General features: G+C 71.9%; 50 protein-coding genes and 1 riboswitch (1 of these 51 running past the window's edge). Of the genes, 24 read left to right on the forward strand and 26 right to left on the reverse strand.

All coding sequences use genetic code 11. The annotated features are described in order from the left end of the window. Positions 1 to 219 precede the first annotated feature (219 nt). Both ACIQK6_RS32610 and ACIQK6_RS32615 read right to left on the reverse strand, forming a co-directional pair. Positions 220 to 903, reverse strand: a complete 684-nt coding sequence (locus ACIQK6_RS32610; RefSeq protein WP_329102434.1) for an HAD-IA family hydrolase — start codon at positions 901 to 903, stop codon at positions 220 to 222. Positions 904 to 1037: 134 nt separating this feature from the next. Continuing rightward, positions 1038 to 1211: a peptidoglycan-binding domain-containing protein gene (locus tag ACIQK6_RS32615; protein WP_329102437.1), complete on the reverse strand. Its 174-nt coding sequence runs from the start codon at positions 1209 to 1211 to the stop codon at positions 1038 to 1040. Positions 1212 to 2117: 906 nt separating this feature from the next. On the opposite strand from ACIQK6_RS32615, the gene ACIQK6_RS32620 reads away from it, so the two are divergent. Beyond that, the gene (locus ACIQK6_RS32620) at positions 2118 to 4187 is read left to right on the forward strand and encodes an MFS transporter (RefSeq protein WP_329102439.1); all 2070 of its coding nucleotides are present in this window, start codon (positions 2118 to 2120) and stop codon (positions 4185 to 4187) included. Between the two features lie 52 nt (positions 4188 to 4239). On the opposite strand, the gene ACIQK6_RS32625 is transcribed toward ACIQK6_RS32620, so the two are convergent. Further along, the gene (locus tag ACIQK6_RS32625; RefSeq protein WP_329102441.1) at positions 4240 to 4752 is read right to left on the reverse strand and encodes a GNAT family N-acetyltransferase; all 513 of its coding nucleotides are present in this window, start codon (positions 4750 to 4752) and stop codon (positions 4240 to 4242) included. Between the two features lie 107 nt (positions 4753 to 4859). On the opposite strand from ACIQK6_RS32625, the gene ACIQK6_RS32630 reads away from it, so the two are divergent. After that, positions 4860 to 5255 (forward strand): nuclear transport factor 2 family protein, encoded by a 396-nt coding sequence (locus tag ACIQK6_RS32630; RefSeq protein WP_329102443.1) that lies wholly within the window; start codon positions 4860 to 4862, stop codon positions 5253 to 5255. Positions 5256 to 5335: 80 nt separating this feature from the next. On the opposite strand, the gene ACIQK6_RS32635 is transcribed toward ACIQK6_RS32630, so the two are convergent. Together ACIQK6_RS32635 and ACIQK6_RS32640 are read right to left on the reverse strand one after the other, a co-directional pair. After that, the gene (locus ACIQK6_RS32635) at positions 5336 to 5680 is read right to left on the reverse strand and encodes an antibiotic biosynthesis monooxygenase (protein WP_329102445.1); all 345 of its coding nucleotides are present in this window, start codon (positions 5678 to 5680) and stop codon (positions 5336 to 5338) included. 236 nt (positions 5681 to 5916) lie between these two features. Further along, a complete protein-coding gene (locus ACIQK6_RS32640; protein ID WP_329102447.1) occupies positions 5917 to 6120 on the reverse strand; it encodes an antitoxin in 204 nt (67 codons plus the stop codon). A gap of 255 nt (positions 6121 to 6375) precedes the next feature. On the opposite strand from ACIQK6_RS32640, the gene ACIQK6_RS32645 reads away from it, so the two are divergent. After that, positions 6376 to 8424, forward strand: coding sequence for a bifunctional glycosyltransferase 87/phosphatase PAP2 family protein (locus ACIQK6_RS32645; protein ID WP_402696240.1), 2049 nt, complete (start codon positions 6376 to 6378; stop codon positions 8422 to 8424). A 52-nt stretch (positions 8425 to 8476) separates the two neighbouring features. On the opposite strand, the gene ACIQK6_RS32650 is transcribed toward ACIQK6_RS32645, so the two are convergent. Next, complete coding sequence (locus tag ACIQK6_RS32650; RefSeq protein WP_329102450.1) at positions 8477 to 9418, reverse strand: helix-turn-helix domain-containing protein; 942 nt, start codon at positions 9416 to 9418, stop codon at positions 8477 to 8479. Between the two features lie 107 nt (positions 9419 to 9525). Between ACIQK6_RS32650 and ACIQK6_RS32655 the strand changes: the two genes are divergently transcribed. Continuing rightward, complete coding sequence (locus ACIQK6_RS32655; RefSeq protein WP_402696242.1) at positions 9526 to 10071, forward strand: PaaI family thioesterase; 546 nt, start codon at positions 9526 to 9528, stop codon at positions 10069 to 10071. 278 nt (positions 10072 to 10349) lie between these two features. On the opposite strand, the gene ACIQK6_RS32660 is transcribed toward ACIQK6_RS32655, so the two are convergent. After that, on the reverse strand, positions 10350 to 11594 hold the full coding sequence (locus ACIQK6_RS32660) for a cytochrome P450 (protein WP_329102452.1): 1245 nt from the start codon (positions 11592 to 11594) through the stop codon (positions 10350 to 10352). 242 nt (positions 11595 to 11836) lie between these two features. On the opposite strand from ACIQK6_RS32660, the gene ACIQK6_RS32665 reads away from it, so the two are divergent. Beyond that, positions 11837 to 13006: a steroid 3-ketoacyl-CoA thiolase gene (locus ACIQK6_RS32665; protein WP_030390693.1), complete on the forward strand. Its 1170-nt coding sequence runs from the start codon at positions 11837 to 11839 to the stop codon at positions 13004 to 13006. Between the two features lie 120 nt (positions 13007 to 13126). Here the strand turns inward: ACIQK6_RS32665 and ACIQK6_RS32670 are convergent, their stop codons facing one another. From ACIQK6_RS32670 to ACIQK6_RS32700, 7 genes are all read right to left on the reverse strand, one after another. Next, on the reverse strand, positions 13127 to 13531 hold the full coding sequence (locus ACIQK6_RS32670; RefSeq protein ID WP_329102453.1) for a transglycosylase SLT domain-containing protein: 405 nt from the start codon (positions 13529 to 13531) through the stop codon (positions 13127 to 13129). A 276-nt stretch (positions 13532 to 13807) separates the two neighbouring features. Further along, positions 13808 to 14728 (reverse strand): ECF transporter S component, encoded by a 921-nt coding sequence (locus ACIQK6_RS32675; protein WP_329102455.1) that lies wholly within the window; start codon positions 14726 to 14728, stop codon positions 13808 to 13810. Then, positions 14725 to 16533 carry an ABC transporter ATP-binding protein gene (locus ACIQK6_RS32680; protein WP_402696245.1) on the reverse strand — a complete coding sequence of 603 codons (1809 nt, stop codon included), beginning with the start codon at positions 16531 to 16533 and terminating at the stop codon, positions 14725 to 14727. Before ACIQK6_RS32680 ends, ACIQK6_RS32675 begins: the two co-directional genes overlap by 4 nt. Then, positions 16530 to 17930: an energy-coupling factor transporter transmembrane component T gene (locus ACIQK6_RS32685; RefSeq protein ID WP_402696348.1), complete on the reverse strand. Its 1401-nt coding sequence runs from the start codon at positions 17928 to 17930 to the stop codon at positions 16530 to 16532. Before ACIQK6_RS32685 ends, ACIQK6_RS32680 begins: the two co-directional genes overlap by 4 nt. Continuing rightward, complete coding sequence (locus tag ACIQK6_RS32690) at positions 17903 to 18577, reverse strand: SCO2322 family protein (RefSeq protein WP_402696247.1); 675 nt, start codon at positions 18575 to 18577, stop codon at positions 17903 to 17905. Before ACIQK6_RS32690 ends, ACIQK6_RS32685 begins: the two co-directional genes overlap by 28 nt. Further along, the gene (locus ACIQK6_RS32695; RefSeq protein WP_402696249.1) at positions 18577 to 19833 is read right to left on the reverse strand and encodes a prenyltransferase/squalene oxidase repeat-containing protein; all 1257 of its coding nucleotides are present in this window, start codon (positions 19831 to 19833) and stop codon (positions 18577 to 18579) included. The genes ACIQK6_RS32690 and ACIQK6_RS32695 overlap by 1 nt, the downstream gene beginning before the upstream one ends. A 130-nt stretch (positions 19834 to 19963) precedes the next feature. Next, a riboswitch (cobalamin riboswitch) is annotated at positions 19964 to 20043 on the reverse strand. 79 nt (positions 20044 to 20122) lie between these two features. Further along, the gene (locus ACIQK6_RS32700) at positions 20123 to 21244 is read right to left on the reverse strand and encodes an MBL fold metallo-hydrolase (RefSeq protein WP_402696251.1); all 1122 of its coding nucleotides are present in this window, start codon (positions 21242 to 21244) and stop codon (positions 20123 to 20125) included. Between the two features lie 195 nt (positions 21245 to 21439). Between ACIQK6_RS32700 and ACIQK6_RS32705 the strand changes: the two genes are divergently transcribed. Next, a complete protein-coding gene (locus tag ACIQK6_RS32705; RefSeq protein ID WP_329102467.1) occupies positions 21440 to 22918 on the forward strand; it encodes an aldehyde dehydrogenase in 1479 nt (492 codons plus the stop codon). After that, on the forward strand, positions 22918 to 23151 hold the full coding sequence (locus tag ACIQK6_RS32710) for a ferredoxin (RefSeq protein WP_328790616.1): 234 nt from the start codon (positions 22918 to 22920) through the stop codon (positions 23149 to 23151). The genes ACIQK6_RS32705 and ACIQK6_RS32710 overlap by 1 nt, the downstream gene beginning before the upstream one ends. Before the next feature lie 161 nt (positions 23152 to 23312). Here ACIQK6_RS32710 and ACIQK6_RS32715 read toward each other — a convergent pair whose 3' ends face one another. After that, complete coding sequence (locus tag ACIQK6_RS32715; protein WP_402696254.1) at positions 23313 to 24773, reverse strand: MFS transporter; 1461 nt, start codon at positions 24771 to 24773, stop codon at positions 23313 to 23315. Positions 24774 to 24893: 120 nt separating this feature from the next. Between ACIQK6_RS32715 and ACIQK6_RS32720 the strand changes: the two genes are divergently transcribed. Further along, on the forward strand, positions 24894 to 25307 hold the full coding sequence (locus ACIQK6_RS32720) for a MarR family winged helix-turn-helix transcriptional regulator (RefSeq protein WP_402696256.1): 414 nt from the start codon (positions 24894 to 24896) through the stop codon (positions 25305 to 25307). A 163-nt stretch (positions 25308 to 25470) separates the two neighbouring features. Here the strand turns inward: ACIQK6_RS32720 and ACIQK6_RS32725 are convergent, their stop codons facing one another. Beyond that, the gene (locus ACIQK6_RS32725) at positions 25471 to 25926 is read right to left on the reverse strand and encodes a helix-turn-helix domain-containing protein (protein ID WP_329102474.1); all 456 of its coding nucleotides are present in this window, start codon (positions 25924 to 25926) and stop codon (positions 25471 to 25473) included. Between the two features lie 96 nt (positions 25927 to 26022). Between ACIQK6_RS32725 and ACIQK6_RS32730 the strand changes: the two genes are divergently transcribed. Next, a complete protein-coding gene (locus ACIQK6_RS32730) occupies positions 26023 to 26868 on the forward strand; it encodes an alpha/beta hydrolase (protein ID WP_329102475.1) in 846 nt (281 codons plus the stop codon). 39 nt (positions 26869 to 26907) lie between these two features. Here the strand turns inward: ACIQK6_RS32730 and ACIQK6_RS32735 are convergent, their stop codons facing one another. Beyond that, complete coding sequence (locus ACIQK6_RS32735) at positions 26908 to 27531, reverse strand: TetR family transcriptional regulator (RefSeq protein WP_329102477.1); 624 nt, start codon at positions 27529 to 27531, stop codon at positions 26908 to 26910. 228 nt (positions 27532 to 27759) lie between these two features. Here ACIQK6_RS32735 and ACIQK6_RS32740 point away from each other — a divergent pair, with 228 nt between their 5' ends. The 3 genes from ACIQK6_RS32740 (at position 27760) to ACIQK6_RS32750 (ending at position 30964) form a co-directional block, all read left to right on the forward strand. Further along, positions 27760 to 29076, forward strand: coding sequence for a glycosyltransferase family 4 protein (locus tag ACIQK6_RS32740; RefSeq protein ID WP_402696259.1), 1317 nt, complete (start codon positions 27760 to 27762; stop codon positions 29074 to 29076). Between the two features lie 74 nt (positions 29077 to 29150). Beyond that, the gene (locus ACIQK6_RS32745) at positions 29151 to 29885 is read left to right on the forward strand and encodes a class I SAM-dependent methyltransferase (RefSeq protein ID WP_329102479.1); all 735 of its coding nucleotides are present in this window, start codon (positions 29151 to 29153) and stop codon (positions 29883 to 29885) included. Beyond that, positions 29882 to 30964, forward strand: coding sequence for a prenyltransferase (locus ACIQK6_RS32750; protein ID WP_329102480.1), 1083 nt, complete (start codon positions 29882 to 29884; stop codon positions 30962 to 30964). The genes ACIQK6_RS32745 and ACIQK6_RS32750 overlap by 4 nt, the downstream gene beginning before the upstream one ends. A 13-nt stretch (positions 30965 to 30977) precedes the next feature. On the opposite strand, the gene ACIQK6_RS32755 is transcribed toward ACIQK6_RS32750, so the two are convergent. Then, positions 30978 to 31280, reverse strand: a complete 303-nt coding sequence (locus ACIQK6_RS32755) for a hypothetical protein (RefSeq protein WP_329102482.1) — start codon at positions 31278 to 31280, stop codon at positions 30978 to 30980. A 178-nt stretch (positions 31281 to 31458) separates the two neighbouring features. On the opposite strand from ACIQK6_RS32755, the gene ACIQK6_RS32760 reads away from it, so the two are divergent. Then, positions 31459 to 32028: a hypothetical protein gene (locus tag ACIQK6_RS32760; protein ID WP_402696349.1), complete on the forward strand. Its 570-nt coding sequence runs from the start codon at positions 31459 to 31461 to the stop codon at positions 32026 to 32028. A 530-nt stretch (positions 32029 to 32558) separates the two neighbouring features. On the opposite strand, the gene ileS is transcribed toward ACIQK6_RS32760, so the two are convergent. Further along, positions 32559 to 35717 (reverse strand): isoleucine--tRNA ligase, encoded by a 3159-nt coding sequence (gene ileS / locus ACIQK6_RS32765; RefSeq protein WP_402696261.1) that lies wholly within the window; start codon positions 35715 to 35717, stop codon positions 32559 to 32561. A gap of 600 nt (positions 35718 to 36317) precedes the next feature. On the opposite strand from ileS, the gene ACIQK6_RS32770 reads away from it, so the two are divergent. The 5 genes from ACIQK6_RS32770 (at position 36318) to ACIQK6_RS32790 (ending at position 40928) form a co-directional block, all read left to right on the forward strand. Further along, positions 36318 to 37034: a TraR/DksA C4-type zinc finger protein gene (locus tag ACIQK6_RS32770; RefSeq protein WP_329102922.1), complete on the forward strand. Its 717-nt coding sequence runs from the start codon at positions 36318 to 36320 to the stop codon at positions 37032 to 37034. A 148-nt stretch (positions 37035 to 37182) separates the two neighbouring features. Continuing rightward, positions 37183 to 37743 carry a signal peptidase II gene (gene lspA, locus ACIQK6_RS32775; protein ID WP_329102924.1) on the forward strand — a complete coding sequence of 187 codons (561 nt, stop codon included), beginning with the start codon at positions 37183 to 37185 and terminating at the stop codon, positions 37741 to 37743. A 41-nt stretch (positions 37744 to 37784) separates the two neighbouring features. After that, on the forward strand, positions 37785 to 38726 hold the full coding sequence (locus ACIQK6_RS32780; RefSeq protein ID WP_329102926.1) for an RluA family pseudouridine synthase: 942 nt from the start codon (positions 37785 to 37787) through the stop codon (positions 38724 to 38726). Further along, a complete protein-coding gene (locus ACIQK6_RS32785; RefSeq protein WP_402696264.1) occupies positions 38723 to 39214 on the forward strand; it encodes a GNAT family N-acetyltransferase in 492 nt (163 codons plus the stop codon). The genes ACIQK6_RS32780 and ACIQK6_RS32785 overlap by 4 nt, the downstream gene beginning before the upstream one ends. 121 nt (positions 39215 to 39335) lie before the next feature. Further along, positions 39336 to 40928 carry a Na+/H+ antiporter gene (locus ACIQK6_RS32790; RefSeq protein WP_402696266.1) on the forward strand — a complete coding sequence of 531 codons (1593 nt, stop codon included), beginning with the start codon at positions 39336 to 39338 and terminating at the stop codon, positions 40926 to 40928. A 143-nt stretch (positions 40929 to 41071) separates the two neighbouring features. Here the strand turns inward: ACIQK6_RS32790 and ACIQK6_RS32795 are convergent, their stop codons facing one another. Beyond that, positions 41072 to 42109: a mechanosensitive ion channel domain-containing protein gene (locus ACIQK6_RS32795; RefSeq protein WP_329108013.1), complete on the reverse strand. Its 1038-nt coding sequence runs from the start codon at positions 42107 to 42109 to the stop codon at positions 41072 to 41074. Positions 42110 to 42180: 71 nt separating this feature from the next. On the opposite strand from ACIQK6_RS32795, the gene ACIQK6_RS32800 reads away from it, so the two are divergent. Beyond that, positions 42181 to 42750: a dienelactone hydrolase family protein gene (locus tag ACIQK6_RS32800; RefSeq protein ID WP_329102932.1), complete on the forward strand. Its 570-nt coding sequence runs from the start codon at positions 42181 to 42183 to the stop codon at positions 42748 to 42750. A 60-nt stretch (positions 42751 to 42810) separates the two neighbouring features. On the opposite strand, the gene ACIQK6_RS32805 is transcribed toward ACIQK6_RS32800, so the two are convergent. The 5 genes from ACIQK6_RS32805 to ACIQK6_RS32825 form a co-directional block, all read right to left on the reverse strand. Continuing rightward, a complete protein-coding gene (locus ACIQK6_RS32805) occupies positions 42811 to 43764 on the reverse strand; it encodes a zinc metalloprotease (protein ID WP_329108016.1) in 954 nt (317 codons plus the stop codon). Positions 43765 to 44001: 237 nt separating this feature from the next. Next, positions 44002 to 45663: an alkaline phosphatase D family protein gene (locus tag ACIQK6_RS32810; protein ID WP_402696268.1), complete on the reverse strand. Its 1662-nt coding sequence runs from the start codon at positions 45661 to 45663 to the stop codon at positions 44002 to 44004. A gap of 130 nt (positions 45664 to 45793) precedes the next feature. Next, a complete protein-coding gene (locus ACIQK6_RS32815) occupies positions 45794 to 46588 on the reverse strand; it encodes a DsbA family protein (RefSeq protein WP_329108018.1) in 795 nt (264 codons plus the stop codon). A 48-nt stretch (positions 46589 to 46636) separates the two neighbouring features. Continuing rightward, positions 46637 to 47323, reverse strand: a complete 687-nt coding sequence (locus ACIQK6_RS32820; protein ID WP_329102936.1) for a hypothetical protein — start codon at positions 47321 to 47323, stop codon at positions 46637 to 46639. Between the two features lie 39 nt (positions 47324 to 47362). Further along, positions 47363 to 48688: a DUF2252 domain-containing protein gene (locus ACIQK6_RS32825; protein ID WP_402696270.1), complete on the reverse strand. Its 1326-nt coding sequence runs from the start codon at positions 48686 to 48688 to the stop codon at positions 47363 to 47365. Positions 48689 to 48860: 172 nt separating this feature from the next. Here ACIQK6_RS32825 and dnaE point away from each other — a divergent pair, with 172 nt between their 5' ends. Next, positions 48861 to 52406, forward strand: coding sequence for a DNA polymerase III subunit alpha (gene dnaE / locus ACIQK6_RS32830; RefSeq protein WP_329102940.1), 3546 nt, complete (start codon positions 48861 to 48863; stop codon positions 52404 to 52406). A gap of 73 nt (positions 52407 to 52479) precedes the next feature. Here the strand turns inward: dnaE and ACIQK6_RS32835 are convergent, their stop codons facing one another. Then, positions 52480 to 52644 carry a hypothetical protein gene (locus ACIQK6_RS32835; RefSeq protein WP_329102942.1) on the reverse strand — a complete coding sequence of 55 codons (165 nt, stop codon included), beginning with the start codon at positions 52642 to 52644 and terminating at the stop codon, positions 52480 to 52482. A gap of 220 nt (positions 52645 to 52864) precedes the next feature. On the opposite strand from ACIQK6_RS32835, the gene ACIQK6_RS32840 reads away from it, so the two are divergent. From ACIQK6_RS32840 to ACIQK6_RS32855, 4 genes are all read left to right on the forward strand, one after another. Beyond that, entirely contained in the window at positions 52865 to 54172 is a 1308-nt protein-coding gene (locus ACIQK6_RS32840; RefSeq protein WP_402696273.1) for an NYN domain-containing protein, read from the forward strand. A gap of 28 nt (positions 54173 to 54200) precedes the next feature. Then, positions 54201 to 55238, forward strand: coding sequence for an ABC transporter ATP-binding protein (locus tag ACIQK6_RS32845; protein ID WP_402696275.1), 1038 nt, complete (start codon positions 54201 to 54203; stop codon positions 55236 to 55238). A 107-nt stretch (positions 55239 to 55345) separates the two neighbouring features. Then, positions 55346 to 56107 (forward strand): ABC transporter permease, encoded by a 762-nt coding sequence (locus tag ACIQK6_RS32850; protein WP_329108022.1) that lies wholly within the window; start codon positions 55346 to 55348, stop codon positions 56105 to 56107. A gap of 47 nt (positions 56108 to 56154) precedes the next feature. Further along, positions 56155 to 56768 carry the 5' portion of a hypothetical protein gene (locus ACIQK6_RS32855; protein ID WP_329102946.1) on the forward strand. Its footprint extends 61 nt past the window's final position, so only the first 614 of its 675 coding nucleotides appear in the window; the start codon lies at positions 56155 to 56157; the stop codon falls past the right edge of the window.

Below are 56768 nucleotides of genomic sequence, written 5' to 3' on the forward strand. Positions count from 1 at the left end.
GGGGGGGGGGGGGGGGGGGGGGGGGGGGGGGGGGGGGGGGGGGGGGGGGGGGGGGGGGGGGGGGCCGGCGCCGGCGGGGGGGGGGGGGGGGCCCCCCCCCCCCCCCCCCCCCACCGCCGTACTTGCCGACCCCCGAAGCCCTCGCCCCAGGTTCCGACCCCGCTCGCTCGCCCGCCCGACAGGGCTTCGTAGGCCCGGTGGCGTCCTGTGGTTCGGGTGTCAGGCCGTCGGGTGGAGCGTGATGGTGATCGAGCCGTCCGGGGTGGTCGTGACGTGGAGCGCCGTCAGGTCCGGGACGTGGGCCGTCGGGGCGTGGACGGCTGCCCGGGGTCCCACGCCGATCACGCGCATGCCCGCCGCCCGGCCCGCGGTGATGCCCGCGCCCGAGTCCTCGAAGACGATGCAGTCGGCCGGATCCACGCCCAGCGCGGCGGCGCCCATGAGGAAGCCCTCGGGGTCGGGCTTGCTGGCCCGGACGGACTCGGCCGTGACCCGTACCTCGGGCATCGGCAGGGCGGCGGCGGTCATTCGTGCCGTGGCCAGGGCGGTGTCGGCGGAGGTGACCAGAGCGTGCGGCAGCCCGTCGATCGCGGCCATGAATTCCGGGGCGCCAGCGACCGGGACCACTCCGTCGGTGTCGGCCGTTTCGCGGGCCAGCATCACGGCGTTCTCGGCGTGGTTGACCTCCATGGGGCGGTCCGGCAGGAGTACGGCCATGGTGGCGTAGCCCTGGCGTCCGTGGACCACCTTCATGGCCTCCTGCGGGTCCAGCCCGTGGGAGACCGCCCATTCGTGCCAGCAGCGCTCGACCACCGCGTCGGAGTTGACGATCGTGCCGTCCATGTCCAGGAGCAGGGCCTTGGCGGTGAGGGCGACGGGTGCGGTGGTGGTGCTGGCCGGCATCGGGGGCACTCCAGACGGGGCGGGAAAGAGAACAAGTGGTTCCGTCCACCGGTCAGGGTGAGAGGACGGAACCACTTTGTTCCTTTACGATACAAAACAAAGGGCGGTCCTCGCCACCAGCGGACATGTGACGCTCATCCCTCCAGAGCCTTGCGGGTGACCGGCCCGTAGAAGCCCCACTCCTGATCGTCGATGCCCCTCTCGTACTGGAACTCCGACACGGCGTCCTCCACCCGCCAGTCGAACCGGCCGTTGATCCGGCCCCGGTACAGGCCCTGCGCCGCCAGCAGCCGCTGGAGCTTCTCCACCTCCGAACCCGAATCCCCGTGCCGCAGCGTCGGGGCCTGCTTGGGCGGCGGACTGGAGGAGCGGATGGCACTCGGAGACGGGCTGGGGGACGGGGACGCCGATGTGCGGGAGGCGCTCGGCGACGGGGACGGAGACGGCGACTTCGAGGCGCTCGGTGAGGGGGAGGCCGAGGGAGAGGGGCTGCCCTTGCTCGGGGACGGGCTCGTGGAGGGGGGCGCAGCCGGGGCGGCGCCCGTCACGGGCACCGAGGCCTTCGCGTCCAGCAGCACGGCCTCGTTCTCGGCGGAACTCGGGAGCGCCCACACCGCCACGGCCGTCCCGCTGAGGGCGACCGCCGCCGCGGCGCCGATCAGCAGGGCGAGTGGCTTGCGGGAGGTCGGGCCGGTTCGCTTCTCCGGGCCCCCGCCCCCGCCCCCTCCCCTTTCGTTGCCGTACGTGTGGCCCGCTGCCGGGATCGTCCGGAGCTGGATAGTCTCGTCCGGGTGCGGGGCGGGTGCAGGTCCGGCAGGCCCCGCGGGCCACGGCCCGTCCTGTGGTGGTACGGGTATCCCGGGTATCCCGTACGCCGGGGTGTCGTCAGGCGCAGGCGCGGGCGCAGGTGCCTGCGGCTCCGGGGCCACCACCCCTGACACCGGCTGCGGGGACACCGGGGCGTCCGGTTCGACAGGGTCGGGCAACGTTACGTACGGGCGGATGCGCAAGGGGGTGAAACCCACACCCGATCCGCATCCGCAGCCGGCCCCGGCGGCACCGCATTCCGAACAGTGCTGACGGCTCACTGGACTCCCTCCCTGGTTATTGCCTGCGATTATGCAGACCCGCAGGGGACCTCCCAACCGTCCGAGAGGCCATAACCGGACACACCGCTCAGGATGGAGATGTCGATCCGGCCTGAGGAGGTATCGATGGCTCAGGATGTGAGCGCGCAGGGCCCGGGCCCAGTTTTCGACCCGGAGAAGACCGGCCCCGCCGCCGAGCACGCCTCCCGCGACGTCCTCGTCTCCATCGGAGCCCTGCTGCTGGGCCTGCTGATCGCCGCCCTCGACCAGACCATCGTCTCCACCGCCCTGCCGACCATCGTCAGCGACCTCGGCGGCATGGCGCACCTGTCCTGGGTCGTCACCGCCTACATGCTCGCCTCCACCGCCGCCACCCCCCTGTGGGGCAAGCTCGGTGACCAGTACGGACGCAAGAAGCTCTTCCAGTACGCCATCGTCCTCTTCCTCATCGGGTCGGCGCTGTGCGGGATCGCTCAGGACATGCCCCAGCTCATCGGCTTCCGCGCCCTGCAGGGGCTGGGTGGCGGCGGACTGATCGTGCTGTCGATGGCGATCGTCGGCGACATCGTCCCGCCGCGCGAACGCGGCAAGTACCAGGGCCTCTTCGGCGGGGTATTCGGTGCGACCAGCGTGCTGGGCCCGCTGCTGGGCGGCCTGTTCGTGGACAACCTGTCGTGGCGCTGGGTCTTCTACATCAACCTCCCGATCGGTCTCGTCGCGCTCGTCGTCATTGCCGCCGTCCTACACATTCCGGCGCGCTCCTCGCAGCACACCATCGACTACCTCGGTACCTTCCTCATCGCCTGCGTCGCCACCTGTCTCGTGCTCGTCGCCTCCCTCGGCGGAACCTGGGGCTGGGGCTCGGCCCGGATCATCGGCGTCGCCGTCCTCGGCGCCGTACTGCTCGTCGGCTTCCTCCTCGTGGAGCGCAAAGCCGCCGAACCCGTCCTGCCGCTGGGTCTGTTCCACATCCGCACCTTCACCCTCTGCTCGGCGATCAGCTTCGTCGTCGGCTTCGCGATGTTCGGCGCGATGGTCTACCTGCCGACCTTCCTCCAGATCGTCCAGGGCGTCTCACCGACCATGTCCGGCGTCCACATGCTGCCGATGGTGATCGGCATGCTGCTCACGTCCACCGTCTCCGGCCAGATCGTCAGCCGTACCGGGCGCTGGAAGGTCTTCCCGATCGCGGGCACGGCGGTGACCGCGCTCGGTCTGCTCCTCCTGCACCAGTTGCACCGCACCAGCTCCACCTGGGAGATGAGCGTCTACTTCTTCGTCTTCGGCGCCGGACTGGGCCTGGTCATGCAGGTGCTCGTCCTGGTGGTGCAGAACGCGGTCAGCTACGCCGACCTCGGAGTCGCCACCTCCGGTGCCACCTTCTTCCGCTCCATCGGCGCCTCCTTCGGCGTCGCCATCTTCGGCACGGTCTTCACCAACCAGCTCGACGACAAGCTGGCAGCCTCCCTCGCGGGCGTCACGCTGCCGGCCGGTGCGAGCATCGCGCAGCTGGAGGCAGACCCGCGGGCCATCGGCGCACTGCCCGCCGAGCTCCAACCGCAGGTGCTCGACGCTTACGCGACCGCCATCACCGACGTGTTCCTCTACGCGGTGCCGATCGTCCTGATCGCCTTCGTGATCGCCTGGTTCCTGAAGGAGGACAAGCTCCGCGGTTCGGTCACCGCCCCCGATGTGACGGAGACCCTGGCCTCCAACCCGGTCCAGCGGTCCTCCCACGACGAGGTCGCCCGCGCCCTGTCGGTCCTCGGCACCCGTGAGGGCCGCCGCCACGTCTACGAGAAGATCACCGAGAAGGCGGGCTACGACCTGCTGCCCGCTTCCAGCTGGCTGCTGCTGCGGATCAAGAGGTACGGCTCCGCGGAGCCCGCACTGCTCGCGGAGCGGGTCAACGTGCCGCTGAAGGTCGTCACGGACGCCGCACGCCAGATCGAGGAGCGCGGACTCGCCGTCCGGAACGGGCTGCCGCTGGTCCTGACCGACGAGGGGCGTGCGTGCGCCGCGAAGCTCGCCGAGGCCCGGCAGGAGTCCCTCGCCGAGCTGCTCGGCGACTGGTGGGGCCCGGACCGTCCGACGGACCTGGTGAAGCTGGTGCGGCAGATCAACACGGAGCTGTGCGGTTCCGACGCCGAGGAGCCCTACGACGCCTTGCCGCGCCGGGACCACGCCGCCCACTAGCGGCGGCCGCGGCGGACGCGGCCGTGCGCGGTGCGGTCGCCGGGACGCGGGCTCAGACCAGGCGCTTCTCGAACCAGTGGTCTGCGTACGGGCCGGAGTTGTAGGCCGGTATTTCCGCATACCCGTGTCGCGCGTACAACGCCCGGGCCTCCACGAGGTCCGACCGGGTGTCCAGCCGGACCCGTTCGGCGCCGAGCGCACGGCCCTCCGCTTCCAGGACCTTCAGCAGCGCCGCCCCGCCGCCGGTTCCGCGGGCGCGCCGGTCGACGTACACCCTGGTGAGCTCGGCGGTCCGGGGGTCGATCAGTCGGATCCCGCCGCACGCCAGGGGCTCGCGGTCCAGTCTGCCGACGACGAACCGTCCCGTCGGTGGGGTCAGCTCGTCGTCCGGGAAGTCCAGCAGCCCTTGATCGATCTCGGTCTCGGTGACCTGCCGCTTCCAGTAACGGCCGGCGACCTCGGCGTAGTACGCGCGGCGCAGGGCGGTGGCGTCCCGGGTGGTGAACGGTTCCGGGGTCACGGTCCACGACAGGGCGGGTGTGGGGTGTTCGCTGAGAGTGGTCATGGCGTCATTGTGGAGTTCGCGGCGGATCTCCCGCGTGGAATATCCACAAGGCCGGGCCGATGATAGGAAAAAGGACATTCCCTGCGTACCCGGAGGGTGGGAACGCCATGTCAGAGCATCCCGACTGTGCCCTGGTCCGCCGTGGCTACGAGGCTTTCGGCAGAGGCGACATGGAGACGATGAGCACGTTGTTCACGGCCGACGTCATCCACCACGTGCCGGGCAGCAACCCGTTGTCCGGGCACCACAAGGGGCGGGAGAACGTCCTGGACTTCTACCGCCGCCTCGGCGAGGAGACGAAGGGCACCTTCCAGGTGGATCTGGAATCGGTGCTGGCGGACGGGCGGGGGCACGTGATGAGCTTCCACACGGCCCGCGCCGACCGCGGTGACCGCGGCATCGAGATCCGCCAGGGGCTCTTCTTCACGATCATCGGGAACAAGATCACCGATGTCGACCAGTGCACCGCGGACATCGACGAGGAAGACGTCTTCTGGGGCTGAGGTTCTGGCGCTGGCCCGTCTCTCCGGCTGACCGTCCGCCGCGTCGCGGGCCCCGACCCGGGCCCGCGACGCGCACCGCATCAGGCCTGCTTCGGCGCCGCCTGCTGCACGACCTCGAACGACCACACCGTCGAGGCGGAAGCCGCGGGCTTCGGCCGCTCGCCGCCGCCCTGACCGCCGCCCTGACCGCCGCCCTGGTGGGCGGCCTTCATCGGGCCCTCCATCCACGCCTGGAAATCCTGCTCCGAACGCCAACGCGTGTAGACGAGGTACTGGTCCGTGCCTTCCACCGGGCGCAGCAGCTCGAACCACTCGAACCCGTCCGAGTTCTCCACCAACCCGGCCCGGGAGGCGAAGCGCTGCTCCAGGATCTCCCGCTGCTCGGCAGGGACCGTCAGTACGTTGATCTTTACGACGCTAGGCACAGGACACCTCTCATGAAACACCGGCCGGGCCGTGCGCCCGGCCTCGATGACATGCGTGCAGTTTCCTACACCTGCCCGGCCGGCAGGCGTCGGTGATCCGGCCCGGCTCGTAACGGACCCCGCCGCAGGACCGTAGACGCAGGGACCGCACCGTGGTGCGGTCCCTGCGCCGAAGCCGGCCACCGTGCCGGCCACCGTGCCGGCCACCGTGCCGGTCCGGAAGCGCGTCGCGCGTCTCAGGTCTGGGGCGGCTTGCCCTCCCCGGACATGGGCGGCTCCTTGCCGATCTGTTCGTTGAGCTTCTGCTGCGCCGTGTCGACCTGGCTCTGGTACTTGTTCCCGGTCTTCGCGTCGAAGGCGTCTCCGGCCTTCTCGACGCCTTGGCGGGCCTGGTCAGGGTGTCCCTTGATGAGGTCCTTGAGCTTGTCGAGCATGGACATGGGCCGTCTTCTCCACGGAATGCCTGTCCACCTCAGCTTCGCCATGAAGTCCGGTGTCCGCACCTGGAGAGCCCGCAGCTCCCCGGTCCGGCCGGTCGGGGAGAGGGCTTCGCAGGTCGGCAGGCGTGTCGGTCTTCGCGATGCCCACGAGGGCCCTCCAACACATCCCGCGGGGGATATCGTCGTGCGGGTAATGGAGCGCGGCAGCCAGGCGAAGTCAGGGTTGCGGTCAACAGGGCGGGAGGCCGGCGAGGCGTGGCTAACGCGGCGGAGCACAGCGGTGCGAACGGACATGCCGGAGTCATAGGCGGTCACGGCAGGCTCGGGGCGGCTCGCCTCCTCCTGTGGGCGCTGGCCGGCGCGCTCGCCGTCAGACAGGCCGTCGCCGTGCTGCGGGTGCCACCGGGCGAGTGGCTGAGCGGCTTCCACCTCTCCGGCAGTCTGCCCGGATCGGTCTACGACACCGGCCAGTTCTCCGACACCCCCTTCGCCGGATTGGTCCTCAAGCCGCTGGTCGGCCTCGCCGCCGCCCCGTCGCTGGAGGTCGCCTGGACCCTCGTGACGCTGTTGTGCGTCGCCGCCATCGGGCTCGTCGCCGCCCGTGGCCTGCCCGACCCGGTGCCGCGGCGCAGCGCTCTGCTCGCCGCGCCCGTGCTCACGGCCCTGATGATGGTCTCGCTCCCCGTCCGCGAGGCCGCCTCACCCGGCCGGACCGCCGTCCTGCCCGTGCTGCTGGTGCTCGTCGCCGTGTTCCGCGTGCCCGGCGACCGGCCCGCCGGATTCCTCGTGGGCCTCGCCGCCGCGCTCCAGCCGGCGCTGCTGCTGTTCGCCCCGCTTCTGTGGTTGACCGGACGCCGCCCCACCGCGCGCGCCGCCGCCGTGACCTTCGCCGGAGCCACCGCGCTGTCCTGGGCGGCCATGCCGCGCGACTCCTGGACGTACTGGGTCCAGCACCTGGCCGGTGCCGGCCTCGGCGGAGCCCCCGACGGCCTCGCCAACCAGTCCGTGCACGGCGCGCTGCTGCGCTTCGGCCTGACCGGCCCGCTAGAGATCCTGCTGTACGCCGCCCTCGCGGCCGCCGTCGTCTGGATCGGCCTGCGCCGCGCGGTCCGCTACGCCCGCGACGGCCAGCTGCTGCTTGCCGTCGCCGTCACCGGCTGCGTGGCCGTCGCCGTGTCCCCGACCGGCTGGCGCCACCAGCTGCTCTGGGTGCTCCTTGCCGTCGCCGGCAAGGTGGGCAAGCGGGCCGCCGATCGGCCGGTGTGGCCGGTGGCCGTGGTCCTCGCCATGACCCTTCCGAGCACGATGCTGCTGCCGAACCTGGCCGCGCTGGCCCCCGTACGCGACAACGTGCTGCTGCTCATCGCCGTGGCCGCGGCCTGCGCCGTACCGTTCCTCCCGCGCTCGTCGCCCTACTGGCGCGAGCCCGTCCCCACCGACTACGGGCGGCCCGCGACGGCCCGCTGGGCGCGGGTGCCGCTGATGCCGTTCTGGCGGCGCGTGCTGTCCCGCCCGAACCTGCTGCTGGAACTCCTGCTGATACGGGTGGGCTATTCGATCTACTCGCACATTCGGGCCGCCGCACCCACCAGCCGCAGCCTTGCCGAGGGCAACGGCAGCCAGATCCACGGGATCGAGCGCGCGGTGGGCATCGACATCGAACACGCCGTGAACCACGCCGTGGTGAACACGCCCTGGCTGGAGGCGTTCTTCAACTTCTACTACACCTCCTTCCACTTCGTGGTCCCGCTGACGATCCTGGGCGTCCTGTACTGGCGGCGCCCCGGCGACTACCGGTGGGCGCGGGCCTCGCTGGGGCTGGCCACGGTGCTGGCCCTCATAGGCTTCTGGCTCTACCCGCTCGCGCCGCCGCGCCTGATGCCCGGTCTCGGCTTCATCGACACCGTGCACGGGCCGCAGGACCTGGCGAACCCCTCGTACGGGGCGATGACCGCGATCTCCAACCAGTACGCGGCGATGCCCTCGCTGCACTTCGGCTGGTCGTTGTGGTGCGGGATCGTGATCGTGGTGCTGGCGCCGAAGGGCTGGCAGAAGCTGCTCGGGGCGCTGCACCCGCTGATCACGGTGGGCGCGATCGTGGCCACCGCCAATCACTGGGTACTGGACGCCGTGGGCGGAGCCGTGGTCGTGTCCGCCGGTTTCGGTCTCGTCTATGCGCTGTCCGGACCGCGGGGCCTGCACATGAACCTCCCGGCGCAGCAGGGCCGGGACGACGCGGAACGGGCGGCGCCCGCCGCGCCCGGGACGACCACCGCCGAGCCCGTCGCGGGGTCGCGTTCCTAGCGGGGTGTTTCGGGGGCGTGCCCCGGAGGGCGCCCCCCGGGGCGCTGCCGCATCAGCCACCGTTGCGCCGCCTGCGCAGCAGCGTCCGCAGCGGTCCCGGGCTCTCGTACCCCACCCGCCGGGCGACCGCCGCCAGCGGTAGGTCCGTGGTGCGCAGCAGGTGTTCGGCCTGCTCCACCCGCAGGTCCTGCACCAGCCCGACGGGCGTGCGGCCGAGGGTACGGGCGACCGCGCGCTGGAGGGTGCGCTCGCTCACGCCGAGCTCCCGGGCCGCGTCCGCGATCGGCGCCGGCTCCGCGAGTCGGGTCCGCGCCCACTGTTCGAAGGCGGCGACGAGCGGGTCGTGGCGGGCCAGGGCGCTGGGGATGGCGTACGCCGCCTGTGAGGCGCGGTCGTCGACGACGAGGTAGTGCCGGACCAGATCCGCGAGGGCGGGGCTGCGCGTGCCGACGATCGACAGGGCCAGGTCGAGATGGCCGAACGCGGCGCCGGCCGTGGTGATCCCGCCGGAGCTGACGACCATCCGGGTCTCGTCGAGCGTGACCCGGCGGTAGCGGTCCCGGAAGAAGGGGGCCAGCCACCAACTGGTCGTCGCCCGCTGTCCGTCCAGCACCCCGGCCTCGGCCAGCAGGAACGTCCCGGTGCAGGACGTGGCGAGCGGGGTGCCGCGCTCGCGGGCCCCGGCCAGGACCCGGCGGGCCGGGCGGTGCGCGGCCGACGCGACGGCCTCGACGAGGGCGTCCGGGCGGCGCTCCATCAACGCGGGCACCACCAGCAGGTCCGCGTCCTCGGCCACGGCGGTCGGTTCGGTGTCGATGCGGTGGCCGAGTCCGGTACGGACCCGGCGCCGCACGCCGACCGTACGGATGTCGAAGGCGGGCGGCGGGGCTCCGGCCACCCGGCCGCGCAGCACGTCGGCAGTGTGCAGCACGTCCAGGACGGCGGAGATGCCCGAGTCGAAGACCCCGTCGAGGGCCAGTACGGCGATTTTCACCGCTCCACGGTAACGCCGAGCGACCCCGGTGCGGCTGTCGGAATCCGTGCGGAAGCTGCCGGATCCGACACTCCCGATCCGCCCGGGCCGTGCCTAGGGTCGTTGCCATGACCACGTATGAGACCAGTGCCCTCGAGGCCGGCGCCCCCGAGGCCGGCGCCCCGCTCCGCAGCCGCACGCACACCTGGCAGCCGCGGCCCGAGATGACCCCGCAGATCCTCGGCATGAGCGGACTGGAGATCCTCCGGGCCAGCCTCAAGGGCGAACTGCCCGGCGCGTCGATGATGAGCACCCTGGGCTTCCGGCTCACCGAGGCCGCCGAGGGAGTCGCCGTCTTCGAGGGAGACCCGGGCGACCACCTGCTCAACCCCATGGGGACGGTGCACGGCGGCTTTCTGGCGACCCTGCTCGACTCGGCGCTCGGCTCGTCCGTGATGACCCTGCTCCCGGCCGGCACCGCCTACACCACGGTGCAGCTCGGGGTGCACATGATCCGGCCGGTCATGGCGGACACCCCCACCCTGCGCTGCGAGGGCACCGCCCTGCACGTCGGGCGGACGACCGCCACCGCCGAGGCGCGGGTCATCGGGACGCATGACGGGAAGCTCTACGCCCACGCGACGACGACGTGCGCGATCTTGCGCATGGGGTGACCGTGGCCGTGTCCGGGCCTCTCAGGGCCCGGCCGGGCCGTACGAGGCCGAAGGGGCGCCGGGGCGCACATCGCCCCGGCGCCCCTTCGGCTGGATCGCCGCTGTTTGTCAGGATCACCCCGTTCGGGCGGGGCTGCCACTCGAACGGGTGCGGCGCCGTTGCGGGGGCGCTGCCCCCGAGCCCCCGCGCCTCAAACGCCGGCGGGGCTGGAGGGGGAGCGGCGGGGTTGGAGGGGTGGGGCTCTGCTGCGGGCCGCGCGCCTCAGACGCCGGCGGGGTCAGGGGTGGGTGACGCGGAGTTCCTTGATGCCGTTGAGCCAGGCCGCGCGAAGGCGGCGTGGGGGCTCGGACGTCAGGTGGAGGTTCGGGAGCGCGTCGGCCAGGGCGTTGAAGATCAGGTCGATCTCCATCACAGCGAGGGACTTGCCCAGGCAGAAGTGCGGGCCGCCGCCGCCGAAGCCCAGGTGTGGGTTGGGGTCACGGGTGATGTCGAAGACGTCCGGGTTCGTGAAGACCTCGGGGTCGTGGTTGGCGGAGGAGTAGAACATGCCCACCCGGTCACCCGCCTTGATCTTCGCACCGCCCAGTTCGGTGTCCTGGGTGGCGGTGCGCTGGAAGGACACCACCGGGGTGGCCCAGCGGACGATCTCCTCGGCTGCGGTCGACGGCCGGGTCGCCTTGTAGAGCTCCCACTGTTCGGGGTGGGTCAGGAAGGCGTGCATGCCGTGGCTGATGGCGTTGCGCGTGGTCTCGTTGCCCGCGACCGCCAGCAGCAGTACGAAGAAGCCGAACTCGTCCGAGCCGAGGTTGCCCTGGCCCTCGGCCGCCACCAGCTGGGTGACGATGTCCTTGGCCGGGCATTCCTTGCGCTGGGCGGAGAGGTTCATCGCGTAGCCGATGAGCTCCATCGCCGCGTTGGAGCCGACCTCCTCGGTGATCGCGTACTCCGGGTCGTCGTAGGCGATCATCTTGTTCGACCAGTCGAAGATCTTCGCGCGGTCCTTCTGCGGTACGCCGATCAGTTCGGCAATGGCCTGCAGCGGAAGCTCGCACGCCACCTGTGTGACGAAGTCGAAGCTGCCGTCGGCCGCCGTGGCCGCGGCCTCCTCGACGATCTTCCGGGCGCGGTCCCGCAGCGCCGCCTCCAGGCCGCGGATGGCCCGGGGGGTGAAGCCGCGCTGCACGATCTGGCGTACGCGGGTGTGTTCCGGCGGGTCCATGTTCAACATGATCAGACGCTGGGCATCAATCGCATCACGCGGAATGTGCTCGTTGAACCGGATGATCGCGGTGTTGGTCGTCGAGGAGAACAGTTCCGGGTGCGTGGAGACGTATTTGACGTCCGCGTGCCGGGTCACGGCCCAGTAGCCCTCGTCGTCGAAGCCGGTGACACCCCGACGCTGCGGGCACCACCACACGGGCGCGGTCTGCCGCAGCTGCGCGAACTCCGGGAAGGGGACGCGGCTCTGCAGCAGGTCCGGGTCGGTGGCGTCGAAGCCTTCGGGCAGTGCGGGGCAGGACATCGGGCAACTCCAAAGTCTGACGGACCATCAGAAGTTGGCTTGAAGGTAGTAACGAGTTCTAGAACTGACAAGGGTCGCGGCGCCAACTGTTGCGTGTGGAATCCGTGCAGGGCGCGTGCAAGACCCTTGCGTGCCGGGGCCTCAGGTCATAAGACTGCGGGGAGAACTAGAACGCGTACTAGTTCGGGGCGGGCCGCCGGGACGGCCCGCCGTGCTGACGCAGTGCAGGAGAGGACGAGCTCATGGCCGCGGAACCCGTCATTGTCGAAGCCGTACGCACCCCCATCGGTAAGCGCGGGGGCGCGCTCGCCAACCTCCATCCCGCCTACCTGCTCGGTGAGACCTACCGCGAACTGCTGGCCCGTACCGGAATCCAGCCCGACTGCGTCGAGCAGATCGTCGGCGGCACCGTGACGCACGCAGGCGAGCAGTCGATGAACCCCGCCCGCAACGCCTGGCTCGCCATGGGGCTCCCGTACGAGACCGCCGCGACGACGGTGGACTGCCAGTGCGGCAGCTCCCAGCAGGCCAACCACATGGTCGCCAACATGATCTCCGGCGGGGTCATGGACATCGGCATCGCCTGCGGCGTCGAGGCCATGAGCCGGGTGCCGCTCGGCTCCGGATCCAAGCACGGCCCGGGGAAGCCCTTCCCGGACGAGTGGAACGTCGACCTCCCCAACCAGTTCGAGGCCGCCGAGCGGATCGCCCGCCACCGGGGCCTGTCCCGCGAGGACGTCGACCGGCTCGGGCTCCTCTCCCAGGAGCGGGCCGCGGCCGCATGGGCCGAGGAGCGGTTCAAGCGCGAGACCTTCGCCGTGCAGGTGCCGACGACCGAGGAGGAGCAGGCCGCCGGGCAGGGCATGTGGCGTCTGGTCGACCGGGACGAGGGGCTGCGGGACACGAGCATGGAGGCGCTGGCCCGGCTCAAGCCGGTCATGCCCACCGCCGTGCACACCGCGGGGAACTCCTCGCAGATATCCGACGGCGCCGCCGCCGTCATGTGGGCCTCGCGCAAGATGGCCCGCGCCCTCAAGCTCAAGCCGCGCGCCCGGATCGTCGCCCAGACGCTCGTCGGCGCCGACCCCCACTACCACCTCGACGGGCCGATCGACGCGACGCGGGCCGTGCTCGGCAAGGCCGGGATGTCGCTGCGGGACATCGACCTCGTCGAGATCAACGAGGCCTTCGCCTCCGTGGTCCTGTCCTGGGCGCAGGTCTTCGACCAGGACCTGGAGAAGGTCAACGTCAACGGCGGGGGCATCGCCCTCGGTCACCCCGTCGGCGCCACGGGCGCCCGGCTGATCACCACCGCGCTGCACGAGCTGGAGCGCCGTGACAAGGAGTTCGCGCTGATCACCATGTGCGCGGGAGGCGCGCTGGCGACCGGCACGATCATCCAGCGCCTGTGAGGCGCCCCTGAGTCCCGTGGGATGGGATGCAGAAGGCCCCGGAGGCCGGACCTGGGGAGGCCGGCCACCGGGGCCTTCGTATGTCTGCTGTGCTGCGTGCTGCGTGCTGCGTGCCGCGGCTTAGTACCAGTGGTTGGCGGACCAGAAGTTCCAGGCGCCGACCGGGCTGCCGTAGCGGTCGTTCATGTAGTCCAGGCCCCACTTGATCTGGGTGGCCGGGTTGGTCTTCCAGTCCGCACCCGCGGAGGCCATCTTCGACGCCGGCAGGGCCTGGGCCAGGCCGTACGCGCCGGAGGAGGGGTTGGTCGCGGTGTGGTTCCAGCCGCTCTCGTGAGAGATGATCTTGTCGAAGGCGGCGAACTGGGCCGGGTCCTTGATCATCTGCTGCGCGATCGCCTTGGCGCTCACCGGGGCCGCCTGGGCGGGAACCGTGGCGAGCATGGAGCCGGCGACGCCCAGGGCGACGACGGTGCCCGCGAGGGCCTTCTTCGAGATGGCGATGCGGCGGATGATGGCGTTGGACACGGAGGGAACCTTCCGACGGGGACAAGGACGGTCGCGGGCACGTCGAAGACGTGCGTGAGCCACTCACGCGAAGGAGAGGGGTTCGTCGGCGGCGGGTGAAGTGACCCTGCCGCCTTGCGACTCATCCAGTTCTACAGACGCCCCGGCGCCCTGGCAAAGGTCCCGCGTACTAGTGGTCCTCGCAGCAGGGGCCCCACCGACCCCCGTAGGGGTGGGTCCAGTGGCTCCGAGGCCTACTAGCCGGGTTCGTATGTGATCCACACCCTATGGGGCGGGTCACCGGGGCAGGCCCCGAATGTCACCCTCCGCTGCCGTTCGTACCCCTTCTGAGGGCGGGTTCGTGGCGATTCCGGCTCCCGGATCGAAGGAGACCGGGGCGTCGAACGCGGCTCTGCGGGTCGCCCGGCGCAGCGCCTTCAGCAGGGTCGCCCCGAGGGTCAGGGTCAGTACGACCGTCAGCGCCGCCCGGCCCAGGTCCCAGCCCACCGAGGTCGCCAGGCAGTACGCGGCGAACCGCGCCAGGTTCGAAGCCACCGGATCCCCCGGATGGAAGGAGATGCCCTGGCCCATGCCCTGCAGCAGCACCCAGCCCTGCAGGTTCATGACCGTGCCGTACGCGAACGAGCCCGCGAAGCCGTACGCGGCCAGCATCAGCAGCTCCGCCCGGCCCCGGATCCTCTCCGGGCCCGGCAGCAGCCCGGCCCCCAGCGCGAACCAGCCCATCGCCAGCATCTGGAACGGCATCCACGGCCCGACCCCGCCCGTCAGCAGGGCGGAGGCGAACATCGTCACCGAGCCCAGGACGAAACCGAAGCCGGGACCGAGGACCCGCGCGCTCAGCACCATCAGGAAGAACATGGGCTCCAGCCCGGCGGTACCCGCGCCCAGAGGTCTCAGCGCTGCCCCGACAGCGGCGAGCACACCGAGCATCGCCACCGCTTTCGCGTCCATGCCGTTGTCGGCGATGGTCGCGACGACCACCGCCACCAGGAGCGGCAGGAGCGCGGCGAAGAGCCAGGGGGCGTCCTGCGCGTGGGCGAGCCCCGACTGACGGTCGGCGAGCAGCGGCCAGCCGAAGGCCGCGATGCCGATGAGGGTGACGAGGAGCAGGGTGACAGCGGCGCGGGGGCCGATCCGGACGGGGCGGGCAGAGCGGGAGGGGTGGGCGGGACTGGTGGGGTGGGCGGGACGGTTCACCGGGCCTCCGCCGCGTCGAGGGCCTCGGCCGCGTCCAGGGCCTCGGCTACCTGGCGCACGGTGAGCCAGGGGGCCGGGGCGAGGACCTTCGCCACTTGCGGCGCGAAGGCGGGCGAGGAGACGACGACCTCGGCGGTCGGACCGTCCGCGACGATCTCCCCGCCGGCCAGGATCACCACGCGGTGGGCCAGCTCGGCGGCGAGTTCCACGTCATGGGTGGCCAGGACGATGGCGTGGCCGTCGGCGGCCAGGCCGCGCAGGATCTCGACCAGGCGGGCCTTGGCGGCGTAGTCCAGGCCGCGGGTGGGCTCGTCCAGGAGCAGGAGGGCGGGCCGGCCGGTGAGGACCAGGGCCAGGGCGAGGGCCAGGCGCTGGCCCTCGGAGAGATCGCGCGGGTGGACGTCGTCGGAGACGTCCGGAAGCAGCGCGGAGACGAGGTCCCGGCAGGTACCGGGAGGCGCGGCGGCGTCGGAGTCGGCGGCGGCGCATTCGGCGGCGACCGTGTCGGCGTACAGGAGGTCGCGGGGTTCCTGCGGGACGAGGCCGACGCGGCGCACCATCTCGGGCGGTGCCGTGCGGTGGGGGGTGCGGCCGCCGACGGTCACCTCGCCGGTGGTGGGGGTGACCGTACCGACGAGGGTGGAGAGGAGGGTGGACTTGCCGGCGCCGTTGCGGCCCATGAGGGCGACGGTTTCGCCGGGGGCCACGGTGAGGGTGACGTCGTGCAGGGCCTGCACGCGGCCGCGGCGGACGGTGACCCGGCGGACCTCGGCCGGGGTCTCCCGGGGGGCGCGGGCGGGGTCGGAGTCGGGGCTCGGCCGGCCGCGGCGGAGCAGGCGCGCGAGCAGGCCGGGGGCTTCGGCGACGGGGGCTCCGCCCCCGGACCCCCGCGCCTCAAGCGCCGGCGTTCGAGGCGAGGCGTCCGGGGCGGAGCCCTGGGAAGCGGCGGGGCGGGCGGGCCCGGACAGGCGGTCCGGGATGCCTGGCGCAGCGGACAGGCGGGCCACCAGCGGAGCGGCCTGGCGGCGGGCGTCGCGGATCGAGAGGGGGAGGGGGGACCAGCCCGCGAGGCGGCCCAGGGAGACCACCGGCGGGTGGACCGGGGAGACGGCCATGATCTCGGCGGGGGTGCCGATGACCGGGGCCGCGCCCGGCGACGGCAGGAGCAGGACCTGGTCGGCGTAGTGGACGACCCGCTCCAGCCGGTGCTCCGCCATCAGCACGGTCGTGCCCAGGTCGTGGACCAGGCGCTGGAGGACCGAGAGGACTTCCTCCGCCGCGGCTGGGTCGAGCGCGGACGTCGGCTCGTCCAGCACCAGCACCCGGGGGTGCGGGGTGAGGACCGAGCCGATCGCGACCCGCTGCTGCTGGCCGCCGGACAGCGTCGCGATCGGCCGGTCGCGCAGCTCGTTCAGGCCCAGCAGGTCCAGGGTCTCCTCCACCCGGCGGCGCATCACCGCAGGTGGCAGGCCCAGCGACTCCATGCCGTAGGCGAGCTCGTCCTCGACCACGTCCGTCACGAAGTGTGCGAGGGGGTCCTGGCCGACCGTGCCGACCACGTCCGCGAGCTCGCGCGGCTGGTGCGTGCGCGTGTCCCGGCCGGCGACCGTGACCCGGCCGCGCAGGGTGCCGCCCGTGAAGTGCGGGACCAGCCCGGAGACCGCGCCCAGCAGGGTGGACTTGCCGACGCCCGACGGGCCGACCAGCAGCGTCAGCTCCCCCTCGGGGATCACCAGGTCGACGCCCTGCAGGGAGGGGGCGGGTGCGCCCTCGTAGGTGACCGACACCTGCTCGAAGCGGATCACTGCGACGCCTCCTCGGGCGGTACGGGTGCCACGAAGGCGGGCAGCAGGCCGATCAGGATCGCTGCCGCCGGCCAGAGCGGGAACGTGGGGGCCGTCAACGGGACCACGCCCGGGTGCAGGGCGGCGGGGTCGACGGAACCGGCGTGGATCAGCACGGCGGCCACGGCCGCGCCCGATCCGGCGACCAGCCAGGCGCGCGGCCCCCAGCGGTCGGGCCGGTAGCGGGTCCGCACCGACCGGCGGCCGCCCAGGCGCAGGCCCGCGACGGCCAGGGCCGCACCGGCGCCGAGCACCGGAAGCCCGTACGCGGCGCCCTGCGCGGCGAGCAGGCCGTACGTGCCCGCGCACGTGCCGAGGAGGCCGCCGAGGGTGAGGGCGTTGGTGGTGTGCCGGACGGCGGGCGGTACCTCGGCGGTACGGCCGTAGCCGCGCGCGTCCATCGATGCGGCGATGGCGACGGAGCGTTCCAGAGCGCCTTCCAGGACCGGCAGGCCGATCTGGAGGATGGCCTTCACCCCGCCCGTGGGCCGGCCGCGCAGCCGGCGGGCGGTCCGCAGGCGGGCGACGTCGGCGACCATGTTCGGCGCGAAGGTCATGGCGACGACGACGGCGACCCCGGCCTCGTACAGGGCGGCCGGGAGGGACTTCAGCAGCCGTGCCGGATTGGCGAGGGCGTTCGCGGCGCCGACGCACACCAGGAGCGCGGCCAGCTTCAGGCCGTCGTAGAAGGCGAAGACGAGCTGCTCGGCGGTGACGCGGCCGCCGAAGCGGATGCCCTGGGCCCAGGCCGGGAGCGGGATCTCCGGGAGGGTGAAGAGGAGGTGCGAGCCGGGCAGGGGGGAGCCGAGCAGCATCGAGAAGAGCAGGCGCAGGCCGATGACGAAGAGGCCGAGCTTGAGGAAGGCGCCGTAGGAGCGGGCCCAGGGCGCGTCGGTGCGGCGCGCCGCGACCACGTACCCGGCGACGCCGATGATCAGCCCGAGCAGCAGCGGGTTGGTGGTGCGGGAGGCGGCGGTGGCGAGGCCGAGGGCCCACAGCCACCAGGCCCCCGCGTGCAGGGCGGTGGCCCGGCCGGACTGCGGGGGCCTCCACTTTTCGTACGTCGACCGGTGCGCGGGGACCTGCGCCGCGGCCGGACTCCGGCGGGCCGGGGGCAGGCCGCCGGGTGCGGCTCCGGTGGGGGTGCGGTGGGCCTGCGGCCGTGCCCGGCGGATACCGATGCCGATGCCCGTGCCCGTGCCGGTGCCGGTGCCGGTGCCGGTGCCCGTGCCCGGGGCCGTGCCGGTGGCGGGCGCGGTTCGGGGTGCGCCAGTGTCCGTGCTGGTCGGCTCGGCGCCGTTGCCGGGGTGCGCCGCGGCGCCGGGGCCGGTCATCGCGTACGGCGGCGGGACTGCCAGACGCCGGCCGCGGCGAGGGCGGCCACCGCGGCGATGCCCGCGAGCAGGCCCGCGGACGGGCCCCCGCCGGACTCCGGAGCGGCGGACTCCGCAGCGGCGGACCGCGCCGGGTCCGGGGTCCCGGCCGCGCCGTCGGCGACCTGGTCGCCGCAGCCCTGCTTCGGGTAGCCGGAGATCGCGCACAGCAGCGCCGCGCTGTTGTAGCGCAGCGGCTTGGCGACCGAGGCCAGCGCCTCGGCCGTCGTGGCCTCGGAGGCCACCTGCGCGCAGGCCGTGCGCGGGGCGGCAGCGGGCGGGGCGTCGACCGCCGGGGCGTCCTCCGGGACGCCGAAGTCGATGACGAGCGCCACCCGCTTGGTGCCCTCCGTCGGGGCGGTCGCCCCGCAGACGGTCTCGAAGTCGGCCGCTGCGCGCGGCTGGGCCGCCTGCGCCGCCGCGTCCTTGCTCACCGAGAAGCGGAAGCCCTGGACGGCGCCGTCCGCGGGACGGGCCATCGAGGGGCCCTGGGTGGCGTAGGACCACCGGCCGCCCGCCGAGCCGTCCCAGAACGACCAGTAGCGGTAGCCGGCCGCCAGCGCCGGGGAGGCGGCCAGCAGGGCCAGGGCGATCCCGAGGGCGAGGGCCACGGCGGGCGGGCGGCGGCGCATCAGGACTCGTTCTTCTTCCGGCGGCCGCTCAGCAGGATGCCGATGCCGACACCGGCCGCGGCGCACGAACCGACGATCCACCAGACGTTCTGGCCGCCCGAGGGCTCCTCCTTCTTGCTGTCCACCTTCGTCGCGTCGGTGTCCGCGCCCTGCGGGGCCGGGCCGGTCGCGTTCAGCGCGGCGACGAGGTCGGTGCCGCCGAAGGACTTCGGGTCGTTGCCGGTCGCGTGCGCGGCGAGGACGAGGGTGCCCAGCGCGGCCGGGCTGCCCTTCGCCCACTCGGCGGAGTTGGTCTCCAGCCACTTCAGGGCGCCCGCCGCCGACTCCTTGTGGCCGGCGGCGGCCAGGGCCAGTACCGCGTCGACCGTGTTGCCGGTGTCGGGGGTGGGCTGGTCCGCGCCCGGGGTGACGGCCATGAGGTGGCCGTCCTTCTTGAGGGCCTCGGCCAGGTAGCCGGCCGCGCCCTGGGCGGCGGCCACCGGGTCGGCGGCGTTCGCGGCCGGGCAGGCCAGCGGGGCGGCGGGGGTGTTCTCGGCGGACGGGACGACGGCCGCGCCCTTGCCGAGGCCGGCCAGGGTGGCGGCGGCCGTGGCGTCGGCGTTGGCGAGGAGCTTGCCGTCGGCCGGCTGGTACGCGAAGGCGCCCCGGTCGGTGGCCGGCTCGGCGGTGCAACCCAGCTGGAAGGGGAGCAGGCCGTCGTAGGCGGACTTGCCCGCCTTGGACTTGACCTCGGCCGGCTTCTCGCCCGCCACGGCCAGGGCGCTGATCACCACGGCGGTGGAGTTGGCGTCGCTGGGGGAGCCGGGGACAAAGCTCCAGCCGCCGTCCTCGTTCTGGACGGACTTCAGCCAGTCCACGCTCTTCCTGACGGTCGTGTCGTGGCCGCCGAGCGCCTTCAGGGCCTGCACGGCCGCCGCGGTGGCGTTGGTGTCGTACATCGTGTTCGCGTCGCACTCGGCGGCGGCGGCGTTCGGGCGGAAGGAGGCGAAGCCACCGGTCGCGCACTGCTGGCCGACGAGCCAGTCCACGGCCTGGCCGGCGGGCTCGACACCGACGGTGTGCTGGGCGAGCAGTGCGAAGGACTGCCGCCACACGCCGTCGTACGTGGGGTCGTTCTTGCCGTACAGGCCAGAGGGGATGACCGGGGGTGCGGAGGGGGAGGCGGGCGGCGCGGTGTCGGCGAGGGCTGCGGGGGCGGCGCCCACGCAGAGCACGGCGGAGGCGGCGAGCGCGGCTGCGCTGCGGCGGACGTTCATAGGGGGGTGGTGCCTCTCGTACGGGGGAACCGGCAGCAGGCACGCACAGGCACCGGGCTCCGGCTCCGTTTACCTCGACGGTGCCGGCCACCGGGGGCTCCGGCGGCACGAGCCGCGCACCTTCGGTACGGGGCATTCCGGCTTCCCGCCCGGGCGGTGCCGGGGGTGTTCACGGTTGCGGGTCAGCGCCGGAATTGCACCGGCTTCCCCCCGTACAGAGGTGTGGACGACAGGTTCACTCTACCGGCCCGTAACCGGCGGGCCCCGGGGTGCAGGGGCCGGTCGCCCCTTACACGGCCCGGTACGCCACCGGTTCCGTCCCCGGCACCGCCTCGGCGCGGCCCTGCTTGACCAGCCGCCGCACATGGGCCTCCGCTTCGGAGACGGCGATGTTGCGGGAGCCGTACGGGATCTGCTCCCAGGGCCGGTTCCACTCCATCCGCTCGGCCAGCCCCCACGGGGTCAGCGGCTCGGCCAGCAGGGCCAAGAGGCCCCTCAACCGTTCCTCGTGGTGGTCGAGGAGCTCCCGTACGCGGGCGGGCGCGTCGGTGAAGGCGTGCTGGTGGGCGGGGAGCACCTCGGCGGGTCCGAGGCGGCCGATGCGTTCGAGGGAGTCGAGGTAGTCGCCGAGCGGGTCGGTGACGCGGGTGTCCTCCGGGGCCTCGTACAGCCCGATGTGGGGGGAGATCCCGGGCAGCAGGTGGTCCCCGGAGAAGAGGCGGCCGTGGCCGGGGAGGTTCGCCGGGTGCGCTTCCTCGAGGTGCAGGCAGACGTGTCCGGGGGTGTGGCCGGGGGTCCAGATCGCGCGTAGTCGGCGCCCGGCGAGGGGGAGCAGCTCGGCGGGGACGATCTCCCGGTCGGGGACGGCGGCGCGCAGGCCGGGCAGGGTCCGCATGCGGCCGCTCGCGCGGGCGGCGCGCAGCGGGGCGATGTGTTCCTTGGGGGCTCCGGCGGCGGCGAGTTTGGCGCTCATGTAGTCGAACCAGACGCCGGGCTCGGAGGCGCGGGTCCGTACGACGACCTCGGTGTCGGCGGCGTGCATGGCGATCCAGGCGCCGGAGGCCTCGCGGACCTGGCCGGAGAGGCCGTGGTGGTCGGGGTGGTGGTGGGTGATGACCACGCCGTGGACGTCGGTGACGGCGGTGCCGAGTGCGGCGAGGGTGTCCCAGGAGGCCGGGTCGTCCCAGCCGGTGTCGATGAGGACGGGGCCGCGGTCGGTGTCGAGGACGTGGACGAGGGTGTGTCCGAGGGGGTTGTCGGGGATGGGGACCTTGATGGCCCATACGCCGCCGCCGTGATCGATGACGTGCGGGGCGTCACCGGTGACGTGTGCGGTGCCTCCGGTGACGTGCGGGGCGCCTCCGGCGACCCGTGACGCCTCCTCCGTGACCCGTGGCGTGTCCTCCGTCATGCGCCCGCCCTCCCCTGTCGTCGCCCTCGGACGAGAACGTGTTCCAGTAGTAGCCCAAGTCGACCACTTTCCGGGCTCCCTGACTAGTCGTTCGATCTTCTCCGCCGCACTGACGGAGGTTCAGTCCTGGCCGTGGACTCCTCTAACTAGAACTGGTATCAGTTCTGGAACGCCAAGCCGCAGGAGGCCTCAGCCATGACCGAGCTCGTGGAACACGGAAAGCTGTTCATCGGCGGGGAGTGGACGGATCCGCTGGGCACCGACACGATCCGGATCGTCTCCCCCCACACCGAGCAGGTCATCGGCTCCGTCCCGCACGCCTCGAAGGCTGACGTCGACCGCGCCGTCGCCGTCGCGCGCACGGCGTTCGACGAGGGGCCCTGGCCGCGGATGAGCCTGGACGAGCGGATCGCCGTCGTCTCCCGGATCAAGGACGCCATCGCCGTCCGGCACGAGGAGATAGCCCGCTCGATCAGCTCCCAGAACGGCTCCCCTTACTCCTGGAGCGTCCTCGCCCAGGCGCTCGGCCCGATGATGGTCTACGACGCCGCGATCACGGTCGCCCGCGCCTACCCGTACGAGGAGCACCGCCAGGGCGTGCTCGGCCCGATCCTGGTGCGCCGGGAGCCGGTGGGCGTGGTCGCCGCGGTCATTCCGTGGAACGTCCCGCAGTTCGTGGCGGCGGCCAAGCTGGCGCCTGCCCTCCTGACCGGCTCGACGGTGATCCTCAAGCCGTCGCCCGAGGCGCCGCTCGACTCCTACATCCTCGCCGACATCGCGCGCGAGGCCGGGCTCCCCGAGGGCGTGCTGTCGATCCTGCCCGCCGACCGCGAGGTCAGCGAGTACCTGGTCGGGCACCCCGGCATCGACAAGGTCTCCTTCACCGGTTCGGTCGCGGCCGGCAAGCGCGTGATGGAGGTCGCCGCGCGCAACCTCACCCGCGTCACCCTCGAACTCGGGGGCAAGTCGGCCGCCGTGGTCCTCCCGGACGCCGACGTGGAGACCGCGGTCGCCGGGATCGTGCCCGCGGCCTGGATGAACAACGGTCAGGCCTGCGTCGCCCAGACCCGCATCCTCGCTCCCCGCAGCCAGTACGAGGAGGTGGCCGAGGCCCTCGCGGCGGCGGCCGGCGCGCTGGTCGTCGGCGACCCGCTCGACCCGGCGACCCAACTCGGCCCGCTCGTGGCGAAGCGGCAGCAGCAGCGCTCGCTGGACTACATCCGCATCGGGCAGGAGGAGGGCGCGAAGGTCCTGGCGGGCGGCGGCCGTCCGGCGGGCCTGGAGCAGGGCTGGTACGTGGAGCCCACCCTCTTCGGTGACGTCGACAACTCCATGCGGATCGCGCGCGAGGAGATCTTCGGCCCGGTCGTCTGCCTGATCCCCTACGGGGACGAGGCCGAGGCGGTACGGGTGGCCAACGACTCGGAGTTCGGCCTCAGCGGCAGCGTCTGGACCGCCGACATCGAGCGCGGCATCGACTTCGCCCGCCGGATCCGCACCGGCACCTTCAATGTGAACACCTTCAGCCTGGACATGCTGGGGCCGTTCGGCGGCTACAAGAACAGCGGCCTGGGGCGGGAGTTCGGCCCCGAGGGCCTGAGCGAGTACCTGGAACACAAGATGATCCACCTTCCGGCGACGTATGCAGCGGGCGCCGCCGAGGCGGGTGCCTGATGGGGGACCGCTGGCAGGTCGAGGTGGACCGGGGGGTCTGCATCGGCTCGGGCATGTGCGTGAACCACGCCCCGGACGGCTTCGTCCTGGACACGGCGCGCCAGTCCCACCCGCGCACCGCCGAGTCGGACGCGAACGAGCCGATCCTCACGGCTGCGGAGGGCTGCCCGGTGGAGGCCATCATGATCACCCTGGCGACGACGGGCGAACCGGTCTTCCCGCCGGAGGAATGACCGCGGACGGGGAGCGGGACCCCGGCAGCCGGTGAGCCGGTGGCGGTGAGCCGGTGAGCAGGCGGCTGGCGACCCGGTAGCCAGTCGCCCGGCTACCGGAGTCCCGTTTCGTCGCAGGGGCCGGTGCGTGCAGCCGGGTACGACCGGCCCTGCGGTCGCCCTCAGGCGTCGGCGCCTTCGGGAGCGCGGGTCAGCGACCGCAGCACGAGCGCGATCACGACGGCGGTGCCGGAGCACACGGTCAGGGCCAGGAAGCCGTTGCCGACACCCGCGGTGGTCGCGTCCGCGACCGAACCGCCGTCGTCGAGACGGCCGTCGACCGAGGTGGCGAGGACGGTGCCGATGACGGCGATGCCGAGGGCGGCGCCGGTCTCGTTGAAGGTGTTGAGCAGGCCGGAGCCGACACCGGACTCCGCCACCTCGACGTGCGAGGTGCCGATGGCGAAGAGCGGGACGTAGCAGGCGGGCAGACCGGCGCCGATCACGGCCAGCGCGAACGCGGTGAGCGCGACGCTGCTGGTGCCGGCCGCAAGGATGCCCGTGCCGACCACGTGCAGGGCCGCCCCGGCCGCGTACGTTCCGCCCGGGCCCAGGCCGTTGACCAGTGACGGCGCGACCAGCGCGACCACGAGGGCGGCCAGGCCCATGGGGAGCAGTGAGAGGCCGGTGACGAAGGCGCTCATCTCGTGGACCCGCTGGAAGTACATGCTGGCCAGGAAGGAGCTGCTGATCATCACGGCGGCCACGAGGAGCAGGCCGACGCTGGACAGCCAGTAGGTGGGCTTGCGCAGCAGGTGCAGCGGGAGCAGCGGGTCGACCCGGCCGATCTCCATGAACGTGACCGCGGCGAGCAGGACCGCGGCGGCGCCGATGCTGATCCAGGCGTTCCGGTCGCCGAACCCCTCGTGCAGTCGGATCAGTCCGAAGGACAGGGCGGCCAGTCCGGCGGTGGACACGATCGCCGACGGCAGCCGCAGCTTGCGGCCGCTGCTCGTGTCGAGGGCGGGCATGCTGCGCAGGGCGCCGATGCCGGCCGCGATGCTGACCGGGATGTTGATCAGGAAGGCCCAGCGCCAGCTGATCGCCGTGACGATGAGCCCGCCGAGCACCACGCCGATGGTCGCGCCGATCACGCCGAGGCCGCTCCAGGCGGTCAGTGCGATCTTGCGCTGCTCCTCGTCCTGGTAGACCGCCAAGATGATCGACAGGGCGGCGGCGGAAAGCAGTGCGGCTCCGGCGCCCTGGACGGCGCGGCCCACGACGAGCAGTTCCTGGTTGCCCGCGATGCCGCAGAGCACGGAGGCCACGGCGAAGACGGTGAGGCCGGTGAGGAAGGTGCGGCGGCGTCCGAGGACGTCCGAGACGCGCCCACCGAAGAGCAGCAGGCTGCCGAGCACCAGGACGTACCCGCTGATCGTCCACTGCAGGGCCGTCTGATCCGCGGGCAGCTGTGCCCCGATCGAGGGCAGGGCCACGTTCACGACCGTCGAGTCCAGCATGACCATCAACTGGGCGACGCCGACCACCACCAGAGTGGTCCAGGCGGCCTTGCCGGGGGCCCGTGCGGGTGTTCCCGCCGCGTCATGCTCGGCCGTTCGGGGCGCCAGCGTCTGCTCGGTCACCACGTCTCCTTCGTCCGTCGTCTGCGCTAAATGATTTATGCGCATGCATCAATTGAGCTCGGACAGTACATGTATGCGTATGCATCGACAAGGCGAGGTGGCGAACCTACGATGAGGAACGTGGCAGAAACAGCAGCTCTCACCGACCGCTGGGTGGCCGTGACCCGCGCCTGTGCGCAGATCAACCAGGCCGCCGAGCGCGTGCTGGCCGAGCGCCACGGCCTGTGCGCCAGCGCCTTCGAGATCATGGACGTGATGGCGCGCGCCGACGACTGGATCCGGGCGGGGGAGCTCAGTTCCCGCGCGTCCCGCAGCCAGCCCCAGGTCTCGCGCCTGGTGGCCCAGATGGTCGGTGCGGGCTATGTCGAGCGAAAGCCGTGCTCCAGCGACCGGCGGGGGTTCGACGTCCGGCTCACGGCGTCCGGCCGGGAGCTCTTCTCGCAGTCCGTCGTCACCATGGAGGCGGTGCTGAGCGAGGTGGCCGAAACCAGCGCAGAGGTGCGGGACGTCATGGGGCTGACCGCCGACCGCTGACTGTTGGCACTGGCGGCTGGCTGTTGGTGCTGGCCGATGGTCGTTGAGCTCTAGTCGTTGTCCGCTGAGCGTGGGTCGCCGACTGCTGGCCGGCGCTCGTGCGTCGGGCCGTGCGCCGGCCTCGTTGGTTTTCCCCCGGGGCCCTACCGCCCGCGCGGCCCGCTCAGGGGCGGGTCGTGCGGCCCGGTCGGCTCGTGATGTTCGTGGGGCCGAGGCGCGCGCCGCACCGGTCGCAGAGCTGGTGGGTGTCGGGACCGCCGCCGCAGCCCGTGTGTTCGATGACCACCGGAGGCCCGTCCACCTCCGGGTAGTAGCGGTCGCCCCATTGCATCAGGTGGTTCAGGGCGGGCCACAGGGCCAGGCCCTTCGCCGTCAGGACGTAGTCGAAGCGTTCCGGCCGGGTCTGGTACGGACGTCGCTCCAGCACGCCCTCGGCCTCCAGTCGGCGCAGCCGGTCGGTCAGGACGCTGCGGGTGATGCCGAGTTCGCCCTGGAGCGCGTCGAAGCGCCGGTGGCCCTGCATGACGCTGCGCACGATCAGCAGCGACCAGCGTTCGCCGATCACCTCGAGGGCGCGGGCGATGGAACACACCTGGGTCTCGTAATCGCGGGCGAGCATGGGTCGAGCATACCTAGTGGGTCGCGTGAAGCGACTCTCCTGGGCTAGGGTCGATCGAGTTAGTTGCTTCATCAGACTCACTGTAAGGGGAGCAGCATGTCCGCGTACCTGTCCGACTCGGCGCAGACCTCGTACGTCCAGGGCCCGACCACCCGCTTCGCCTACCGCCGGTTCGGCACCGGCCGCGGGGTGCCGCTGGTGCTGGCCCTGCGGTTCCGCGGGACCGTCGACCACTGGGACCCCGCCTTCCTGGAGGTCCTGGCGGCCGCGCGGGACGTCATCGTCTTCGACAACGCCGGCTGCGGCCTCTCCTCGGGCCGGACCCCGGACACCATCGCCGCGATGGCCGAGGGGGCCGTCGAGTTCATCGAGGCGCTGGGTCTGCCGCGGGTGGACCTGCTGGGCTGGTCGATGGGGGGCGCGGTCGTGCAGGCCGTCGCACTGCGGCGCCCGGAGCTCGTCCGGCGGCTCGTCGTGGCCGCGAGCGGCCCTGGTGGCGTTCCCGACACCCCGGCGGCGCCGGACCGGGTGTGGGAGGTCGCGGGGAAGCCCGTCAACGACGACGAGGACTTCCTCTACCTCTTCTTCCCCGACACCCCGGCCGCGCGCGCCGCCGGTCTGGCCTCGCTGCGCCGCCTCGACACCCGGCTCGGCGCATCCGCAGCCACCGTGCGCCCCGAGGGCGTCGGCGCGCAGGCCGCCGCGCTCGGCCGGTGGGGACGGGGGGAGGGCGCCGCTTGGGAGCGGCTCGGGGAGATCGCACACCCGGTGCTAGCGGCGGCCGGGGCCCACGACGTCATGGTCCACGCGTACGCCACGTACGCCATGTCCCAGCGGCTGGCGGACTCGAAGGTCGTCATCTACGGGGACGCCGGACACGGCTTCCTGTTCCAGCACCCCGAGGAGTTCGGGGGCGAGGTCCTCCGCTTCCTGGCGGAGTGAGTCGGGGGTCCGCCGCGACCCGGCTCCGGAGCGGCGGCTTCAGGCCTTTTCCGGAGACGTCAGGTCGATCAGGCGGCACACCGTTTCGATGTCGATCTTGACCTGGGCGATCGACGCGCGGCCGGAAAGCCACGTGATCAGCGCCGAGTGCCAGGTGTGCTCGATGACCCGGACCGCCGACAGCTGCTCCGCCGTCGGCGGCTTCTCCAGGCCCATCGCGTCCAGGATGATCGCCGTGGTCAGTCGGGACACCGTGTCCACCTCGGGGCTCACGCTCCGGTCCGCGAACGTCAGTGCCCGCACCATCGCGTCGGCCAGCTGCGGCTCCCGCTGGAGGGCGCGGAAGGCCCGCATCAGGGTCTCCGCGACCCGCGTCGCGGGATCGTCCCCGGCCGGCGGGCGCTTGCGCAGCGTGGTGTGCATGTGCTGGAGCTGGTCCTGCATGGTGGCGACCAACAGGTGCACCTTGGAGGGGAAGTAGCGGTAGAGCGTGCCCAGGGCGACGCCCGCCGCCTCCGCGACCTCGCGCATCTGGACGGCGTCGAATCCGCCCCTGCTGGCCAGCTGGGCGCTGGCGTGCAGAATCCGGCGGCGGCGGGCCTCCTGGCGCTCCGTCAGGGGAGGCGACGCCGATGTGGTGACGGCCTTCACTTCCGCTGTCATGGCTCCCGTTCCGTGTCGTTCCGTGTCGTTGCGCGGGCTGAATCCGGGCTGGTCCGCGGCCAGCATGGCAGGCGCCGGAGCCGTGGCGCGAATCACCTGCTCCGCCTCTTACGGTGTAGTTTCCGGCCGGTAGATTCAATGGTCTTCGACGGATCAAGTCTGAAACTTGTTCTACATTATCCGAGCGGTTACGCTCCGGCGAAAGTTGCAGGGAGAAGGGGGCCGAGAGTGACCGCTGAGGCCATGGTGACGAGCCCTTTCGCGGGTTCCGCCGCCGACGGCGACCGCCCGCTGCGCATCGCACTCCTCACCTATAAGGGGAACCCGTTCTGCGGCGGCCAGGGCGTCTACGTCCGCCACCTCGCGCGCGAACTCGTCCAACTGGGGCACGCCGTCGAGGTCATCGGCGCGCAGCCCTACCCCGTGCTCGACACCGGCGCCACGCTCACCGAGCTCCCGAGCCTGGACCTGTACCGCAGCCCGGATCCCTTCCGTACGCCGAAGCGCGACGAGTACCGGGACTGGATCGACGCCGTCGAGGTCGCCACCATGTGGACCGGCGGCTTCCCCGAGCCTCTGACGTTCTCGCTGCGCGCCCGCCGTCACCTGGCCGCGCGCGCCGGTGACTTCGACGTCATCCACGACAACCAGACGCTCGGGTACGGCCTCCTCGCCGACCTCGGCGCCCCGCTGGTCACCACGATCCACCACCCCATCACCGTCGACCGCCAGCTCGACCTCGACGCCGCGCAGGGCCGGCTGAAGCGGGCCTCCGTGCGGCGCTGGTACGGCTTCACCCGCATGCAGGGCCGCGTCGCCCGCCGACTGCCGTCCGTGCTCACCGTCTCCGGGTCCTCCAAGCAGGAGATCGCCCAGCACCTGGGCGTCCGGGACGAGCGCATCCACGTCGTGCACATCGGCGCCGACACCGACCTGTGGTCGCCGGACCCGTCCGTCGCCGAGGTACCGGGCCGCATCGTCACCACCTCCAGCGCCGACGTGCCGCTCAAGGGGCTCGTGTACCTCGTCGAGGCGCTCGCGAAGCTGCGCACCGAGCAGCCGCAGGCGCACCTCGTCGTCGTCGGCAAGCGCGCCGAGCAGGGGCCCGTCGCCCGCGCCATCGAGACGTACGGCCTCCAGGACGCGGTCCGCTTCGTCAAGGGCATCACCGACGCCGAGCTCGTCGACCTCTACCGCAGCGCGCAGATCGCCTGCGTGCCCTCCCTCTACGAAGGCTTCTCGCTCCCGGCCGCCGAAGCCATGGCCACCGGCACCCCGCTCGTCGCCACCACCGGCGGCGCGATCCCCGAGGTCGCCGGACCCGACGGTGAGACCTGCCTCGCGGTGCCCCCGGGCGACGCGGGCGCGCTGGCCGGCGCGCTGGGCCGGGTGCTGGGCGATCCGGAGCTGCGGGCCCGCCTCGGCGCCGCCGGGCGCGAACGGGTCCTGACCCGGTTCACCTGGGCCGCGGCCGCCCGCGGCACCGTCGCGCACTACCGCGCCGCCATCGAGCAGGCCGCCGCCCCTACCCGCCGGGCGCGCTGACCTCCTGCCCCTTCTGCTTGCACCGCTTCCTCCCCATCCCCGAACAACCCCCGCGACCGCGAAGGCAGGACCCCGTGCTGACCGTCGATTTCTCCCGGTTCCCGCTCGCCGCAGGCGACCGCGTACTCGACCTGGGCTGCGGCGCAGGCCGGCACGCCTTCGAGTGCTACCGGAGAGGCGCCCAGGTGGTCGCCGTCGACCGCAACGGCGAGGAGATCCGCGAGGTCGCCAAGTGGTTCGCCGCGATGAAGGAGGCCGGTGAGGCCCCCGCCGGGGCCACCGCCACCGCCATGGAGGGCGACGCGCTCGCCCTGCCCTTCCCCGACGACTCCTTCGACGTCGTCATCATCTCCGAGGTGATGGAGCACATCCCCGACGACAAGGGCGTGCTCGCCGAGATGGTCCGCGTGCTCAAGCCCGGCGGGCGCATCGCCATCACCGTGCCGCGCTACGGCCCCGAGAAGATCTGCTGGGCGCTCTCCGACGCCTACCACGAGGTCGAGGGCGGCCACATCCGCATATACAAGGCGGACGAGCTGCTCGGCAAGATGAAGGCCGCGGGCCTCAAGCCGTACGGCACCCACCACGCGCACGGGCTGCACTCCCCGTACTGGTGGCTCAAGTGCGCCTTCGGCGTCGACAACGACAAGGCACTGCCCGTCAAGGCGTACCACAAGCTCCTGGTCTGGGACATCATGAAGAAGCCGCTGGCCACACGGCTCGCCGAGCAGGCCCTGAACCCGCTCATAGGAAAGAGCTTCGTGGCGTACGCGACCAAGCCCCACCTCCCCGTCAGCGCGGCCCAGTGAGCTCGCCGGGGCGCACCGAACACCTGGTCCTGGACGGCGTGCTGACGGCCGAGGAAGCCGCCCTGACGGTGGCGGGGATCCTCGCCGCGCAGCGCGCCGACGGCGCCATACCGTGGTTCCGCGGGCACCACCTCGACCCGTGGGACCACACCGAGGCCGCGATGGCGCTCGACGCGGCCGGCGAGCACGAGGCGGCGGAGCGCGCCTACGCGTGGCTGGCCCGGCACCAGAACCAGGACGGTTCCTGGTACGCGGCCTACGCCGACCGGCCGGACGGCGTGGACACCGCGGAGCCGCAGGACGCGAGCCGCGAGAGCAACTTCACCGCGTACATAGCCGTCGGCGTGTGGCACCACTACCTCTCCACCGGCGACGACACCTTCCTCGACCGCATGTGGCCGGCCGTCTACGCGGCCGTGGAGTGCGTCCTGACGCTCCAGCAGCCCGGCGGCGAGATCGGCTGGAAGCGGGAGGCGGACGGCACGGCCGTCACCGACGCCCTCCTCACCGGCTCCTCCTCCATCCACCAGGCGCTGCGCTGCGCGCTGGCCATCGCCGAGCACCGCGAGGAACCGCAGCCCGACTGGGAGCTCGCGGCGGGCGCGCTGCGGCACGCCATCCGGCGGCACCCGGAGCGGTTCCTCGACAAGAACCACTACTCGATGGACTGGTACTACCCGGTCCTCGGCGGGGCCCTGACCGGCTCGGAGGCCAAAGCGCGCATCGACGGGCGCTGGGACGAGTTCGTGGTCCCGGACCTGGGCGTGCGCTGCGTGCTGCCCAACCCGTGGGTGACGGGCGGCGAGTCCTGCGAGCTGGCGCTCGCGCTGTGGGCGACGGGCGAGTCGGACCGGGCGCTGGAGATCCTGCGCTCGATCACCCACCTGCGCGCCGACAACGGCATGTACTGGACGGGGTACGTGTTCCAGGACGAGGCCGTCTGGCCGGTGGAGCAGACCACCTGGACGGCCGGGTCGCTGCTGCTCGCCGTCGCGGCGCTCGGCGGGGACGAGGCCACCACCGAGGTGTTCGGCGGGACCTCGCTCCCGTCCGGGCTGGAGCCGGACTGCTGCGGGTGACCTGGCGGTCGGCTCAGCGGCGGTAGAGCCAGCCGGCCACGGCGTGGCCGATGAGGAGGTAGGCCACGGCGGCGATGCCGTAGCCGACCACGACCTGGACCCATGCGCGGCCGAAGGTGAACAGGTCGTAGGACCAGGCCGCGAGCCAGGAGGCGACGTCGTGGACGAGGTCGACCAGGGCGTTGCCCTGGTTGGCCTCCAGCAGGAAGAGCAGGATCCAGAGTCCGATGACGAAGGCGAGCACGTCCGCCACCAGTGCGACGGCGCGGCCTGCCTGACTGCTTCCCCGGGTGCGTACTCGTGTGTGAGTGCTCATGCGGCGCGTGTTGCCGCCTTGACGGGTCGTAAACCCGAACGGGTCCTCCCGGCTGGTGGAGCCGGGGGACCGGGGCGAGGCTGCGGGAGACGCCTCATTCCCGGAGGAAACCGTGCCCGTACCCACGACCGTCCGATTCCGCCGCGCCCTCGCCGCCGTGGTGCTGTCCACCGCGCTGATGGTCGGTGCCACCGCATGCGGCAGTAGCGGCAACGGCCCGCGCGAGGAGCTCTCCGCCGCGTCGATGGGGGAGCTGGCCGCGCTCGCGGCGGCGGAGCCCGCCGCCGTCGAGGCCGACGAACTGGCCGCCCCGACGCCGTCGCCCAGCACCTCCGCGGAGAAGCAGAAGTTCGCCAAGACGCGCTTCGTCGCCAACGCGGGCCTCGCGGCCGGTGCGACGTACCAGTGGATCGTCAAGCCGTACCGCGCGGGCAAGTTCAAGAAGGGCGCCAAGGGCCGCACCTTCGCGCTGATCAAGGCGGGCCTGGCGGGCGCGTTCGCGTACAACCGGCTCAAGGCGGCGGCCGAGAACGCCAAGGGCGACCCGCTGCTGGCGAAGGCGGTGGCCCCGCTCACGGCGGGCATCGAGTCCCTGAAGGGCCTCGGCAGCAAGCTGCGCAAGGGGCAGGCGGGTGACGGTGACATCGACGCCTTCGACAGTGTCATCAACAGTGTGAAGGAAGCGGGCCAGAGTGCGGGTGCGACGGTGACGGACAAGGTCCCGAGCGTGTCCCAGCTGGGCGGCTAGCCCTTGCCCTGGCCGGGCCGTTGCCCTGGCCGGGCCGTTGCCCTGGCCGGGCGGTGCGGTCCCGTTCCGGGTGCGGGCCGGTGGCCGCGCCTCAATCGCCGGCGGGGCTGGGTTTGGCTTCGGGTGGGGCGGGGCCCCTCCGGGGGCTCTCCTCGGCTCGCGCCAGGCGGCCGTGGTCCTGCCGTTCGGCCTGGGTTGCGCGCTCGTCCTGCGGGGAGCCCCCGGAGTGTCCCCGCCCCACGGCCCGGTGTGAGGCGGCCGGGGTGGGGGTGTGGGGACGGTGGGGGGTGTCCCCGCAGGACGAGCGCGCAACCGCCGGGTACGGCCGAGATGGCCCGTCAGGCGCGAGCCGAGGAGACACCCCCCGGCGGCCCCGCACCCCCGCCCCCCGGTCCCGACCCCGCCCAGGGGGCCAAACCCAGCCCCGCCGGCGCTTGAGGCGCGGGGGCTCGGGGGCGGAGCCCCAGGACACGTCGGGGTAGACGAAAGCGGCCCGCCCCCCGGGAGGGGACGGGCCGCTCGGGGCCGGGCTAGGCCTTGCGGAGGCGGAACGTCAGGCCGAGGGGCTCGTCCGTGAACGGGTCACCGAACGTGCCGTCGGCCTCGCCGGACGCGAAGTCCGTCGCCAGGACCTCGTCCGCGATCAGCGCCGCGTGGTCCGTCAGGGCCTTGCCGACCTCCGGGTCCGCGGAGGACCAGCGGAGCGCGATGCGGTCCGCCACGTCGAGGCCGGAGTTCTTCCGGGCTTCCTGGATCAGGCGGATCGCGTCACGGGCCAGGCCCGCCAGCCGCAGCTCCGGGGTGATCTCCAAGTCCAGGGCGACCGTCGCGCCCGAGTCGGACGCCACCGACCAGCCCTCGCGCGGGGTCTCCGTGATGATGACCTCCTCGGGCGACAGGGAGATCTCCTCACCGTTCAGCGAGATCATCGCCGAGCCGGACCGCAGGGCCAGGGACAGCGCCGCCGCATCGGCCGAGGCCACCGCCTTCGCCACGTCCTGGACGCCCTTGCCGAAGCGCTTGCCCAGCGCCCGGAAGTTCGCCTTCGCCGTGGTGTCCACCAGCGACCCGCCGACCTCCGACAGGGAGGCCAGGGAGGAGACGTTCAGCTCCTCCGTGATCTGGGCCTGGAGCTCGGGTGAGAGCGCGTCGAAGCCCACCGCGCCGACCAGCGCGCGCGACAGCGGCTGGCGGGTCTTGACGCCCGACTCGGCACGCGTCGCCCGGCCCAGCTCCACCAGGCGGCGGACCAGCTGCATCTGCTGGGAGAGGGTCGGGTCGATCGCCGAGGTGTCCGCGACCGGCCACGTCGAGAGGTGGACCGACTCCGGGGCGTCCGGGGTGACCGGGACGACCATGTCCTGCCAGACCCGCTCCGTGATGAACGGGGTCAGCGGGGCGAGCAGCCGCGTCACCGTCTCGACCACGTCGTGGAGGGTCCGCAGCGCGGCCGCGTCGCCCTGCCAGAAGCGGCGGCGCGAGCGGCGGACGTACCAGTTGGACAGGTCGTCCACGAACGCGGAGAGGAGCTTGCCCGCGCGCTGGGTGTCGTACGACTCCATCGCCTCGGTGACCTCGGCGACGAGCGCGTGGAGCTCCGAGAGCAGCCACCGGTCGAGGACCGTGCGGTCGGCCGGGGCCGGGTCGGAGGCGGACGGCGCCCAGTTCGACGTGCGGGCGTATAGGGCCTGGAAGGCGACCGTGTTCCAGTACGTGAGGAGGGTCTTGCGGACGACCTCCTGGATCGTGCCGTGGCCCACGCGCCGCGCCGCCCACGGGGAGCCGCCGGCCGCCATGAACCAGCGCACCGCGTCCGCGCCGTGCTGGTCCATGAGCGCGATCGGCTCCAGGGTGTTGCCCAGGTGCTTGGACATCTTGCGGCCGTCCTCGGCGAGGATGTGGCCCAGGCAGACCACGTTCTCGTAGGAGGACTTGTCGAAGACGAGGGTGCCGACCGCCATCAGCGTGTAGAACCAGCCGCGCGTCTGGTCGATGGCCTCCGAGATGAACTGCGCCGGATAGCGCTTCTCGAAGATCTCCTTGTTCTTGTGCGGGTAGCCCCACTGCGCGAACGGCATCGAGCCCGAGTCGTACCAGGCGTCGATGACCTCCGGCACGCGGACCGCTTCGAGCGAGCAGCCCTCGTGCGTGCAGGTGAAGGTGACCTCGTCGATGTAGGGGCGGTGCGGGTCCAGGCCGGAGACGTCCGTGCCCGTCAGCTCGCTCAGCTCCGCGCGCGAGCCGACGCAGGTGAGGTGGTTCTCCTCGCAGCGCCAGATCGGCAGCGGGGTGCCCCAGTACCGGTTGCGGGACAGCGCCCAGTCGATGTTGTTGTTCAGCCAGTCGCCGAAGCGGCCCTGCTTGACCGAGTCGGGGAACCAGTTCGTCTTCTCGTTCTCCCGCAGCATCGCGTCCTTGACGGCGGTGGTGCGGATGTACCAGGACGGCTGCGCGTAGTAGAGCAGGGCCGTGTGGCAGCGCCAGCAGTGCGGGTAGCTGTGCTCGTAGGCGATGTGCTTGAAGAGCAGGCCGCGCGCGTCGAGGTCGGCGGTCAGCTTCTCGTCGGCCTTCTTGAAGAAGACGCCGCCGACCAGCGGGACGTCCTCCTCGAAGGTGCCGTCGGGGCGGACCGGGTTCACGACGGGCAGGCCGTACGCACGGCAGACCGCGAGGTCGTCGGCGCCGAAGGCGGGGGACTGGTGGACCAGACCGGTGCCGTCCTCGGTCGTGACGTACTCGGCGTTCACGACGTAGTGGGCGGGCTCGGGGAACTCCACCAGGGAGAACGGGCGCTCGTACGTCCAGCGCTCCATCTCCTTGCCCGTGAAGGTCTGGCCGGTGGCCTCCCAGCCCTCGCCCAGGGGCTTCTCCAGCAGCGGCTGGGCGACGACCAGCTTCTCTGATTCCTCGCCGCCGGTACGGCGGACGACGACGTACGTGACCTCGGGGTGGGCGGCGACGGCCGTGTTGGACACCAGGGTCCACGGGGTCGTCGTCCACACCAGCAGCGCGGCTTCGCCGGCGAGCGGGCCGGAGGTCAGCGGGAAGCGGACGTAGACCGAGGGGTCCACGACCGTCTCGTAGCCCTGGGCGAGCTCGTGGTCCGAGAGGCCGGTGCCGCAGCGGGGGCACCAGGGGGCGACGCGGTGGTCCTGGGTGAGCAGGCCCTTGTTGAAGATCTCCTTCAGCGACCACCACACGGACTCGACGTACTCGGGGTCCATGGTCCGGTAGGCGTCGTCCAGGTCGACCCAGTAGCCCATCCGGGTCGTGAGCTCGGTGAACGCGTCGGTGTGGCGGGTCACGGACTCGCGGCACTTGGCGTTGAACTCGGCGATGCCGTACGCCTCGATGTCCTGCTTGCCGTTGAAGCCCAGCTCCTTCTCGACGGCGAGCTCGACGGGCAGGCCGTGGCAGTCCCAGCCGGCCTTGCGGGCCACGTGGTAGCCGCGCATGGTGCGGAAGCGGGGGAAGACGTCCTTGAAGACGCGGGCCTCGATGTGGTGGGCGCCGGGCATGCCGTTCGCGGTGGGCGGGCCCTCGTAGAAGACCCACTCGGGGCGGCCCTCGGACTGCTCCAGGGTCTTGGCGAAGGTCTTGCTCTCGCGCCAGAAGTCGAGGACGGCGTGTTCGAGGGCAGGCAGGTCGACCTGGGCGGGTACCGGGCGGTACTGCGGCGGTGTGGTCATGAGGCTGAACTCTTCCTCCGGCGGGGTGTCAATTCCGTCCGGAGGGACGAGAGCACTGCTGCTCCCGCGGTACCACCCTCCTTGGCCGCCGGACGGATCCGGTGGCCCCCTCATTGGGGTGCGAAGCCGGTTCTACTCGCCGTACGGGGATCCCGTGCGGGCTTTCTTCCGGCGGCTCAGGGGTGATCCTTCACATCGCGCTCGCCCCCGGGCTCTCACCGTCCCCGGGTCGCTCCTGGCTGCGTACGACGCTACTCGTCCCCGTCCATGCCTTTCGCTGGGCCCAGTGTACGGGCCCGGGGGGCGCACGGCCGACCGGTTTACGGGGCCCCGTGCGGGGGCCGCAGGCCCAGCGTGGCGGCGCCCCGGGAAGGGGCCGCGGGCGACCCCGGCGCGCCGCCGGAGCAACCCGAATGGGCCTGCGGTGCCGCTTCCGACTCGGGTGGGGCGGGAGTGGCGGATTACCAGGGCTCCTGATGGGCACAACGGATGCAGGTTGACCTCGATGGATGCGTGCCCCGTTGCCGCGGGGCCGGTGTCGATTTATCGTTCCGGCACGATTCACGAGCAAAGATCACAGTATGTGAAGGGGTCGCGGCCATGGTGGCGAAGAAGACCGCCGGGAGTACTGCCCAGAAGGCTGTCGGGAAGGCCGCTGGGAAGGCGGCGGTCTCCGAGGACGCGGCTCCCGCCAAGAAGGCGACCGCCGTCAAGAAGACGACCGCTGTCAAGAAGACGACCGCCGTCGAGAAGCGGACGGCCACGGCCAAGAAGGCCGTGGCCGAGGGGGCGGCACCTGCCGCGAAGAAGACGGGAGTCCGGAAAGTGGTTGCCAAGAAGAGCGCGGGTACGGCGAGGAAGACGGCCGCGGCCGCCACCAGCGGACTCCCCAAGGCGCGGGCCACGGCGGCCCCGGCCCCCGGCGAGCTCGCCGTACGGCCGGGGGAGGACCCCTGGACCTCCAAGGAGGTCGAGGACGCCCGTGCGGAGCTCCTGGCGGAGGTGTTGCGGCTGCGGGCCGAGCTGGACGCCTCGGAGGCCGCGATCTCCGGCCTGATGCGGGACTCCGGGGACGGCGCGGGTGACGACCAGGCCGACACGGGTACGAAGAACATCACCCGCGAGTCGGAGCTGGCGCTCGCGGCGAACGCCACCTCGATGCTGGAGCAGACCGAGCGGGCCCTGGAACGGCTGGAGGCGGGCACGTACGGCCTCTGCGAGAACTGCGGGCAGCCCATCGGCAAGGCCAGGATGCAGGCCTTCCCCCGGGCCACGCTGTGCGTGGACTGCAAGCAGAAGCAGGAACGGCGCCACTAGGCAGTCTCTTCCGGCCGACAAGATCCGGAAGAGACGGCCTAGACCGGCCGGGGAGAGGTGGGGCGGGCGCCGCGCGGGGGCCCTGACGTACCCTCGTGTCCGTCAGGGTCCAGGAGGAGCCTGGTTCGAGCTAGTTCGAGGGACTCACGTGACAGAGGCGGAGCGCATCATCGGTACGCCCGAGGTCGGGGACGACACCCAGCCGGAGTCCGCCGGGCCCAAGGGGCGCCGTCGGATCACGGCTCTGCTCGTCGTGGCGGTGCTCGCCTACCTGCTCGACCTCGGCAGCAAGATGCTGGTCGTGGCGAAGCTGGAGCACCAGCCGCCGATCGAGATCATCGGTGACCTGCTGAAGTTCGAGGCGGTCCGCAATCCGGGCGCCGCCTTCGGCTTCGGCGAGGCCTTCACCATCATCTTCACCTGCATCGCGGCTTCGGTGATCGTGGTGATCGTGCGGCTCGCCCGCAAGCTCTACAGCCTGCCGTGGGCGATCGCCCTGGGCCTGCTGCTGGGCGGCGCGCTGGGCAACCTGACCGACCGGATCTTCCGTTCGCCGGGCGTGTTCCGGGGCGCGGTCGTCGACTTCATCGCGCCCGCTCACTTCGCCGTCTTCAACCTCGCGGACTCGGCGATCGTGTGCGGCGGCATCCTGATCGTCCTGCTGTCCTTCAAGGGTCTGGACCCGGACGGGACCGTCCACAAGGACTGATCGCGGGACGGCCCGTCCGCCCCGTCCGGCATACTCGACGGGTGAGTACGATTCCCGAGATCCGCACCCTGCCCGTTCCCGATGGCCTCGAGGGCGAGCGCGTCGACGCCGCCATCGCCCGTATGTTCGGTTTCTCCCGGACGAAGGCGGCCGAAATCGCGGCTGCGGGAAAGGTGACGGTCGACGGCAGCGTCGTCGGGAAGTCCGAGCGCGTGCACGGTGGCGCCTGGCTCGAAGTCGAGATGCCCGCGCCGCCGCGCCCCGTCGAGCTCGTGGCCGAGCCCGTTCCCGGCATGGAGATCGTCCATGATGACGATGACATCGTCGTCATCATGAAGCCGGTGGGCGTCGCCGCCCACCCGAGCCCCGGCTGGACCGGCACCACCGTCATCGGTGGCCTCGCCGCGGCCGGCTACCGCATCTCCACCTCCGGTGCGTCCGAGCGCCAGGGCATCGTGCACCGCCTCGACGTCGGCACGTCCGGCCTGATGGCCGTCGCGAAGTCGGAGCGCGCCTACACCTCGCTCAAGAACCAGTTCCGCGAGCGGATCGTCGACAAGCGTTACCACGCGCTGGTACAGGGCCACCCGGACCCGATGAGCGGCACGATCGACGCGCCGATCGGCCGCCACCCCAGCGCGGACTACAAGTGGGCCGTGATCCAGGACGGCAAGGCGTCCGTCACCCACTACGACCTGATCGAGGCCTTCCGAGCCGCCTCGCTGCTCGACATCAAGCTGGAGACGGGGCGCACGCACCAGATCCGCGTGCACATGTCCGCGCACCGGCACCCCTGCGTCGGCGACCTGACCTACGGCGCCGACCCGACCGTCGCCAAGCGGCTCGGCCTCACCCGGCAGTGGCTGCACGCGGTGCGCCTCGGCTTCGAGCACCCGTCGGACGGGCAGTGGGTCGAGTTCGAGAGCACCTACCCGGCGGACCTGCAGCACGCGCTGGACGTGATCCGGGCGGAGAGCGAGTGACCTCGCCGGCCGAGGGCGCGGTCGAGGCCGTCGTCGAGGTGCGGGTCGCGGCCTCGGAGGAGGACCTGAAGTCCTGCTTCGCGGTGCGGGCCGAGGTCTTCGTGGTCGAACAGTCGGTACCGGAGTCGATCGAGTACGACGCGTACGACGCGGACGCGGTGCACGTCCTGGCCGTGGGCGGGGACGGGGTGCCGCTGGGCACCGGGCGGCTGCTGCACGGGGACGCGGCGCTGGCGAAGACCGGCGACCCGGCCGTCGGCTCGCTCGGCCGGCTCGCCGTCACCCGGTCCGCGCGCGGGTTGGGCGTCGGTGTGGCGCTGGTCCGCGCGATCGAGGCGGAAGCGGCCCGTCGGGGCCTGACGGCGGTCGACCTGGGCGCGCAGACGCATGCGCTGGGCTTCTACGAGCGGCTCGGCTACGTGGCCTACGGCCCGGAGTTCCAGGACGCGGGCATCCCACACCGCGCGATGCGCCGCCCCCTCCCGTAGCCGTTCATAGCCCCGCCGGCGATTGAGGCGCGGGCGCGGAGCGCCGTCGGGGTTCGGGGCGCAGCCCCGACACGGCCCCCACCCGCACGAGCCAAGCGCAGCGGACTGGCAGGGTGGGGGAGTGGATCAGCTTGCTCTGCTGTTCGTGCTCCTGCTCGGGGCCGTGGTCACGGTCCCGCTCGGGGACCGGCTGAAACTGCCCGCGCCCGTCCTGATGACCATCGGCGGGGTGATCCTCGCACTGGTGCCGGCCGTACCGAACGTCGAGATCCCGCCCGAGTTCATCCTGCCGCTGGTGTTGCCGCCGCTGCTCTACGCTTCCGTGCAGCGCACGTCCTGGCGACAGTTCGCCGCCAACGTGAGGCCCATCCTGCTGCTGGCCGTGGCCCTGGTGTTCGTCACCACCGGTGCCGTGGCCGCCGTCGCCAACGCCGTCGTGCCCGGGCTGCCGATCGCCGCCGCCCTGGCGCTCGGCGCGCTCGTCGCCCCGCCCGACCCGGTGGCCGCCACCGCCGTCGCCGGATCGCTCGGACTGCCCCGCCGCATGGTGTCGATCCTGGAGGGCGAGGGGCTCTTCAACGACGTGACCGCGATCGTGCTGTACCACGTGGCCGTCGCCGCCGTCGTGAGCGGCAGTTTCTCCTGGCCCGAGGCGCTCGGGGAGTTCGTGCTCTCCGCCGTGGTGGCCGTGGCCCTCGGGCTCGCGCTCGGCTGGATCGCCAACCGGCTCATGGGGCGGCTCGGCGACGCGACCCTGCAGATCGGGCTGACGCTGCTGGTGCCGTTCGTCGCGTACGTGGTGGCCGAGGAACTCGAGGGCTCGGGGGTGTTGGCCGTACTGACGACGGCCCTGTTCCTCGCCGAGTACGCGAGCGACGCCGACGACGTGCTGGGGCGCCTCGCCGGGCACACCTTCTGGGAGGTCGTCGACATGCTGGTCACCGGCGTGGCCTTCGGGCTGATCGGGCTGGAGCTGCACAACGTGTTCGGCACGGCCGAGGACCGGGTGTGGGAGATGGCCGGGTGGGCGGCGATCGTGGTCGCGGTGGTGGTCGGCGTGCGGCTGGTGTGGCTGCTGCCGGCCGGCTGGCTCGCCCAGCGGCTGCACCAGAGGCGCGACTACGACGAGGAGATCCCGCTGAGCTGGCGGGAGAGCGTGGTGATGTGGTGGGCCGGGATGCGCGGGGTCGCCTCGGTGGCGCTGGCGCTGGCCATTCCGCTGCGGACGGACGCCGGTGAGCCCTTTCCCGGGCGGGACCAGATCATCTTCATCGCCTTCGCGGTGATCATGACGACCCTGGTGTGCCAGGGGCTGACCCTGCCGTGGCTGGTCCGCAGGCTCGGGGTGGAGGCCGACACGGACGCCGAGCGGGACGCGGAGCGCAAGCTGGCGATCCGCGCGGCCAAGGCCGCGAAGCGACGGCTGAAGGAGATCGAGGAGGTGGAGGAGCTTCCGGAGGACCTGGTCGAGCAGCTGTACCGGCGCGCCTACGACGTGGGGGCCCGGATCAGCCCCGACATGGTGGACGAGGAACGGCGCGAGGCGTACGCGAAGCGCGTGGAGCGGCTCCACGACGTCCAGCGGATCCAGCGGGAGATGATGTCGGCCGCCCGCCACGAGGTCCTGGCCGCCCGCAGCGAACCCGGGTCCGACCCGGAGATCGTGGACCGGGTGCTGCGCCACCTCGACGTCCGCAGCCTGCGGGCCCCTTGAGCGGGGAGCTGCCCGGGCGGTGAAGCCGCGCCCCGATCGCCGGCGGGGCCCCGAGACCGTCACCTGCGCGCCGGCGGCCCGCTGCCGCCGCACGCCGAGGACCTCGCCGAGGAGTGCGTTGCCGCGCTGCTCCCCACGGCTCCTCAGGGCGCCTCCGCGGCCGGGGTCGTGGCGATGCGGGGGAGGGCGTACGGGTGCTCGGCCACCAGCCAGGTGATCAGGCGTTCACGGACCGTGCAACGCAGCGTCCAGAGGTCGTCGGCGTCCTTCGCCGTGACCACGGCGCGGACCTGGACCGTGTGCGGTGTGGTGTCCGTCACGGCGAGGGAGCCGCCGCGGCCGTCCCACTCCGGGATTTCCGTCAGGACGTGCCGGAGCCGCTCCCGCATCAGATCGATCGGCGCGCCGTGGTCCAGGTGCCAGAAGACCGTGCCGGTCATCTGTGCGCCGCCGCGCGACCAGTTCTCGTAGGGCTTGCTCGTGAAATACGACACGGGCATCGTGATGCGCCGCTCGTCCCAGGTGCGGACCGTCAGGAAGGTCAGGGTGATCTCCTCGACCCGGCCCCACTCCTCGTCGACCACCACCGTGTCGCCGATGCGGACGGTGTCGCCGAAGGCGATCTGGAGGCCGGCGAAGAGGTTGCTGAGCGAGGCTTGGGCGGCGATGCCCGCCACGATGCCGAGGACGCCCGCGGAAGCCAGCAGCGAGGCGCCGAACGCACGCATCGGGGGGAAGGTCAGCAGCATCGCCGCCGCGGCGACCACGACCAGCACCGCGGTGACCACCCGCTGGATCAGCGTGACCTGGGTGCGCACCCGGCGCACCCGGGCCTCGTCCTCGGTCACCGCCGCGTAGCGCGCGTACGTCGAGTCGACCACGGCCGTCGCGATGCGCACCGCGAGCCAGGCCGCGGAGGCGATCAGGACCAGGGTGAGGAACCGGCCGACGCCGAAGGCGTGGTCGGGCAGGATTCCGGCCCACCGGTGGGAGGCCCTGAGCAGCGAGGTGCACAGGACGACCTGGAAGGGCAGCCGGCAGCGGCGCAGCAGGCCCCACAGCGGGGTCTCGGTGTGCCGGGCGTCGGCCCGGCGCAGCAGCAGGTCCAGCAGCCAGCCCGCGATCAGGGTGGCGACCAGTGCGCCGCCGAGGACCGTGACGGGGCGCAGGACGTTCTCCATCTCCATGGGGACGAACGTAGCGGGAAGCGGTCCGCGGGCCCCGTGTCCTCGGCGGCTGGCACGATGGAGGCATGAACATCATGCTTTTCCATTCGACGTACGGGCTGCGGCCCGCGGTGCACGCGGCGGCCGACCGGCTGCGCGCGGCCGGGCACCAGGTCCAGGTGCCGGATCTCTTCGAGGGACGCACCTTCGGGACCGTCGAGGAGGGCATGGCCCACCAGGACGAGATCGGCCGTGACGAACTGCTGAAGCGCGCGGTGTCGGCCTCCGCCCCCTACTCGGACCAGGGGCTGGTCTACGCGGGCTTCTCCTTCGGCGGTTCGCTCGCCCAGCACCTGGCGATGGCCGACGAGAAGGCGCGCGGGCTGCTCCTCCTGCACGGGACGGCGGACCTGGAGGACGACGCCTCGGTGGACGAGCTGCCCGTGCAGCTGCACATCGCGGACCCCGATCCCTTCGAGCCGCACGACTGGCTGACGGCCTGGTACCTGCGGATGCAGCGGGCGGGCGCCGACGTGGAGGTCCACAGCTACCCGGGTGCCGGCCACCTGTTCACCGACCCGGAGCTGGACGACTACGACGCCGAGGCCGCCGAGCAGCTCTGGAAGGTCGCCCTCGGCTTCCTCGACAGCCTGTAGGCGCGCAGACGGAAGGGCCCGGCCCGGCGGATGCCGGACCGGGCCCTCGTCGTCGGTGGGTCAGCCCGCGCGGTACGCGGTCCAGCTGCTCGACATGCGAGCGACCTGGCCCGCGGTGAACTGGTACATGCAGGAGTCGTACGTGTAGTCCATGAAGTTGCGGATCGGGTCCGCGCCCGGCTTGCTCGCGCAGCTGTCGCGCCCGGTCGGGCACTCGTACGCGGCGCTCTTCTCGGCCGGGGTGTCGGAGACGTAGTCGCCGTTGCCGCTGCAGCCGCCCTGGAAGGTGTGGTAGAGCCCCAGCCAGTGGCCGACCTCGTGGGTGGCGGTGTCACCCTCGTTGTAGTTGGCGGAGGAGCCGCCCGGCAGCGAGCTGTCGAGCACGACCACGCCGTCCATCTTGGGGCTGGAGGCGTAGGACGTCGGGAAGGTCGCCCAGCCGAGCAGGCCGCCGGAGAGCTTGGCGGTGTAGAAGTTGAGCGCGCCCGGTCCGCCCTTGCGCAGGGTGTTCTTCATGTCCTTCTCGGCCTGGGAGCCGGAAGCCAGGTTGTACCAGGTGGCGTTGTCCGTGTAGTCGGTGGCCGCCAGGGTGAACTGGAAGTTCGTGTTGACGTTGCCGGCGCCCTGGCCGCCGTAGGCCGCGTTGAGGACCGCGAGCTGCTTGCTGACGTCCGTGGCCGTGAGCTTCCCGGTGGTGCCGGAGTGCACGACGTGGAAGTACACCGGGATGTTCACGACGGCCTCGGCGGCCGCCAGGCTGCGCTGCGGCTGGTTCTTGAGGGCCTTGTCCAGCTTCGACTTGAGGTCGGCGTCCATGGACTGCGCCTGCGCGTCGCTGATCGCGTTGGGCTCGTCCGCGTGTTCGTCGTGGGCGCGGGCGACGCGGGCGTTCGCGGCGCCGGAGGCGGCGGGCTGGTCGGCGCAGACCTCGGTGGGGGAGGCGGAGGCCGCGAGCGTGGTGGGGGACGCCAGCGGGGTGAAGGCCAGGGTTCCGGCCAGAACCGCCGTGCCCATCAGGCTGCGGCGGAGAAGGGGGGATATGCGGGCAACTGCGCGCACGTGTGCTCCTCGCGTGGGGGTGCGGGGTGGTGGGGGGTGGTGGCCTGAAGATCTTCTTCAGCTGGCGCGAAGCTTATGTGTGCATGACATATTCAGGTCAAGTGCCTTGCGTAAAAGATTTGTTGCTTCTGATGCGCATGGGGCGCCTGGTATGTACCAGACGCCCCATGTGGCAGGAGAATTGACGGTCGATCAGCGGACGGGCTGGTGCACCCGCTCCACCGTCTGGGTCCCGTTCAGCGTCCGGTACGACCGGCTCCACGCGGACGTGGCACCCGGCTGCCGCTTGTCGGACACCACGTAGTAGTCCATCTGCGAGCGCTCCGCCGTCACGTCCAGCACGCCGTAGCCGTGTGCGTCCATGTCGAGCCACTTCACGTGCCAGTTGGCGGCCTTGATGGCCGATTCGGCGACCAGCGAGAGGGTGTCCGGCAGGACGTGCAGGATGTCGTCGAGGTTGTCGGAGGTCACCGAAGTGACCACGAACTCGGTCGCCGCCGTGCCCGAGCCCGGGTACGTGGCCATGTTCATCGGGACCTCGTTCGCCCAGGCCATGTGGATGTCACCGGTCAGGAACACGGTGTTCTTGATGCCCCGGTCCTTCAGGTGTCCCAGCAGCTCCTTGCGGTCGTCCGTGTAGCCGTCCCACTGGTCCGCGCTGATCGCGATGCCGCCCTCGGGCAGGCCGAGCAACTTGGTGAGCGGCTTCAGCAGGTGCGCGGGGAGCGATCCGAAGGCCACCGGCGAGATCATCACGGAGGTGCCGACCAGCTTCCAGGTCGCCTCCGAGCCCGCGAGGCCCGACTTGAGCCAGTCCAGCTGGGCCCGCCCGGTGATGGTGCGCTCCGGGTCGTCCACCGAGCCGCTGCCGACCTTGGTCTGCTGCGAGCGGAAGGAGCGCAGGTCCAACAGGTGCAGGTCGGCGAGGGTGCCGAAGCGCAGCCGGCGGTAGACGGTGCCCGCGATGGAGGCGCGGACGGGCATCCACTCGAAGTACGCCTGCTTGGCGGCGGCGGCGCGGGCCGCCCACTCGCCCTCGGCCCCCGGGGTGTGGTTCTCGGCGCCGCCGGCCCAGGCGTCGTTGGCGAACTCGTGGTCGTCCCAGATGGCGATGATCGGGTGCGCGTGGTGCAGGGCCTGGAGGTCGGCGTCCGTCTTGTACTTGCCGTGGCGCGTGCGGTAGTCGGCGAGCGAGACGATCTCGTGCTTCGGCTCGTGCGGGCGTACGACGTACTTCGCCTCCGGATATCCCCCGGACTGGTACTCGTAGATGTAGTCGCCCAGGTGCAGGATCGCGTGCAGGTCCGTGCGGGCCGCCAGGTGGCGGTAGGCGGAGAAGTAGCCGGACTCCCAGTTGGCGCAGGAGACCACGCCGAAGCGGACCCCCTCGGTCGTCGTCTCGTGGGCCGGGGTGGTCAGGGTGCGCCCGACGGGGGAGGAGGTGCCGCCGGCGGTGAACCGGTACCAGTACGGCGTCTGCGGCTGCAGCCCGCGCACGTCCACCTTGACCGTGTGGTCGGTGGCGGCGCTCGCGGTGACGGTGCCGGAGCCGACGATGCGGGTGAAGCCCTTGTCGGCCGCCACTTCCCAGTTCACCTGGGTGGCCGGGCCGAGCCCGGAGCCGGGAACGGCTTCGGGCGTCGGGGTGACGCGGGTCCAGAGCAGGACCCCGTCGGGCAGCGGGTCGCCCGAGGCGACGCCGTGGAGGAAGGCGGGAGCGGTGCCCGCCGCGTGGGCGGCCGAGGCGCCCAGCGAGGTGAGGGGGGCCAGTGCGGCCGTGGCCGCGGCGGCCAGAACGACCGTGCGACGGCGGGGAGTTGCCGCGGACTGGGAGGAGGTGAGATGACTGGTCACGGATGATCATATTACCGACGGGTACACCTCTTCGAACAGATGCGTGCATGCAAAGGGCGGGCGAACTCTGGGAGTTCGCCCGCCCTTCGAGGAGGCCCGTCCGGACGGTGATTTCCGGATCGCCCCGGGATCAGCCCTGCAGGGCCTTGTCGATCGCCGCCGTGAACAGCTCCGCCGTCTGCGGAGTGTCGATCTTCTTGCCGTCCATCTTCAGGGTCGGCGTGCCCTTCACCCCGGACTTGTCGAAGGACTTCGACATCTCCAGCGCCCACCGGTCGTACGTACCGTCCTCGACGGCTTTCTTGAACTCGGCGTTGCCCTTGAGCGCCGGGACCGTGTCCGCGACCTTCAGCAGGTAGTCGTCCTTGGCGAAGCTGTCGACGCTCTCCTCGGGGTGCAGGTCCTTGGAGTACAGCGCGCCCTTGTACTGCAGGAAGGCCTCCGGGCTGACGTTCAGCGCCGCGCCCAGGGCGCTCAGCGCGTTCTTCGAGCCCTCGCCCTTGACGGCGTTGTCGATGAAGGTGGCGCCGATGTACTGGAGCTTGTACTTGCCCGCGTCCACGTCCTTCTTGATCTGCTCGCCGGCCGCCTGCTCGAAGGCGGCGCAGGCCGGGCAGCGCGAGTCCTCGTACAGCTCCAGGGTCTTCTTGGCGTCGGGCTTGCCGATGACGACCGTGGTGCCGTCCTCGCCCTCGGTGTTCTTCGGCTTGACCAGCTCGGCCGTGGCGGCCTTCTCCCAGTGGGTGGGCTGGTTGGACTGGACGACCGCGTAGCCGATGGCGCCGACCAGGCCGAGGGCCGCGACCACCGCGCCCGCCACGACGACCTGGCGGCGCACCTTGTCCTTCTTGGCCTGGGCCTCGCGCTCGGCGCGCAGGCGCTCGCGGGCCGCTGCCTTGTTCGCCTGGCTGTTGCGTGAACTCATCATGATCTCCGTGGGGTGTGGCGTGTGGAAGGGACTGCCGTACGTGCGTCAGGCGCGGGCGAGCGCGCCGAGCACGGGGGGTCCCCGCCGTCCCACGGAGTGTGCCGGGAAGCGGGTGCGGGCCCCGGCGGCCGGGCGGACCGACCGCAGCAGCGCCCGCGCCGGCCGGCGGACCACCGCGACCGAGGTCGCCGCCAGCAGCAGCGGCCGGAACGCGAAGGCGGCCACCGCCCGCAACAGCCGGCCCAGTGCCCGCTCGCCGTGCCGCAGCCAGGCCGCGGCCAGCAGCCCGACCGAGACGTGGGCGCCGAGCAGCAGCCAGGGCGTGTACGGCCCCGGCGAGGACAGCAGCGCGGCCGCGTCGGCCGGCCCGGTCACCTCGGTCAGCGGCCCGCCCACCGGCGTGCCGCCGCACAGGGCGTCCAGACCCATGGCGCGCAGCGGGCCCGCGACGGGTCCGCCGGCCGGGCCGTAACAGAGGTGCTGTCCGGTGGTGAAGACGGTGTCGGCGGCCAGCTCCAGCGGTACGAGCAGCCCGGCGATGGGGCCGAAGCCCCGTTCACGGCCCGCCAGCGCGTAGGCGATCGCGAACACACCCGCGAAGGCCCCGGCCACCAGCGTGCGCGGCAGCGGGACCTGGGACATCAGGACGTGCGAGCCCGAGGAGAGCAGTACGACGAGCGCGCTGAACAGCGCGGCCCGCAGCCCCCTGAGTCCCGTCCCGGAAATGTCCATCCTCGCGAGTGTGCCATGCGTTCCTGTGGAACGAGCGGCTCAGGGAGTGAGACGCCCGTTACGGAAGAGGTCCACGAAGATCTGGTGGTCGGCGCGCGCCCGGGCCCCGTACGCGTGGGCGAAGTCCACGAGCAGCGCCGCGAAGCCGTCCTCGTCGGCGGCGATCGCCGCGTCGATGGCCCGCTCGGTGGAGAAGGGCACCAGGGACTGCCCGCTCTCGGCCTCGTCGGCCGACGCGTGCATGGTCGCGGTCGCCCGGCCGAGATCGGCGACGACGGCCGCGATCTCCTCCGGGTCGTCCAGGTCCGACCAGTCCAGGTCCACCGCGTACGGGGAGACCTCCGCCACCAGCTGCCCGGCCCCGTCCAGCTCCGTCCAGCCCAGCCACGGGTCCGCGTGCGCCTGCAGGGCGCGCTGCGAGATGACCGTGCGGTGCCCCTCGTGCTGGAAGTACTCCCGCACCGCCCGGTCCGTGATGTGCCGGGAGGCCGCCGGGGTCTGCGCCTGCTTGAGGTAGATCACGACGTCGTTCTCCAGGGCGTCGCTGTGCCCCTCCAGCAGGATGTTGTAGGAGGGCAGGCCCGCCGAGCCGATGCCGACGCCCCGGCGCCCCACCACGTCCTTGACCCGGTAGGAGTCCGGACGCACGAGGGACTCGTCGGGGAGGGTCTCCAGGTACCCGTCGAAGGCGGCCAGCACCTTGTAGCGGGTGGCGGCGTCCAGCTCGATCGAGCCGCCGCCGGAGCTGAAGCGGCGCTCGTAGTCCCGTATCTCCGTCATGGAGTCCAGCAGGGAGAAACGGGTCCGGGAGCGGGCCGAGCGCAGCGCGTCCAGCAGCGGGCCCTCGGCGGTGTCCAGGGTGAAGGAGGGCACCTCCTCGTGCTTCGCGCCCGCCGCCAGCCGGTGGATCCGCTCCCGGTAGGCACCCGCGTAGATGCGCACCAGCTCGCTTATCTGGTCGTCGCTGAGCGCCTTGGTGTAGCCGATCAGGGCGACGGAGGCGGCGAACCGCTTCAGGTCCCAGGTGAAGGGGCCGACGTAGGCCTCGTCGAAGTCGTTCACGTTGAAGACGAGCCGACCGTTGGAGTCCATGTACGTGCCGAAGTTCTCGGCGTGCAGGTCTCCGTGGATCCACACCCGGCCCGTCCGCTCGTCCAGGTAGGGGCCGCCGTGCCGGTCCCGCTCCAGGTCGGAGTAGAAGAGACAGGCGGTACCCCGGTAGAAGGCGAAGGCCGAAGCCGCCATCTTGCGGAATTTGACCTGGAAGGCAGCGGGGTCGGCGGCGAGCAGCTCGCCGAACGCGGTGTCGAACACGTCGAGGATCTGCTCGGTGCGCTGCTCGTCGGTCGTCTCGGGGACCGCCATGGCGGGTTCCTCCTGGTGCACGGGCTGTTTCAGGTTCCGACCGACTGGACGCCGGATCGGTCCTCCTGGTTCTGCAACGCCCGACCGTACCGGTCAGTGCCCGTGATCTGTCACCCGGCCGACGTAGGATTCGAAGCTGCCCCCCGCCCCCCGCCCTCGGAGGACCCGCGCCGTGACAAAGCCGCCGTTCACGCACCTGCACGTCCACACCCAGTACTCGCTGCTGGACGGTGCCGCGCGGCTGAAGGACATGTTCAACGCGTGCAACGAGATGGGCATGACGCACATCGCCATGTCCGACCACGGCAATCTGCACGGCGCCTATGACTTCTTCCACACCGCGCAGAAGGCCGGCATCACGCCGATCATCGGCATCGAGGCGTACGTCGCCCCCGAGTCCCGGCGCAACAAGCGGCGCATCCAGTGGGGCCAGCCCCACCAGAAGCGCGACGACGTCTCTGGTTCCGGCGGTTACACCCACAAGACGATCTGGGCGGCGAACTCCACCGGCCTGCACAACCTCTTCCGGCTGTCCTCCGACGCGTACGCCGAGGGCTGGCTCACCAAGTGGCCGCGCATGGACAAGGAGACCATCAGCCAGTGGTCCGAGGGGCTGATCGCCTCCACCGGCTGCCCCTCCGGCGAGGTCCAGACCCGGCTGCGCCTCGGCCAGTTCGACGAGGCCCTCAAGGCCGCCTCCGACTACCAGGACATCTTCGGCAAGGGCCGCTACTTCCTGGAGCTGATGGACCACGGCATCGAGATCGAGCGCCGGGTGCGCGACGGGCTGCTGGAGATCGGCAAGAAGCTCGGCATCCCGCCGCTGGTCACCAACGACTCGCACTACACCTACGCGCACGAGGCCGGCGCCCACGACGCCCTGCTCTGCATCCAGACCGGCAAGAACCTCTCGGACCCGGACCGCTTCCGCTTCGACGGCACCGGCTACTACCTGAAGTCCACCGACGAGATGTACGCGGTCGACTCCTCGGACGCCTGGCAGGAGGGCTGCGCCAACACCCTCCTCGTCGCCGAGCAGATCGACACGACCGGCATGTTCGAGGCCAAGAACCTCATGCCGAGGTTCGAGATCCCCGAAGAGGGCTACACCGAGATCACCTGGTTCAAGGAGGAAGTGCGGCGCGGCATGGCCCGCCGCTACCCCGGAGGGGTACCCGACGACCGCCAGAAGCAGGCCGAGTACGAGCTGGACGTCATCATCCAGATGGGGTTCCCGGGCTACTTCCTCGTCGTCGCCGACTTCATCATGTGGGCGAAGAACAACGGCATCGCGGTGGGCCCCGGCCGAGGCTCCGCGGCCGGCTCGATCGTCGCGTACGCCATGGGCATCACCGACCTCGACCCGATCGAGCACGGGCTGATCTTCGAGCGGTTCCTGAACCCCGAGCGCGTCTCCATGCCCGACGTCGACATCGACTTCGACGAGCGCCGGCGCGTCGAGGTGATCCGGTACGTGACCGAGAAGTACGGCGAGGACAAGGTCGCCATGATCGGCACGTACGGCAAGATCAAGGCGAAGAACGCCATCAAGGACTCCGCACGCGTCCTCGGCTACCCGTACGCCATGGGCGACCGCCTCACCAAGGCGATGCCCGCCGACGTCCTCGGCAAGGGCATCGACCTCAACGGCATCACCGACCCCTCGCACCCGCGCTACAGCGAGGCGGGCGAGATCCGGGCGATGTACGAGAACGAGCCGGACGTGAAGAAGGTCATCGACACCGCCAGGGGTGTGGAGGGCCTGGTCCGGCAGATGGGCGTGCACGCGGCCGGCGTGATCATGTCCAGCGAGCCGATCGTCGACCACGCCCCGGTCTGGGTGCGGCACACCGACGGCGTGACGATCACGCAGTGGGACTACCCCCAGTGCGAGTCACTCGGCCTGATCAAGATGGACTTCCTGGGCCTGCGCAACCTGACCATCATGGACGACGCCGTCAAGATGGTGAAGGCCAACAAGGGCATCGAGCTCGACCTCCTCGCCCTCCCGCTGGACGACCCCAAGACGTACGAGCTGCTCTGCCGCGGTGACACGCTCGGCGTCTTCCAGTTCGACGGCGGCCCCATGCGCTCGCTGCTGCGCCTGATGAAGCCCGACAACTTCGAGGACATCTCCGCCGTCTCGGCCCTGTACCGGCCGGGCCCGATGGGCATGAACTCGCACACCAACTACGCCCTGCGCAAGAACAAGCAGCAGGAGATCACTCCGATCCACCCGGAGCTGGAGGAGCCCCTCAGGGAGGTCCTCGACATCACCTACGGCCTCATCGTGTACCAGGAGCAGGTGCAGAAGGCCGCCCAGATCGTCGCCGGGTACTCGCTCGGCGAGGCCGACATCCTGCGCCGTGTGATGGGCAAGAAGAAGCCCGACGAGCTGGCGAAGAACTTCACCATCTTCCAGGAGGGCGCACGCGGGAACGGCTTCAGCGACAAGGCCATCCAGGCCCTGTGGGACGTGCTGGTGCCGTTCGCCGGCTACGCCTTCAACAAGGCGCACTCCTCCGCGTACGGCCTGGTCACGTACTGGACCGCCTACCTCAAGGCGAACTACCCGGCCGAGTACATGGCGGGGCTCCTCACCTCGGTCAAGGACGACAAGGACAAGTCCGCGATCTACCTGAACGAGTGCCGGCGCATGGGCATCAAGGTGCTGCCGCCGAACGTCAACGAGTCGGAGTCGAACTTCGCCGCCCAGGGCGACGACGTGATCCTCTTCGGGCTCACCGCGGTGCGCAACGTCGGCCAGAACGTCGTCGAGTCGATCATCAAGAGCAGGAAGGCCAAGGGGAAGTACTCCACCTTCCCCGACTTCCTGGACAAGGTCGAGGCCGTCGTCTGCAACAAGCGCACCGTCGAGTCGCTGATCAAGGCCGGCGCCTTCGACGAGATGGGCCACACCCGCAAGGGCCTGGTCGCGCACCACGAGTCGATGATCGACAACGTGGTCGCGGTCAAGCGCAAGGAGGCCGAGGGACAGTTCGACCTGTTCGGCGGGATGGGTGACGAGAACGCGAGCGACGAGCCCGGCTTCGGCCTCGACGTGGAGTTCTCCGACGTCGAGTGGGAGAAGTCCTACCTGCTCGCCCAGGAGCGCGAGATGCTCGGCCTCTACGTCTCCGACCACCCGCTCTTCGGCCTGGAGCACGTGCTCTCCGACAAGACGGACGCCGGCATCTCCCAGCTGACCGGCGGCGAGCACTCCGACGGCGCCGTCGTCACCATCGGCGGCATCATCTCGGGCCTCCAGCGCAAGATGACCAAGCAGGGCAACGCCTGGGCCATCGCCACCGTCGAGGACCTGGCCGGCTCCATCGAATGCATGTTCTTCCCGGCGACCTACCAGCTCGTCTCCACCCAGCTGGTCGAGGACACCGTGGTCTTCGTCAAGGGCCGCCTCGACAAGCGCGAGGACGTCCCCCGCCTGGTCGCCATGGAGATGATGGTCCCCGACCTCTCCTCGGCCGGCACCAACGCCCCGGTGGTCCTCACCATCCCCACCGTCAAGGTCACGCCGCCGATGGTGACCCGTCTGGGCGAGATCCTGCGCCACCACAAGGGCAACACCGAGGTGCGGATCAAGCTCCAGGGGCCGCGGACCACCACCGTGCTCCGCCTCGACCGGCACCGCGTCCAGCCCGATCCGGCGCTCTTCGGCGACCTCAAGGTGCTGCTCGGACCGTCCTGCCTGGCCGGATAGCGGCCCCGACGGTACGCGCGGAAGGGTCCGCCCGGTGACATCGGGCGGGCCCTTCCGCGTACGAGTACGGCCGTCAGTTGTGGCCGAACTTCTTCTCCTTGCGCTTGTGCGCCATGTCCATCGGGCTCGGCGCCGAGGAGGAGGGCATCGACTCGGTCTCCGAGGTGCCCTTGGCCGGATCCTGCCCCGACCGGGGCTGCTGCTTGGCGGGCTGCTTCTGGTTCTTGTTCTTGGCCATGGTGGAGCCTCCGTGAGGGTCTAGGGGCCAGGACCGCCTTCACACTCACACAACGCCAGAAACCGCGCATTTTGGATCATTACTGCGCGTAGCGGATGGCTCCCGCCCCGTCGACCGTGAGATCCGCCACGCCGATGATCGAGTTCCGGCCTTCAACACCCTTGGGGTCGGGCAGACTCGGGGAACCGCCGCAAAGCACAGAGGACCCCCAGGGAAGAGGGTGGAACGCGTGGACCGCTGCGTCGTCCTGGTGGATGCCGGCTACCTGCTGGGTGCCGCCGCCAGCCTTCTCGCCGGGGAGCCCTCCCGCTCCCGGATCACCATCGACCATGCCGCCCTCATCCAGGGCCTGCGCGAGCGGGCCGAGGCCGACACCGAACAGCCCCTGCTGCGCATCTACTGGTTCGACGGAGCGCCCGACCGGGTGCCCCAGCCCGAACACCGGCGGCTGCGCGTCATGCCCCGCGTCACCGTCCGGCTCGGCGCCCTAACCCGCAGCGACGGCCGCTGGGCGCAGAAGGGCGTCGACGCCGCCATGCACGCCGAACTCACCGAGCTGGCCCGCAACCGGGCCTGCTCCGACGTGGTCCTGGTCACCGGCGACGGCGACCTGCTGCCCGGCCTGATGTCCGCCAAGGAACACGGCGTCGCCGTCCACCTGTGGGCCGTCCAGGCCGCCGACGGGGACTACAACCAGTCCGAGGACCTCGTCGCCGAGGCCGACGAACGCCGGGTCCTGGACCGGGCCTGGATCACCCGGGCCGTCCGCGCCAAGGACCTCACCGGACTGTGCTCCCCGCCGCCCGCACCGCGCCCCGACATCGCCGCCATCCTCTCGGCCCCGCTGCCCGAGGCGGCGCTCGCCGAGGCCGCCCGCAACGGCGCCGCCGCCAACGGGACGGAAGACCGCGACGGAGCCCCCGTACCGGCACCCGCCACCCCCGGGGGCAAGCCGGTGCCCACCCCCAAGGACCTGGCCGGTGCGCTGCGCGCCACCGGCCAGCAGGGCCACCCGCAGACCGGGCCGAGCGGCGCCCACGCCCCCGCCAGCGCCCTGCGCTGGTCCTCCGACAAGGGGTGGATCGACCGGGCCGGACCGCTGGGCGAGCCCGCCGAGACCGCTTCGCTGCCCACCCTCGCCCAACTCACCAGCGCCGAACAGCGCTGGGCGGACCGCGAGGAGGACATCACCACCGTCGGCGGAGACCCGTTCGAGGTGGGACAGGTGTTCGCCCGACGCTGGATGGAGCGGCTCCCGGAGACCGTGCACCTGCAGAAGCTGGCCACGATGTACCCGCGGATCCCGCACCGGATCGACGGCGAACTGCTGCGCTACGCGGCCCGGTTCGGGCTGCTCGCGCACAAGGACGACCAGATCGACGAGCACGACCGGTACGCCATCCGCGCCGGGTTCTGGCGGGAGATCGACGTCCGGGCCGCCGCCGAACACGTGGCCGCCGGACCGGCCACCGAGTCCGGAGCCGGCCCCGGCGAGCTCGCGGCCCCGCTGACCCCGACGGCCGAGTAGGGCCGAGAACCCCGTAGGCTGCTCCCTCGTGAGTACGGGCACAGCACAGGCGCGAGAAGGCACGGCAGCGGCCGCGGGAGCGGCGCCGGACGTCATCTTCACGGTGCGTGACCTGGTCAAGACGTATCCCGCGGTACGCGGCCGGCGCGGGGCCCCCGCCCTGCCCGAGACCCGCGCCAACGACGGGATCTGCCTGGACGTCCGGCGCGGCGAGATCTTCGGACTGCTCGGCCCCAACGGCGCCGGCAAGTCCACCCTGGTCCGCCAGCTCACCGGCCTGATGCGGCCGGACTCCGGCTCGGTGACCCTGCTCGGCCACGACCTCGTGGGCCACCCCGGACGGGCCTCCCGGCTGCTCGCCTACCTGGGGCAGGAGTCCACCGCCCTGGACGAGCTCACGGTGGCGCTGGCCGCCGAGACCACCGCCCGGCTGCGCGGACAGGGCGCCCGCGCCGCCCGGGCCGAGCGCGACGCCGTACTGGAGGAGCTCGGGCTGACCCCGATCGCCGGACGGCCCCTGAAGAAACTTTCCGGCGGCCAGCGCCGCCTCGCCTGCTTCGCCACCGCTCTGGTGGGGGAGCGGCCCGTACTGGTCCTCGACGAGCCCACCACCGGCATGGACCCGGTCGCCCGCCGGGCCGTGTGGTCCGCCGTCGACCGGCGGCGCGCGCAACACGGCGCGACGGTCCTGCTCGTCACCCACAACGTCATCGAGGCCGAGACCGTCCTCGACCGGGTCGCCGTCATCGACCAGGGCAAGGTCATCGCCTGCGACACCCCGGCCGGACTGAAGGCCACCGTCTCGGGCGAGGTCCGGCTGGACCTGGTCTGGCGCGAAAGCGCTCCGCTGGAGGTCCCGGAGGTCGCCGAGCTGCGCGACCGGGCGGTCGAGTCCGGGCGCCGCTGGGTGCTCCGGCTGGCCCCGGACGAGGCGAGGGCGGCGGTGGCCTCGGTCACCGGGGGCCCGGCCTTCGCCGCGCTCGACGACTTCACCCTGGCCACCCCCAGCCTCGAAGACGTGTACCTGGCCCTCGGCGGCAAGACGAAAGGGCTGGTGAAGTCGTGAGCGACCGTTCAACGGGGGCCGTCCGGGCCGTGCTCGCGCCCGATGCCGTGCCCTCGCCCCCGGCGGCCGCCGCGCCGGCGGGCGCCGCCGACGACCTCGCACAGACACTGCAGCCCGCGCCGCTGGCGCCCGGCGCGCGGTTCTTCCCCGCCCTGGCCGCCGTCTACCGGGCCCAGCTGTCCCGGGCCCGGGTGGCCCGGATCCCGCTGCTGTTCGTCGCCACCTTCCAGTCCGTCGGGATCATGATCCTGATGCGGGGCGTGGTCGACGGGGGCTCGGAGGCCCGCGCCGTCGTCGCCGGCTCCTCGGTGCTCGTCGTTGCCTTCGTCGCCCTAAACCTGCTCGCCCAGTACTTCGGGCAGCTGCGGGCCGGCGGCGGGCTCGACCACTACGCCACCCTGCCCGTGCCGCCGGCGTCGGTGGTGCTGGGCGCGGCCGCCGCGTACGCCTCCTTCACGCTGCCGGGGACCCTGGTCACCGCCGTCTTCGGATGCCTGCTGTTCGGGCTGCCGATGAGCGGACTGTGGATCCTGGCCGCGGTGGTACCGCTGGCCGGGGCCGCGCTGGCCGGGCTCGGCGCGGCGCTGGGACTGCTCGCACCGCGGCAGGAGCTGGCCACCCTCGCGGGGCAGCTCGGCATGTCGGCGGCGCTGCTGCTCGGGGTGCTGCCGCCCGAGCGGATGCCGGGGGTGATCGTATGGGCCCGGGACCTGCTGCCGTCCACGTACGGCGTCGAGGCGTTCGCCCGTACGTTCGCTCCGGAGCCGGACTGGGCCGCCGTCGCCTTCGACCTGGGCGTGTGCGGGGCCGTCGGGGTCCTCTCGCTCACCGTCGCGACCTGGGCGTACCGCCGGGCGGCCGTCCGCTGACACGGTCCGCCGACGCCGCTGCCGAGCACACCTGGCACGATGTGGGGGTGACCGAAGCCGTGACCCCGCAGTCCCCGCTCGACCCGCCGTCGCTCCCGACCGAGAAGCCGGGGGCCGCCTCCGGGGCGATCACCCCGGAGGACGTCCGGGACGGGGCCGTCGTCGCCCTGCTCGTCGGGGCGGCCGGACTGCTCCTCGGCCTGCTGTGGCTGTGGCTGGCCCCCCGGGTGCAGTACGTCTCCAACGGGGAGGCCGTGTTCCTGCACAACAGCGAGAGCGAGGCGCGGATCGCCTCCGACGGCACCTTCTTCCTGCTGTCGCTGGGGCTGGGCGTGCTCACCGCCGTCGGCACCTTCCTGTGGCGCCGGGCCGGCGGTGTGCCGCTGGTGATCGGGCTGGCCGTCGGGTCCTGCTTCGGAGCACTGGTGGGATGGCGGTTCGGACTGTGGCTGGGCCCGTCGTCGGACCTCGTCGCGGCCGCGAAGCAGGCGGGCAAGGGGGTTCCGTTCGACGCGCCGCTGGAGCTGCTCGCGCACGGGGCGCTGTTGGTCTGGCCAATGACCGCCGTGCTGCTGCACCTGGGGCTGACCGCGTTGTGGACGCCGCGGGAACCGGATCCCGAGCCCGTGCTCGGCTGGTCGGGGTTCTACCAGGCACCGAC

Origin of the sequence: Streptomyces sp. NPDC091682 (assembly GCF_044756625.1) — a bacterium.
Lineage (GTDB): Bacteria > Actinomycetota > Actinomycetes > Streptomycetales > Streptomycetaceae > Streptomyces.

Excerpts from the sequence above, each read along its gene's own strand:
- ACIQK6_RS32610 (WP_329102434.1), bottom strand. The coding sequence starts at position 903 with ATGCCGGCCAGCACCACCACCGCACCCGTCGCCCTCACCGCCAAGGCC.
- ACIQK6_RS32620 (WP_329102439.1), top strand. The coding sequence starts at position 2,118 with ATGGCTCAGGATGTGAGCGCGCAGGGCCCGGGCCCAGTTTTCGACCCG.
- ACIQK6_RS32625 (WP_329102441.1), bottom strand. The coding sequence starts at position 4,752 with ATGACCACTCTCAGCGAACACCCCACACCCGCCCTGTCGTGGACCGTG.
- ACIQK6_RS32630 (WP_329102443.1), top strand. The coding sequence starts at position 4,860 with ATGTCAGAGCATCCCGACTGTGCCCTGGTCCGCCGTGGCTACGAGGCT.
- ACIQK6_RS32640 (WP_329102447.1), bottom strand. The coding sequence starts at position 6,120 with ATGTCCATGCTCGACAAGCTCAAGGACCTCATCAAGGGACACCCTGAC.
- ACIQK6_RS32655 (WP_402696242.1), top strand. The coding sequence starts at position 9,526 with ATGACCACGTATGAGACCAGTGCCCTCGAGGCCGGCGCCCCCGAGGCC.
- ACIQK6_RS32660 (WP_329102452.1), bottom strand. The coding sequence starts at position 11,594 with ATGTCCTGCCCCGCACTGCCCGAAGGCTTCGACGCCACCGACCCGGAC.
- ACIQK6_RS32665 (WP_030390693.1), top strand. The coding sequence starts at position 11,837 with ATGGCCGCGGAACCCGTCATTGTCGAAGCCGTACGCACCCCCATCGGT.
- ACIQK6_RS32690 (WP_402696247.1), bottom strand. The coding sequence starts at position 18,577 with ATGCGCCGCCGCCCGCCCGCCGTGGCCCTCGCCCTCGGGATCGCCCTG.
- ACIQK6_RS32695 (WP_402696249.1), bottom strand. The coding sequence starts at position 19,833 with ATGAACGTCCGCCGCAGCGCAGCCGCGCTCGCCGCCTCCGCCGTGCTC.
- ACIQK6_RS32700 (WP_402696251.1), bottom strand. The coding sequence starts at position 21,244 with ATGACGGAGGACACGCCACGGGTCACGGAGGAGGCGTCACGGGTCGCC.
- ACIQK6_RS32705 (WP_329102467.1), top strand. The coding sequence starts at position 21,440 with ATGACCGAGCTCGTGGAACACGGAAAGCTGTTCATCGGCGGGGAGTGG.
- ACIQK6_RS32710 (WP_328790616.1), top strand. The coding sequence starts at position 22,918 with ATGGGGGACCGCTGGCAGGTCGAGGTGGACCGGGGGGTCTGCATCGGC.
- ACIQK6_RS32725 (WP_329102474.1), bottom strand. The coding sequence starts at position 25,926 with ATGCTCGCCCGCGATTACGAGACCCAGGTGTGTTCCATCGCCCGCGCC.
- ACIQK6_RS32730 (WP_329102475.1), top strand. The coding sequence starts at position 26,023 with ATGTCCGCGTACCTGTCCGACTCGGCGCAGACCTCGTACGTCCAGGGC.
- ACIQK6_RS32735 (WP_329102477.1), bottom strand. The coding sequence starts at position 27,531 with ATGACAGCGGAAGTGAAGGCCGTCACCACATCGGCGTCGCCTCCCCTG.
- ACIQK6_RS32755 (WP_329102482.1), bottom strand. The coding sequence starts at position 31,280 with ATGAGCACTCACACACGAGTACGCACCCGGGGAAGCAGTCAGGCAGGC.
- ACIQK6_RS32760 (WP_402696349.1), top strand. The coding sequence starts at position 31,459 with ATGGTCGGTGCCACCGCATGCGGCAGTAGCGGCAACGGCCCGCGCGAG.
- ileS (WP_402696261.1), bottom strand. The coding sequence starts at position 35,717 with ATGACCACACCGCCGCAGTACCGCCCGGTACCCGCCCAGGTCGACCTG.
- ACIQK6_RS32770 (WP_329102922.1), top strand. The coding sequence starts at position 36,318 with ATGGTGGCGAAGAAGACCGCCGGGAGTACTGCCCAGAAGGCTGTCGGG.
- ACIQK6_RS32795 (WP_329108013.1), bottom strand. The coding sequence starts at position 42,109 with ATGGAGAACGTCCTGCGCCCCGTCACGGTCCTCGGCGGCGCACTGGTC.
- ACIQK6_RS32800 (WP_329102932.1), top strand. The coding sequence starts at position 42,181 with ATGAACATCATGCTTTTCCATTCGACGTACGGGCTGCGGCCCGCGGTG.
- ACIQK6_RS32805 (WP_329108016.1), bottom strand. The coding sequence starts at position 43,764 with ATGGGCACGGCGGTTCTGGCCGGAACCCTGGCCTTCACCCCGCTGGCG.
- ACIQK6_RS32815 (WP_329108018.1), bottom strand. The coding sequence starts at position 46,588 with ATGAGTTCACGCAACAGCCAGGCGAACAAGGCAGCGGCCCGCGAGCGC.
- ACIQK6_RS32820 (WP_329102936.1), bottom strand. The coding sequence starts at position 47,323 with ATGGACATTTCCGGGACGGGACTCAGGGGGCTGCGGGCCGCGCTGTTC.
- ACIQK6_RS32825 (WP_402696270.1), bottom strand. The coding sequence starts at position 48,688 with ATGGCGGTCCCCGAGACGACCGACGAGCAGCGCACCGAGCAGATCCTC.
- ACIQK6_RS32835 (WP_329102942.1), bottom strand. The coding sequence starts at position 52,644 with ATGGCCAAGAACAAGAACCAGAAGCAGCCCGCCAAGCAGCAGCCCCGG.